Source organism: Shewanella yunxiaonensis, assembly GCF_018223345.1.
GTDB lineage: Bacteria > Pseudomonadota > Gammaproteobacteria > Enterobacterales > Shewanellaceae > Shewanella > Shewanella yunxiaonensis.
On record NZ_CP073587.1, the window covers coordinates 1,995,831 to 2,053,501 of the forward strand.

At 48.2% G+C, this 57,671-nt stretch carries 49 protein-coding genes and 1 tRNA gene (2 of these 50 cut by a window edge); 22 read left to right on the top strand and 28 right to left on the bottom strand.

Annotation, left to right across the window (positions count from 1 at the left end; genetic code table 11):
* Positions 1-490, bottom strand: partial view of an AI-2E family transporter gene (locus tag KDN34_RS09145; RefSeq protein ID WP_212593509.1) — the 5' end (the start) only. The gene continues 602 nt to the left of window position 1, outside the view; the window shows 490 of its 1,092 coding nt (coding positions 1-490); its start codon is at positions 488-490; its stop codon lies off the left edge, out of view.
* Between the two features lie 308 nt (positions 491-798).
* Here KDN34_RS09145 and bepA point away from each other — a divergent pair, with 308 nt between their 5' ends.
* The 3 genes from bepA to KDN34_RS09160 all read left to right on the top strand — a co-directional run bounded on the left by bepA (position 799) and on the right by KDN34_RS09160 (position 4,773).
* A complete protein-coding gene (gene bepA / locus KDN34_RS09150) occupies positions 799-2,259 on the top strand; it encodes a beta-barrel assembly-enhancing protease (RefSeq protein WP_212593510.1) in 1,461 nt (486 codons plus the stop codon).
* A 92-nt stretch (positions 2,260-2,351) separates the two neighbouring features.
* On the top strand, positions 2,352-2,702 hold the full coding sequence (gene arsC / locus KDN34_RS09155) for an arsenate reductase (glutaredoxin) (protein ID WP_212593511.1): 351 nt from the start codon (positions 2,352-2,354) through the stop codon (positions 2,700-2,702).
* A 148-nt stretch (positions 2,703-2,850) separates the two neighbouring features.
* Positions 2,851-4,773 (top strand): hypothetical protein, encoded by a 1,923-nt coding sequence (locus KDN34_RS09160; protein WP_212593512.1) that lies wholly within the window; start codon positions 2,851-2,853, stop codon positions 4,771-4,773.
* Between the two features lie 32 nt (positions 4,774-4,805).
* On the opposite strand, the gene hda is transcribed toward KDN34_RS09160, so the two are convergent.
* Positions 4,806-5,516 carry a DnaA inactivator Hda gene (hda, locus tag KDN34_RS09165; RefSeq protein ID WP_212593513.1) on the bottom strand — a complete coding sequence of 237 codons (711 nt, stop codon included), beginning with the start codon at positions 5,514-5,516 and terminating at the stop codon, positions 4,806-4,808.
* Between the two features lie 51 nt (positions 5,517-5,567).
* The gene (locus tag KDN34_RS09170) at positions 5,568-6,593 is read right to left on the bottom strand and encodes a DUF2066 domain-containing protein (protein ID WP_212593514.1); all 1,026 of its coding nucleotides are present in this window, start codon (positions 6,591-6,593) and stop codon (positions 5,568-5,570) included.
* Positions 6,594-6,850: 257 nt separating this feature from the next.
* On the opposite strand from KDN34_RS09170, the gene KDN34_RS09175 reads away from it, so the two are divergent.
* Positions 6,851-8,080, top strand: a complete 1,230-nt coding sequence (locus tag KDN34_RS09175; protein WP_212593515.1) for a uracil-xanthine permease family protein — start codon at positions 6,851-6,853, stop codon at positions 8,078-8,080.
* Positions 8,081-8,134: 54 nt separating this feature from the next.
* On the opposite strand, the gene ruvB is transcribed toward KDN34_RS09175, so the two are convergent.
* From ruvB to aspS, 5 genes are all read right to left on the bottom strand, one after another.
* Complete coding sequence (gene ruvB, locus KDN34_RS09180; RefSeq protein WP_212593516.1) at positions 8,135-9,142, bottom strand: Holliday junction branch migration DNA helicase RuvB; 1,008 nt, start codon at positions 9,140-9,142, stop codon at positions 8,135-8,137.
* 15 nt (positions 9,143-9,157) lie between these two features.
* Positions 9,158-9,772, bottom strand: a complete 615-nt coding sequence (gene ruvA / locus KDN34_RS09185) for a Holliday junction branch migration protein RuvA (protein ID WP_212593517.1) — start codon at positions 9,770-9,772, stop codon at positions 9,158-9,160.
* Positions 9,769-10,290 carry a crossover junction endodeoxyribonuclease RuvC gene (ruvC, locus tag KDN34_RS09190; RefSeq protein WP_212593518.1) on the bottom strand — a complete coding sequence of 174 codons (522 nt, stop codon included), beginning with the start codon at positions 10,288-10,290 and terminating at the stop codon, positions 9,769-9,771. The genes ruvA and ruvC overlap by 4 nt, the downstream gene beginning before the upstream one ends.
* 8 nt (positions 10,291-10,298) lie before the next feature.
* Complete coding sequence (locus tag KDN34_RS09195; protein ID WP_212593519.1) at positions 10,299-11,048, bottom strand: YebC/PmpR family DNA-binding transcriptional regulator; 750 nt, start codon at positions 11,046-11,048, stop codon at positions 10,299-10,301.
* Between the two features lie 92 nt (positions 11,049-11,140).
* Positions 11,141-12,919 carry an aspartate--tRNA ligase gene (gene aspS / locus KDN34_RS09200; protein WP_212593520.1) on the bottom strand — a complete coding sequence of 593 codons (1,779 nt, stop codon included), beginning with the start codon at positions 12,917-12,919 and terminating at the stop codon, positions 11,141-11,143.
* A 299-nt stretch (positions 12,920-13,218) separates the two neighbouring features.
* Here aspS and cmoA point away from each other — a divergent pair, with 299 nt between their 5' ends.
* The 4 genes from cmoA (at position 13,219) to KDN34_RS09220 (ending at position 17,804) form a co-directional block, all read left to right on the top strand.
* Positions 13,219-13,950, top strand: a complete 732-nt coding sequence (gene cmoA, locus KDN34_RS09205; RefSeq protein ID WP_212593521.1) for a carboxy-S-adenosyl-L-methionine synthase CmoA — start codon at positions 13,219-13,221, stop codon at positions 13,948-13,950.
* Entirely contained in the window at positions 13,947-14,915 is a 969-nt protein-coding gene (gene cmoB, locus KDN34_RS09210; RefSeq protein WP_212593522.1) for a tRNA 5-methoxyuridine(34)/uridine 5-oxyacetic acid(34) synthase CmoB, read from the top strand. The genes cmoA and cmoB overlap by 4 nt, the downstream gene beginning before the upstream one ends.
* Positions 14,916-15,010: 95 nt before the next feature.
* A complete protein-coding gene (locus tag KDN34_RS09215; protein ID WP_212593523.1) occupies positions 15,011-16,765 on the top strand; it encodes a M3 family metallopeptidase in 1,755 nt (584 codons plus the stop codon).
* Positions 16,766-16,898: 133 nt separating this feature from the next.
* On the top strand, positions 16,899-17,804 hold the full coding sequence (locus tag KDN34_RS09220) for a LysR family transcriptional regulator (protein ID WP_212593524.1): 906 nt from the start codon (positions 16,899-16,901) through the stop codon (positions 17,802-17,804).
* Between the two features lie 21 nt (positions 17,805-17,825).
* On the opposite strand, the gene KDN34_RS17445 is transcribed toward KDN34_RS09220, so the two are convergent.
* Together KDN34_RS17445 and KDN34_RS09230 are read right to left on the bottom strand one after the other, a co-directional pair.
* Positions 17,826-18,803, bottom strand: a complete 978-nt coding sequence (locus KDN34_RS17445) for a putative metalloprotease CJM1_0395 family protein (RefSeq protein ID WP_407695798.1) — start codon at positions 18,801-18,803, stop codon at positions 17,826-17,828.
* A gap of 58 nt (positions 18,804-18,861) precedes the next feature.
* Positions 18,862-19,140: a chemotaxis protein gene (locus tag KDN34_RS09230; RefSeq protein WP_212593526.1), complete on the bottom strand. Its 279-nt coding sequence runs from the start codon at positions 19,138-19,140 to the stop codon at positions 18,862-18,864.
* Between the two features lie 300 nt (positions 19,141-19,440).
* On the opposite strand from KDN34_RS09230, the gene trhA reads away from it, so the two are divergent.
* Positions 19,441-20,106, top strand: a complete 666-nt coding sequence (trhA, locus tag KDN34_RS09235) for a PAQR family membrane homeostasis protein TrhA (RefSeq protein WP_212593527.1) — start codon at positions 19,441-19,443, stop codon at positions 20,104-20,106.
* A 10-nt stretch (positions 20,107-20,116) separates the two neighbouring features.
* Here trhA and KDN34_RS09240 read toward each other — a convergent pair whose 3' ends face one another.
* The 3 genes from KDN34_RS09240 to imuA are packed head-to-tail and all read right to left on the bottom strand — an operon-like array spanning position 20,117 to position 25,594.
* Positions 20,117-23,221 carry an error-prone DNA polymerase gene (locus tag KDN34_RS09240; RefSeq protein WP_212593528.1) on the bottom strand — a complete coding sequence of 1,035 codons (3,105 nt, stop codon included), beginning with the start codon at positions 23,219-23,221 and terminating at the stop codon, positions 20,117-20,119.
* Positions 23,221-24,861 (bottom strand): DNA polymerase Y subunit UmuC family protein, encoded by a 1,641-nt coding sequence (locus KDN34_RS09245; RefSeq protein WP_212593529.1) that lies wholly within the window; start codon positions 24,859-24,861, stop codon positions 23,221-23,223. The genes KDN34_RS09240 and KDN34_RS09245 overlap by 1 nt, the downstream gene beginning before the upstream one ends.
* Positions 24,854-25,594: a translesion DNA synthesis-associated protein ImuA gene (gene imuA, locus KDN34_RS09250; RefSeq protein WP_212593530.1), complete on the bottom strand. Its 741-nt coding sequence runs from the start codon at positions 25,592-25,594 to the stop codon at positions 24,854-24,856. The genes KDN34_RS09245 and imuA overlap by 8 nt, the downstream gene beginning before the upstream one ends.
* Positions 25,595-25,753: 159 nt before the next feature.
* Here imuA and KDN34_RS09255 point away from each other — a divergent pair, with 159 nt between their 5' ends.
* Both KDN34_RS09255 and KDN34_RS09260 read left to right on the top strand, forming a co-directional pair.
* Positions 25,754-26,116: an MGMT family protein gene (locus KDN34_RS09255; RefSeq protein WP_212593531.1), complete on the top strand. Its 363-nt coding sequence runs from the start codon at positions 25,754-25,756 to the stop codon at positions 26,114-26,116.
* Between the two features lie 16 nt (positions 26,117-26,132).
* Complete coding sequence (locus tag KDN34_RS09260; protein WP_228730300.1) at positions 26,133-26,867, top strand: DUF3108 domain-containing protein; 735 nt, start codon at positions 26,133-26,135, stop codon at positions 26,865-26,867.
* Here the strand turns inward: KDN34_RS09260 and KDN34_RS09265 are convergent.
* Positions 26,808-27,611 (bottom strand): class II glutamine amidotransferase, encoded by an 804-nt coding sequence (locus tag KDN34_RS09265; protein ID WP_212593532.1) that lies wholly within the window; start codon positions 27,609-27,611, stop codon positions 26,808-26,810. The genes KDN34_RS09260 and KDN34_RS09265 overlap by 60 nt on opposite strands.
* A 236-nt stretch (positions 27,612-27,847) precedes the next feature.
* On the opposite strand from KDN34_RS09265, the gene fadE reads away from it, so the two are divergent.
* Positions 27,848-30,298 carry an acyl-CoA dehydrogenase FadE gene (gene fadE / locus KDN34_RS09270; RefSeq protein ID WP_212593533.1) on the top strand — a complete coding sequence of 817 codons (2,451 nt, stop codon included), beginning with the start codon at positions 27,848-27,850 and terminating at the stop codon, positions 30,296-30,298.
* Positions 30,299-30,357: 59 nt separating this feature from the next.
* On the opposite strand, the gene KDN34_RS09275 is transcribed toward fadE, so the two are convergent.
* Entirely contained in the window at positions 30,358-32,232 is a 1,875-nt protein-coding gene (locus KDN34_RS09275; protein ID WP_212593534.1) for a cation:proton antiporter, read from the bottom strand.
* Between the two features lie 701 nt (positions 32,233-32,933).
* On the opposite strand from KDN34_RS09275, the gene KDN34_RS09280 reads away from it, so the two are divergent.
* Positions 32,934-33,359 carry an Ivy family c-type lysozyme inhibitor gene (locus KDN34_RS09280; RefSeq protein ID WP_212593535.1) on the top strand — a complete coding sequence of 142 codons (426 nt, stop codon included), beginning with the start codon at positions 32,934-32,936 and terminating at the stop codon, positions 33,357-33,359.
* A gap of 369 nt (positions 33,360-33,728) precedes the next feature.
* Here the strand turns inward: KDN34_RS09280 and KDN34_RS09285 are convergent.
* The 3 genes from KDN34_RS09285 to dnaQ form a co-directional block, all read right to left on the bottom strand.
* Positions 33,729-33,805, bottom strand: a tRNA-Asp gene (locus tag KDN34_RS09285).
* Between the two features lie 110 nt (positions 33,806-33,915).
* Complete coding sequence (locus KDN34_RS09290) at positions 33,916-35,232, bottom strand: TIGR03503 family protein (protein WP_212593536.1); 1,317 nt, start codon at positions 35,230-35,232, stop codon at positions 33,916-33,918.
* Positions 35,233-35,252: 20 nt separating this feature from the next.
* Positions 35,253-35,987: a DNA polymerase III subunit epsilon gene (gene dnaQ, locus KDN34_RS09295; RefSeq protein WP_212593537.1), complete on the bottom strand. Its 735-nt coding sequence runs from the start codon at positions 35,985-35,987 to the stop codon at positions 35,253-35,255.
* Between the two features lie 66 nt (positions 35,988-36,053).
* Here dnaQ and rnhA point away from each other — a divergent pair, with 66 nt between their 5' ends.
* Positions 36,054-36,530, top strand: coding sequence for a ribonuclease HI (gene rnhA / locus KDN34_RS09300; protein ID WP_212593538.1), 477 nt, complete (start codon positions 36,054-36,056; stop codon positions 36,528-36,530).
* On the opposite strand, the gene KDN34_RS09305 is transcribed toward rnhA, so the two are convergent.
* Together KDN34_RS09305 and KDN34_RS09310 are read right to left on the bottom strand one after the other, a co-directional pair.
* On the bottom strand, positions 36,512-37,423 hold the full coding sequence (locus KDN34_RS09305) for a LysR substrate-binding domain-containing protein (protein WP_212593539.1): 912 nt from the start codon (positions 37,421-37,423) through the stop codon (positions 36,512-36,514). The two genes, rnhA and KDN34_RS09305, sit on opposite strands and share 19 nt — an antisense overlap.
* 9 nt (positions 37,424-37,432) lie before the next feature.
* Entirely contained in the window at positions 37,433-38,152 is a 720-nt protein-coding gene (locus KDN34_RS09310; RefSeq protein WP_212593540.1) for a class I SAM-dependent methyltransferase, read from the bottom strand.
* Between the two features lie 117 nt (positions 38,153-38,269).
* Between KDN34_RS09310 and gloB the strand changes: the two genes are divergently transcribed.
* From gloB to KDN34_RS09325, 3 genes are all read left to right on the top strand, one after another.
* Positions 38,270-39,091, top strand: coding sequence for a hydroxyacylglutathione hydrolase (gloB, locus tag KDN34_RS09315; protein ID WP_212593541.1), 822 nt, complete (start codon positions 38,270-38,272; stop codon positions 39,089-39,091).
* A 243-nt stretch (positions 39,092-39,334) separates the two neighbouring features.
* Positions 39,335-40,882, top strand: a complete 1,548-nt coding sequence (locus KDN34_RS09320) for a lytic transglycosylase (protein WP_212593542.1) — start codon at positions 39,335-39,337, stop codon at positions 40,880-40,882.
* Positions 40,883-41,047: 165 nt separating this feature from the next.
* Positions 41,048-42,601, top strand: a complete 1,554-nt coding sequence (locus tag KDN34_RS09325; protein WP_212593543.1) for a methyl-accepting chemotaxis protein — start codon at positions 41,048-41,050, stop codon at positions 42,599-42,601.
* A 64-nt stretch (positions 42,602-42,665) separates the two neighbouring features.
* On the opposite strand, the gene KDN34_RS09330 is transcribed toward KDN34_RS09325, so the two are convergent.
* The 4 genes from KDN34_RS09330 to zwf are packed head-to-tail and all read right to left on the bottom strand — an operon-like array spanning position 42,666 to position 47,348.
* Positions 42,666-43,307: a bifunctional 4-hydroxy-2-oxoglutarate aldolase/2-dehydro-3-deoxy-phosphogluconate aldolase gene (locus tag KDN34_RS09330; RefSeq protein WP_212593544.1), complete on the bottom strand. Its 642-nt coding sequence runs from the start codon at positions 43,305-43,307 to the stop codon at positions 42,666-42,668.
* Positions 43,308-43,325: 18 nt separating this feature from the next.
* Positions 43,326-45,152, bottom strand: coding sequence for a phosphogluconate dehydratase (gene edd / locus KDN34_RS09335; protein ID WP_212593545.1), 1,827 nt, complete (start codon positions 45,150-45,152; stop codon positions 43,326-43,328).
* A 9-nt stretch (positions 45,153-45,161) separates the two neighbouring features.
* Positions 45,162-45,866, bottom strand: coding sequence for a 6-phosphogluconolactonase (pgl, locus tag KDN34_RS09340; RefSeq protein ID WP_212593546.1), 705 nt, complete (start codon positions 45,864-45,866; stop codon positions 45,162-45,164).
* 9 nt (positions 45,867-45,875) lie between these two features.
* Positions 45,876-47,348, bottom strand: a complete 1,473-nt coding sequence (gene zwf, locus KDN34_RS09345; protein WP_212593547.1) for a glucose-6-phosphate dehydrogenase — start codon at positions 47,346-47,348, stop codon at positions 45,876-45,878.
* A gap of 343 nt (positions 47,349-47,691) precedes the next feature.
* Between zwf and KDN34_RS09350 the strand changes: the two genes are divergently transcribed.
* Positions 47,692-48,546, top strand: a complete 855-nt coding sequence (locus KDN34_RS09350) for a MurR/RpiR family transcriptional regulator (RefSeq protein WP_212593548.1) — start codon at positions 47,692-47,694, stop codon at positions 48,544-48,546.
* A 192-nt stretch (positions 48,547-48,738) separates the two neighbouring features.
* Positions 48,739-50,175 carry a pyruvate kinase gene (gene pyk / locus KDN34_RS09355; protein ID WP_212593549.1) on the top strand — a complete coding sequence of 479 codons (1,437 nt, stop codon included), beginning with the start codon at positions 48,739-48,741 and terminating at the stop codon, positions 50,173-50,175.
* A gap of 65 nt (positions 50,176-50,240) precedes the next feature.
* Here pyk and KDN34_RS09360 read toward each other — a convergent pair whose 3' ends face one another.
* Together KDN34_RS09360 and KDN34_RS09365 are read right to left on the bottom strand one after the other, a co-directional pair.
* Positions 50,241-52,517 carry an acyl-CoA dehydrogenase gene (locus tag KDN34_RS09360; RefSeq protein ID WP_212593550.1) on the bottom strand — a complete coding sequence of 759 codons (2,277 nt, stop codon included), beginning with the start codon at positions 52,515-52,517 and terminating at the stop codon, positions 50,241-50,243.
* A 15-nt stretch (positions 52,518-52,532) separates the two neighbouring features.
* Positions 52,533-53,168, bottom strand: a complete 636-nt coding sequence (locus KDN34_RS09365; RefSeq protein ID WP_212593551.1) for a TetR/AcrR family transcriptional regulator — start codon at positions 53,166-53,168, stop codon at positions 52,533-52,535.
* A gap of 238 nt (positions 53,169-53,406) precedes the next feature.
* Between KDN34_RS09365 and KDN34_RS09370 the strand changes: the two genes are divergently transcribed.
* Entirely contained in the window at positions 53,407-54,438 is a 1,032-nt protein-coding gene (locus KDN34_RS09370; RefSeq protein WP_212593552.1) for an IS630 family transposase, read from the top strand.
* 19 nt (positions 54,439-54,457) lie between these two features.
* Here the strand turns inward: KDN34_RS09370 and smrA are convergent, their stop codons facing one another.
* The gene (gene smrA, locus KDN34_RS09375; protein WP_212593553.1) at positions 54,458-55,048 is read right to left on the bottom strand and encodes a DNA endonuclease SmrA; all 591 of its coding nucleotides are present in this window, start codon (positions 55,046-55,048) and stop codon (positions 54,458-54,460) included.
* 117 nt (positions 55,049-55,165) lie between these two features.
* On the opposite strand from smrA, the gene KDN34_RS09380 reads away from it, so the two are divergent.
* Together KDN34_RS09380 and KDN34_RS09385 are read left to right on the top strand one after the other, a co-directional pair.
* Positions 55,166-55,720, top strand: coding sequence for a YybH family protein (locus KDN34_RS09380; protein WP_212593554.1), 555 nt, complete (start codon positions 55,166-55,168; stop codon positions 55,718-55,720).
* Between the two features lie 8 nt (positions 55,721-55,728).
* Complete coding sequence (locus KDN34_RS09385; RefSeq protein ID WP_228730480.1) at positions 55,729-56,220, top strand: YchJ family protein; 492 nt, start codon at positions 55,729-55,731, stop codon at positions 56,218-56,220.
* On the opposite strand, the gene KDN34_RS09390 is transcribed toward KDN34_RS09385, so the two are convergent.
* Positions 56,217-57,671: the 3' portion of a putative bifunctional diguanylate cyclase/phosphodiesterase gene (locus KDN34_RS09390; protein WP_212593555.1), read on the bottom strand. 726 nt of this gene lie beyond the right edge of the window; only the last 1,455 of its 2,181 coding nucleotides appear in the window; the start codon falls outside the window, past its right edge; it ends in the stop codon at positions 56,217-56,219. The genes KDN34_RS09385 and KDN34_RS09390 overlap by 4 nt on opposite strands.

The following is a 57,671-nucleotide window of genomic DNA, read 5'->3' on the forward strand; positions in this document are numbered from 1 at the left end:
TCAAGATTAGCAACGAGGCTGAATATCCAAGCAATTGTTTGCCGATCCCCAGCAGATGTTGGGTATCCAGTAACTTTTTCAGTTCAGCTAACATCGAATTAAGTTGGTCAGCGCTGATAAATTGCGGATGTTCCTGTGCCAATCGTTGCAGCATAGTCACGCCTTTATCTAACATCGTGGGCAACTCTGCTATCAACGCGGCCCCCTGACGCCAGATGCTCGGAATAAGGCCAAATGAAATCAGGATCATAACCCCAACAAATAACACCAATACCAGCGAGGCTGCGGTAGTGCGATTGATACCAATACGCGCCATTTGTGCCACTGGCCATTCCAGTAAAAAGGCCAACACTAGTGCAACCAATAACGGCATTAACAAGCCGCCGGCAAAATACAAAATCAACGCTATCCCTAACAGGATAAACAATAAGGTTAAAGCCTGTGGATCACTAAAACGGGCGCGGTACCAACGACTCAGATAGTCGAACATTAACGAGCTTCCTGTTTGAAAAAACGCTTTGGCGTGAATTGGGGTGAAGTTCCACCACTATATCGGTTCGGATTAACCAATTTACAGAACTTTGCGGGAACATACTATCAACCGGGACTGTCAGATTGCAGTATGATAATCGCAACCGGATAACCGCATAATAGTTAACTTCATCAATGCTGATAATTAGCTGTATGTGCTTGCTAAATATAAAGTTGGCCTATTATCCTAAGTTGCAAGTCAAACCACAAGCCAAGTAGCGATATCCTACTGGCAAAATTTCTGAAGGTTCAAGCTTGAGTACATTGATGTTTTCATGTTTCAAACGCTTAATATTGACTTCTGTTGCAGCAGCAAGTCTGGGGGTTTGCGCCCACAGTTTTGCTAGCAGCGACGATCTGCCAGACCTTGGTACCGCCGCTAGTCATGCACTAAGTATTGATAAAGAGATGATTTATGGTGATGCGTATATGCGTGTCATCCGAGCGCAGGCGCCAGTGCTCTATGATCCCCTACTCGCCCAATACATTACGGAACTCGGCAATCGCTTAGTCGCCCACGCGAATAACGTGCGAACCCCCTTTTACTTTTTCATGTTGCAAAACGATGAAATTAACGCGTTTGCATTCTTTGGTGGGCACGTTGCCGTGCATACCGGGCTGTTCTTATATGCTGACAACGAAAGCGAAATGGCGTCGGTACTCGCGCATGAAATTTCGCACGTCACACAACGTCACCTTGCTCGTTCCATTGAAGCACAACAGAAAACCGGACCGGTGACACTCGCAGGCATGTTGGGCGCGATATTACTGACCATTGCTGCACCACAAGCTGGTATGGCGGCACTAGCAAGCACACAGGCTCTCAGCGCTCAATCACAGATTAACTACACTCGACAGCATGAACAGGAAGCTGACCGCTTCGGTATGCAAACAATGGTAGCGGCCGGGTTTGACCCCAATGCCGCGGCGACATTTTTCAGCAAATTAGCGGCTAAATACCGATATACCAGCAAACCACCACAGATGTTGCTGACACACCCGTTGCCTGAATCACGTATCTCTGAAGCCAGAGATCGAGCAGCACAATATCCGCATATCACTGTGGCACCGAGCTTAAACTTCCATCTCGCCAAAGCCAGAATACAGGTGAGGTTCTCTAGTTATACTGATACCGCTGTCTTATCCTTGTTTAACGAACAGTTAGCGAAAAAAGACTACGTGTTTAAAGAAGCCGCGCTGTATGGCAAAGCATTAGCGTTGTTTCGAATGAAAGATTACAAAGGCGCAGAAGCCATTATCGATCCCCTGTTAAAACAAGATCCGGATAATCTTTTTTATCTGGATACCAAAACGGATCTGCTGACTGAGGCGAAAAAGTATGATCAAGCGATTAAATTGCTAGAGGCGCAGCGACAAATGCGTCCATCGTCGCTGGTGATTAATACCAACCTTGCCAATGCCTATCTGGAAGATAAACAAGCGGCCAAAGCGATTCCCATACTGGAACAGATGACTTTTGATGACAAAGAGAACTTATTGCCATTTCAGATGTTGAACGAAGCCTATGAACAAACCGGTAACAAGGCGATGCAATATTATGAAAAAGCAGAAGTTATGGCATTAAGAGCCGATTTCAGTGGCGCGATTGATCAACTGAATTTCGCCTATCGTGAATCAGATGGACAGCCGCTGCAAATTGCCAGAATTGAAGCCAAGTTACGGCAATTCCGCGATGCCGAAGAACAGATGAAAAGTCTTAAACAATAGCCTGTCACTCGTTAACTCAGCGGCTGCGTCTGACGCAGCCGTAATTTTTTGTTATGCTCGCGCTAATCCCCTGTTGAAAGGTTATTGTTAAGATGCCAAACGTAACGCTATATCATAATCCTCGCTGCTCCAAAAGCCGCGACGCACTGACATTATTGCAAAACACCGGCTGCCATATCGACATCATCGAGTATTTGAAAACACCGCCTGATGCCAACGCGATCAAAACCCTCCTCGCGCAATTACAGTTATCTCCCAGAGAACTGATGCGAACCAAAGAAGCCGAATACAAAGAACTGGGGTTGGATAATCCGGAATTAACTGATGATGAATTAATCGCCGCGCTGGTGGCAACCCCAAAACTTATAGAGCGACCTATCGCTGTTGCGAACGGCAAAGCTATTATTGGCCGACCGCCTATTCAAGTATTGAGCATTCTATAACTAAAATGCCTGGCATGAATCCCAGGCATTTTACTTTCTAAGACAAATAGATCCGTCACATCACGTTGGGCTTCCTCTCAGCCTGTGTTATATTTTTTACTACATTTTTGCAAATAATTGCTAACAAGTGCTAGCAGAGGAAATTGCCATGCGACGGATTGTTTTGCTGTTGTCGGTGTTAATGTTTGCAGGTTGTGGTGGCGGTTCTGGCTCAGGGACGGATACGCCGACGCAGACACCATCAAAGACGCTTGCCCGCTGTACGGCACAAAGTGTTCCTCAAACCATTATTGGCGACCATCTCACCTTTTATCTGCAGTCACAATATCTGACGCAACAGCAAAGCAGCATCGTCGCCACCCTCAACAATAGTGAAAGTTCTGGCTACCAATTTCATTGGCAACAACTTTCTGGGCCGTCACTTACCCTTGTTATCGCAGATAGTCCGGTATTACCGTTCGTGGCAACAGCCAGTGGCGACTATCGTTTTCAACTCACAGTGAGTGGCAAAGGCGTAACTTACGTTGAAGACATATCACTCAATGTAACAGATGGTGAAGGGTTAAACGTGAGACTTGATCACCAGGTGGTCGAAGGTGGTGATGTAAGTTTACGTTTAGACAGGGAAAATGGCGGCATACCGCAAAATATTACATGGTGCATTGCCTATGGCCCCGATGTGGAAATGAAATTAGACAACACCGAAGTCCCGTTATTTACAGCACCGCAAACAGTTACTGATACGCTACTCATAGTGCGAGCGACCGGCAGTATCAATGGGGTTGAGATGGCGGATGATGTCAGTCTGTTAGTCACCAATGAAGCGAGTATCACGTCCACTTATTTCACCACCCCAGTAGCTCGAACTCATCTATATCGAGAAAATTCTCCATGGCGCGAAGTTTTACAAAATTGTGTGTATTCCAATCAATTAGGCGACAGTTGCAGCTTAACTACACTACCGCTCATTGGTCAGGAAACCACGGAAAATGACGCCGACAAAGAAGCCATTATGAATAGAGTGTTGGTGTCTCATGATTGGATGGGTGAAAATTTTGAGGCGTTTTTGAATACCTTAGATAGCCAAAGTGATTTTGCTAAGCTGTTGCAATCAGTCACCGCGATTGTCATTAGCTATGATGTAAGACCTTCATTTTATTGGGTGGTGACTGGCGCAATTTACTTAGATCCGGAAGACCTATGGTTAACAGCCGTCCAACGTGACACGATAAATGAAGCACCGGATTACCGTTCGGCCTATGGGGAAGATTTACAATTTTTAGTGCCCTGGCGTTATGTCAAAGATAATGACTATGCCTCAATTTATCGTGACAGAGCGTTGCGACAGTCCAGAACTTTAGCGGAACTGGAACCTGATTTAGCATCATTGCTTTACCATGAATTAGCACATGCCAACGATTACTTCCCCCGCAGTATTCATAGCAGTCTGACAGGACCAACATTGTTGGATGATTACTCAAAACGGTCAAACAACCAAGCGTTGGGTTCTGATCAATTAGCAGTGCTCTACCCTTTGCAATCAGCTGAAATGATGTCACTCGCTGGCGTACGTTTCTTGGGTGATACCGCCACTGCGACCGAAAAAGCCTACGTCCCGAGCGATGTCTCAGGATTTTTCAGCCCAGATCGCGCCAACGATTTTTATAACTACAGCACCTCTCGCGAAGATGCCGCCATGCTGTTTGAGGAAACCATGATGAGTTACCGACTCGGCATTCAACGTGATGTCGCGATCACAGATAAACCCGCAGTGATCAGCGCCAGCACCGTTACGGTGGATTGGGGTGAACGTGGGCGTGTTGCCGACGCGGATATCCAACCGCGAGCAGCTATGATCATCAACTATTTGATGCCTGAATTAGATGGAAGCGCTATCGCCGCATCGCTACCAACACCGGTGAGCATGCGCGCGGGTGAAAGCTGGTTGTCGAACCTGGTGCTGAGTGATAGCAGTAATAGCAAAAATGCGCCGCAAATGATCCAGTCTTTAGATGAAACAGCACATCCACTACAACTCAGCGGTGACCGCCATCCACAAGCTCTGCAATAACGCAAAAGGGCCGCATTAATTGCGGCCCTTTTCTAAAGTCTGAGGATCTCTTTAATAAACGGAATGGTGAGCTTACGTTGATGAACCATAGAGGCTTTATCTAACTTATCCAGCACATCAAATAATGTCCGAAGATCGCGCGCCAATCGGTTTAATAAAAATTTGCCCACATCCTCTGGCAACTGCAGTCCGCGCATCGCCGCACGACGTTGCAACGCCGCCAGTTTTTCATCATCCGCCATAGGATGCAGCTGATAATTCAGCCCCCATTGCATTCGGGAAACCAGATCTGGCAGTACGAAACCACATTCAGCGGGCGCGTGACGACCACTCACCACCAGAGCACAGTCTGAGCGTTCCGCCACACGATTATAAAGATCAAATAGCGCCTCTTCCCACAACGGGTGTCCGGCAATCGCATCGACGTCATCGATGCATACCAGATGCAGCATTTCCAATCCTTCCAGTAATGCGGTTGAAATACTGGCATGAATGCCTAGAGGGACATAGAAACTACTACGCCCATGTTCGTTGGCATGGGCACAAGCGGCATGAATAAGGTGGGTGCGCCCCGACTTTTCTGGCCCCCACAAAAACAGAGCCTGAGGTCCGTGACCTTCAGCACAAGCCCGCAGTGTTTGGATCAGCTGATCATTCCCTGCTGCGGGGTAGTAGCTTTGAAAGGTCTCGTCATCCGGCAAATGCACCGGCAGCGATAACTGCAGTGGAACATGTTGAGTCAATCAGAGTATCCCATTAAATCTTACGAGAACAGCACGTGCTATCCACCAATTTTATTGGCGGCTATGCCATTCGTATGTGCCAGCACTGACACTGTTGTCAAATCCTGCACTGGCAGTCTCCGGTGCCGCAACCATTCGCGATTCTAGGCTAAATAAATTTTTGAGTTCAGCTACCGAGCCAAACAATTGCAACCGATAGCTGACTTTATCACCCTGCAGCTGATCAATGGTGATGGACTTCACCGCGGTCAGTTGCTTTAGAAACGCTTCTATTTCTACTAACTGCTTTTGAGTGATGGCGCTAAAGGTCACGGTTGTTTGCTGAGATTCACCAGAATCAGCGACCGCATAACGAGAGACAAAGTAGTTGGAAAGCGTGAACATCATTGCCGCAATTGCAGCAGGCTTATCTACAGCAGTATTTTGGTCAGAAATTAGGGGCTGCATAAAAGCTTGCTCACTATTCGTCTTATCGTACAACGAAATTTGATAATGAATGCCGTCGCCAACCGTCGTCAGCGATGCCATCGCAAAATAATCCGCCTGATATCGTGCAGAAGCTCTGGCAACGGTATCGGCAAACTGGCCACGGACATCATTCACGTTAACCGCCTGCAGATCATCCAGATCCATTAATGGAAATAGCACAGGGATCCCACGCTGAGATGACGCATCAGCAAACAGCTGGCGCTCGTCATTAGTGACCCCATCCGCCACAATTTGCGGTTGGTTATTTTCATCACTTGCTAACCAGATGAGCGTCAGTGGGCGCTGCCGCCCCCATACGGGTTCACCAGCAGCACGTAACAGGTTAATGATTTTATCGTGTTCGAATAATGCCTGTAACTTAAGTTGGCCTTGATCATCGGTATAACCAAACTGCATCACCATTGATGATGCCTGACCCAGACGTTCAGCTACCATATTATTGTTGAGCACACTGCGCGCACCGGAATTTTTCACCAATACGTTGCTGAGCGCTTCACGAATGGCCGCCTCACGATCAGCATCCGAACGTGAGGCAACATTGACAACAGACTGGTCAAGCTGACTGACCTCGACAGCAGATGCATGCATGCTGCCTAACAACCAACAACACCCCAATAGCCGAAAAAATAGTTTGCGCATAAATTGTTTAATCTGGATTGGCGCCAATGGCGCAAGTGTACCATAGATCGTCCCTAGCGGAATCGACTTAACTTGCTCCGAGTACGCTTGGAACCTATTCCCATTGCAATTGCAAAAAATTTGAGCTGTATCGCTCAAAAAAATCCGAACATGTAGATGGGATGCTGTTAGCATATGCCGGTTTAACTACACCACGGATAAAAACGATGAAAAACCTCACCCTTCCGCTGCAAGGTGCACAAATGTTATTTGTTGCCTTCGGCGCGCTGGTATTGGTCCCGCTGCTCACGGGGCTCGACGCCAGTGTTGCACTATTTACTGCCGGTATCGGCACCCTGATATTCCAACTGGTCACTAAACGCCAAGTGCCAATCTTTCTGGCATCTTCTTTTGCCTTCATTGCGCCGATCACATACGGTGTTGGACACTGGGGCGTATCCGCCACCATGGGCGGATTGATCGCCGCTGGTGCTGTATACCTGGTGTTATCAACGCTGGTGAAACTGCGTGGTCCTGAATTTATAACTCGTCTGTTGCCACCCGTTGTTGTTGGCCCGGTGATTATGATCATCGGTCTTGGGCTGGCGCCCACCGCCGTTAACATGGCCTTAGGTAAAACGGGTGACGGCAGTGCCGTATTAGTGCCACAACAAGCCGCGCTGATGATCTCGATTGCGTCGCTGGTAACAACCATTACCGTGGCCATTTTCGCCAAAGGTTTACTGCGTTTGATGCCCATTTTAGCCGGTATTATTGTGGGCTATGTCTTAAGTCTGTTTATGGGCATTGTCGATTTTGGCGCTATTGATAATGCAGCTTGGTTCTCCATTCCAAACTTCGTTACACCTGAATTTAACTGGAAAGCCATCGCCTTTATGATCCCCGTTGCAATTGCACCAGCGGTCGAACATATCGGTGATATTGTGGCAATCTCAAATGTCACGGGGAAAGACTTCCTGCAAAAACCTGGTTTGCATCGCACCCTGGCAGGTGACGGTCTGGCAACCATGGCAGCCGTTGCCCTGGGTGGTCCACCAAATACCACGTACTCCGAAGTGACTGGTGCGGTTACCCTGACCCGCAACTTTAACCCTGTCACTATGACCTGGGCAGCCATTACTGCAATTATCCTGGCATTTGTCGGTAAGCTAGGTGCAGCATTGCAAACAATTCCTGTGCCTGTGATGGGCGGCATTATGTGCCTGCTGTTTGGTTCCATTGCGGCTATCGGTCTGAATTCCATGATCCGCGCGCAGGTGGATTTGGCGCAACCACGCAATTTGGCAATTGTGGGGGTTACCTTGGTATTTGGTATCGGTGGCATGGCGTTTGGTGTAGGTGATTTCAGCCTTACCGGGATCAGTCTCTGTGGTATTGTGGCGATTCTGATGAATTTGGTGTTGCCACATGATTTACCTCATCACGAGAAAGCCTGATCATTGCCTTATCAAAAAGCCGCTCAATTGAGCGGCTTTTTGATGTCAGATACCCTACTCCGGTTTCATTATGCCGAAATGGCGATATGCACGGTCAGTAGCGATACGGCCTCGCGGCGTCCGCTGAATAAATCCCTGCTGAATTAAGAATGGCTCCAATACGTCTTCAATAGTTTCGCGCTCTTCACCAATTGCCGCAGCCACGTTATCCAATCCTACCGGACCGCCCATAAACTTATCGATAATCGCCAGTAACAGCTTGCGGTCCATGTAGTCAAAGCCTTCTCCGTCCACATCCAGCATGTCCAGCGCCTGTTGCGCCACAGTCTGGGTAATACGGCCATCATGTTTAACTTCAGCAAAATCTCGCACCCGCCGCAACAACCGATTGGCAATACGCGGAGTGCCGCGGGAACGACAAGCAATTTCTCTGGCGCCATCCTGTTCTAACGGCAGTCCCAGCATCGAAGCGGACCGTGTCACAATAGTGCTAAGATCGTCCACATTGTAAAACTCTAACCGCAGCGGGATCCCGAAACGTGCACGCAATGGCGAAGTCAACGCTCCAGCACGGGTGGTCGCGCCGATCAATGTAAACGGAGGAATATCCAGTTTGATAGAACGCGCAGCCGGGCCTTCACCAATCATGATGTCTAACTGATAATCTTCCATTGCGGGATAAAGAATTTCTTCAACCACAGGGCTTAACCGATGGATTTCATCGATAAACAGCACATCGCCAGCTTCGAGATTAGTCAGCAGTGCCGCTAAGTCACCCGCTTTTTCCAACACCGGACCGGAAGTGGACTTGATGTTCACGCCCATTTCATTAGCAACAATCATCGCCAAGGTGGTTTTACCCAATCCTGGCGGGCCATAGATCAACATGTGATCTAAGGCTTCGTTACGGTTTTTGGCTGCCTGAATAAATACTTTCAGTTGAGTTCTGGCTTCATTCTGCCCGGTGTATTCATCCAGCAGTTTTGGCCGCATGGCGCGGTCGATCAACTCTTCCTGCGGATTGTTACTGTGGGGCTGAATCAGTCTGTCTGCCTCAATCATAACCAGGCCTCATGCTTATAACATCGATTTAAGCGCAGCTTTAATAAGGGTTTCAGAATCCATCCCCTCTTCAAAAGCTGATGATACCGCTTTACTGGCTTGTGCCGGTTTGTAACCCAGCGCCAGCAAAGCCGCCATAGCATCTTCTTCGGCACTGTTGATAATGGGCGGCGCATAATTGGATTTGAGCACAAACTCACGTTCGTTACCGCTGGCAGTTTCCAGCAGGCTCTTGAGTTTATCGCGCATTTCTACCAATAAACGCTCGGCGGTTTTTTTACCCACACCGGGAAGTTTCACCAACGTGGCAATATCATCACGCTCGACACAATTGACAAACTCTTGGGCGGTCATGCCTGACAAAATGGTTAACGCCAGTTTCGGACCAACACCGTTAGCTTTGATCAGCAACCGGAACAGCGACCGCTCCTGTTTGGTGATGAAACCATACAAAAGTTGCGCATCTTCCCGCACCACGAAATGGGTGTAAATGGTTGCCGCCTGGTTCAATTCTGGTAGTTCGTAAAAGCTGGTGAGCGGCATCTGCAATTCATAGCCAACCCCCTGCACATCCAACAGCACATCCGGAGCCTGTTTTTCCAGCAGAATACCGTGTAAACGCCCTATCATTTATATCTTCCGTAAGTTCTGATACTTGCCTTGCCGCCAAGAGAGACCAGGCTCTGACAGGTATGATAATGACACAGTGCCACGCTGAGTGCATCTGCGGCATCCGCCTGCGGTTTTGCGGGTAGTTGCAACAGGTGCTGGATCATATGCTGTACCTGGGTCTTCTGAGCGCGGCCAGTACCGACAATGGCGCTTTTAATTTGCGTGGCGGAGTACTCTGACACCGGTAATCCTGCCACGGTAGCTGCAACAATTGCCGCACCACGCGCTTGACCAAGTTTAAGTGCAGAGTCAGCATTTTTTGCCATAAACACTCGCTCAATTGCGAGCTGTTCGGGTTGATACTGACGAATAATTTCAGAAATGCCGTCGAAAATCTGTTTCAGCCGAGAGGGAAGATCTTCTGAGGATGTGCGAATGCAGCCACTGCCTAAGTAAAGCTGGTGTCGTCCCTGACACTGGATAACACCGTAACCGGTGATCCGAGAGCCAGGGTCAACACCCAGGATAATCGACATAAGCCGCCTTATACGTCCAGTTTTTCCATGATTTCGTCTGAGATTTCACCATTATGGTAAACCTCTTGTACGTCATCATGGTCTTCCAGCATATCGATAAGACGTAGGAATTTAGGGGCAGTTTCTTCGTCTAATTCTGCTTTCGTAGAAGGCACCATAGTCACTTCAGCGTTAACTGACTCAAAACCCGCCGCATCCAGTGCATCTTTCACTGCACCAAACGCACTTGGTGTGGTGTAAACATCAACGGAACTGTCGTCATTGACCACAACATCGTCGGCACCCGCTTCCAGTGCGGCTTCCATTATGGCATCTTCGTCGGTACCTTCATCATAGGAGATAACGCCCTGTTTGGTGAACAGGTAAGCAACTGAACCATCAGTACCTAAATTACCACCGGATTTGTTAAAGGCATTACGGACGCCGGTCACCGAACGATTGCGGTTGTCGGTCATACATTCCACCATTACTGCAGTGCCACCTGGGCCATAACCTTCATACACGATGGTTTCCAGATTTTCGCCATCCAGTTCACCAGCACCACGTTTGATCGCACGATCCACGGTATCGCGAGTCATGTTGTTGGACAGGGCTTTGTCTATCGCTGCACGCAATCGAGGGTTAGAATCGGGATCAGGGCCACCTTCACGGGCACTGACAGTCAGTTCCCGGATAAATTTGGTGAAAAGCTTACCGCGCTTAGCGTCTTGACGACCTTTGCGGTGTTTGATGTTGGCCCATTTACTATGACCTGCCATAAATCACTCCTCATGCTATCAGGCAAACACTGGCCTGATATAAACAGACCGAGGCCACGGGCCCCGGTTTGATTGCGGGTTAAACACTATAATTATTCAGCTTTATCGCTGTTTTTTGCCACTACATTGATACCAAGTTCCGCCAACTGTTGAGGGTTAGCAGGACTTGGAGCATTTGTCAGTGGACAAGCCGCCGTAGTGGTTTTCGGGAACGCCATCACATCACGGATGGAACTGGCACCGGTCATCAACATCACCATGCGGTCAAGGCCAAACGCCAGGCCTGCATGTGGCGGAGTACCATAGCGCAGTGCTTCCAGCAAGAAGCCGAATTTTTCCTGCGCTTCCTGTTCTTCAATTCCCAGAATATTAAATACAGTAGCCTGCATTTTCTGCTTATGAATACGTACAGAACCGCCACCTAATTCCACGCCATTGAGCACCATATCGTATGCATCGGAGACTGCGGCGCCAGGGTTGGCGGCCAGTTCTTCGGCCGTCACCGAACTTGGAGCGGTGAAAGGATGGTGCACGGCATGCCAGCCGCCATCGGCCTTCTCGAACATCGGGAAGTCGATCACCCACAACGGACGCCACTCACCTTGCAGCAGATTGAAATCCTGACCCAGTTTCAAACGTAGCGCACCCATCGCCTCTGCCACAACGGTAGCATTATCCGCACCAAACAGCAGAATGTCGCCGCTCTGAGCTTCAGTGCGCGCCAGCAGTGCTTTTACTACGTCTTCATTGAGGAACTTGAGAATTGGTGATTGGATGCCATCCATTCCAGCCGCCAGATCATTGACCTTCATCCATGCCAGACCTTTAGCACCAAACACACTGATATATTTACCATAGTCATCAATCTGTTTACGTGACATGGCAGCGCCGCCCGGTACCCGAATGGTGACTACGCGACCTTCTGGATCATTTGCCGGGCCTTTAAATACGGCAAATTCTACATCTTTAACAAGGTCTGCAATATCGACCAATTCCAGCGGGTTACGCAGATCTGGCTTATCAGAACCAAAACGGCGCATGGCTTCCTGCCAGGTCATTACTGGGAATTTACCGAGATCAACATTCAGCAGTTCCAGGAACAGACCACGCACCATCTCTTCAGTGATTTCACGTACCTGATCGGATGTCAGAAACGAGGTTTCAATATCAATCTGCGTAAACTCAGGCTGGCGGTCAGCACGCAGGTCTTCGTCTCGGAAGCACTTAACGATCTGATAGTAGCGGTCAAAACCTGACATCATCAGCAACTGTTTGAACAGCTGTGGTGATTGAGGCAAGGCAAAGAATTCACCTTTATAGGTGCGACTCGGCACCAAATAGTCACGCGCACCTTCTGGAGTTGCTTTTGTCAGAATGGGCGTTTCAATATCCAAGAAACCGTGAGTGTCTAAAAACCGACGAACAGCACTAGTCACTTGTGCGCGGAAGATTAACCGTTGCGTCATCTCAGGACGACGCAAATCCAGGTAACGATACTTCAGACGCTGTTCTTCACTGTTATTCTGGTAGTTATCCATACTCAGCGGTAGCGGATCAGCAGCGTTTATAATCGTCAGTTCTGTTCCCAGCACTTCGATTTCGCCAGTGCGCATTTGACTGTTTACCTGGCTGTCAGGGCGTGCTCGGACGATCCCTTTTACCTGCACACAGAATTCAGCACGCAGACTGCTGGCAACTTTGAACACCTCTGGCATATCCGGGTCGTAAACCACTTGGATCAAACCTTCACGGTCACGTAGATCCAAAAATATTACGCCACCGAGGTCACGGCTACGATTAACCCACCCTGCCAGGGTGACTTCTTGTCCAACGTGAGACTTATTAACGTCCCCACAATAATGGCTGCGCATCTTGTTATCCTTTGTTGCTGCCGGATGGCGCCGGAATGAATTACAAAAATAAGGGCGGCATTATATGAAAAAACTGCCGTTTACCAAAGCCCTTCTGTTTCAGACGGTGAAGTATCAAACACTTTATCTAGTTTGGCTATAGCTTGCCTCCTGTCCTACATGTAAACGTACAAAAATCCGACAACCGCCCCTATCTCATCAACGTTCGGTGGCTATGGCAAGGTCTAGTGTTAGCGAAGCTTGATGCGAAGCGTTAGCTTTCGGTAAAATGCGCAGGTTTTCCCCTATCAGACATATCCATGAACAGTTCTCAGGACACTATTTACGCGACCGCACATACTCAGGTTGCCGACTTTGCTTTTGATGACCGGGTTGCCGGCGTCTTTAGTGACATGATCAAACGCTCTGTCCCCGGTTACGGACAGATAGTTGCCACTATCGGTGACTATGCAAAAAGGTTAGTTCAGCCCAATAGCAACATTTATGATCTGGGTTGTTCGCTCGGCGCGGCGACGTTAAGTATTCGGCGGCATATTGAGGGGCGACATTGCCGTATCATCGCCGTGGATAGTTCCGAAGCGATGATCGATCGCTGCCGTGAAAATCTGGCAGCTTATGTCAGCCATACAGATGTAGAGCTAAAGTGTGCTGACATTCGTGATATCCAGATTGAGAATGCTTCGTTGGTAGTGCTCAATTTCACCTTGCAATTTTTACCACCGGAAGAACGTGATGCGCTATTAAGCCATATCTATCAAGGGCTATTGCCTGGTGGAGCATTGATTCTTTCCGAGAAACTGCGTTTCTCCGATGACACAATTCAGCAGTTGCTGGATGCGCAACATCTGGATTTCAAACGCGCCAATGGTTATAGCGAACTGGAAATCAGTCAAAAACGCAGTGCACTGGAAAATGTTATGAAAACCGACACGCTCGAGCAACACTATGCTCGATTTACCAATGCCGGTTTTACCCATGCTAACGTCTGGTTTCAATGCTTTAATTTTGCCTCAATGGTGGCAGTCAAGTGATCAGTTTCAGCGGATTTTATCGGGATATCGCCGATTCCCAACTTAGTATTCTGTTAGAGAGTTTACCGGCCAAGATCGGTAACTGGCAGCGAGAAAACAACAATGGCTCACTTCCCAAGTGGGAAAAAGTCTTGGCAAAACTCAATTATCCAACGCCGGATCAGCTGGATCTTAAAGATAGTGTCAGCATTGGCAGTGGTGCCCAGCTATCAGCAGGACAACGTGAAAAATTAGAGAATCTGCTGCAACTACTGCATCCCTGGCGGAAAGGTCCGTTCGATATTCATGGCATTCATATTGATACTGAATGGCGTTCTGACTGGAAGTGGGAGCGGATAGCTCCCCATATCAGCCCGTTGCAATCTCGCACCGTGTTGGATGTGGGTTGCGGTAGTGGTTATCACATGTGGCGAATGTTTGGTGCCGGTGCCAGAATGGTTGTGGGGATTGATCCCTCGCCTTTGTTTCTCTGTCAGTTTGAAGCCGTCAAAAAGCTCGCCGGTAGTGAATATCCCGTGCACCTGCTGCCATTAGGTATCGAAGAGATGCCGGCATCAGAGGCGTTTGACACGGTGTTTTCCATGGGCGTGTTGTATCACCGTAAGTCACCGATTGATCACCTGCTGCAACTCCATGACCAGTTGCGTGATGGCGGGGAACTGGTACTGGAAACGCTGGTCATCGATGGTGATGAGCAAGCGGTATTGGTTCCAGAAGATCGCTACGGCAAAATGAATAATGTATGGTTCATCCCGTCTGTTGCTGCCTTAGAACGGTGGCTAAGACGATGTGATTTTAAAGATATCCGCTGTGTTAACCTTGATGTGACATCACTGGCGGAACAACGCTCAACGCCTTGGATGCGGAACGAGTCACTTGTTGATTACCTCGATCCGAACAATGTCGATTATACGGTTGAAGGCTATCCTGCACCTAAGAGGGCTACCATTATCGCCGTAAAATAATGGCATCGTTTTGCATGGACGCATTCAACTTAGCGTTCACCGTCATGGGATGACATTGCCGAACATCTGATGCCAAAAGGATATATTATTTGCTCATGCAAAAAATTTTGATGCTGTTGTTGAAACTAATATGCGGATGCACATTAGTTTTACTGACGTTACCAGCGCGTGCGACAGCGGCCGCCGCCGTACCGTTGCTGGTCAATCAGTGTCTCAATTACAGTACCGATTTCCATCCTGATTTCAGCTCTATCATCACCTTAGAACGACAAACGATCGGTCTGCAAAACATTAATGATCAGGTAAATTATTACCGTAGTTTTGTACTACCAGAAGCCGCACAGGAAGCCTTGCTGCAGTGTCAACTTGCCGTGGCAGATGCGGTAAATCGCGTTCTGATCAGTCCTCAATTGCGCCCTATTCTTGACGATTTACAACGCAGTAACGAACTGTCGCACCACCGTCTGGCGGCAAAGTTTCAGTATCTTTTAGCGCATCAGTTACCTTTGTCGGAAAAAGCCAAACTCAGTACGGCACAAGCCAGTATCCGCCAGCATCTGAAGAGTAATAACTTTCAGCTGGATTGGGGCAGCTGCGCCTTGGCTGTTACGACACCGACGGTTCAAAAAAAATCGCTGTCTGATCATCGCGACGACACTACAGAAGCTAAAGATGCTGCAGCGCCTGAACCTTTAGTGCGTAATATTGCGACTTATATGCTCCAACAATCAGATGAAGATTGTCGAAAGCTAGTTTGGCGCAAATACCAGGCCCGCGCTAAAAGTAGTAATCAGACAATGCTAACCACTGTGCAACAACTGCGGCTACAGCAAGCACAAAATGCCGGCTATAACTCCTACGTCGACTATTTGCTTGCAGAACAACTCATGGGTTCGGCTGATAACCTATCAAATTTTCTGAATGCTTTTTCGCAGCGATTAGATATCGCCCCATGGAATATTGGGAAGGAATTAACTGATTTAAAAATAACGAAAATTAATAAAATTTCAGCTGATGATTTCATGCAAACCGTATCACAGCGACTGGCCAATATTGGCATTACCCATGAAAATATTGATAAACGTTGGATGCGTTTGTGGTATCGCGGGCGGTTGCTTGGAGAGTTGTTAATCGCGACAGCCCCCAAGAATCGCCATATTTTGATCCGTCGCAGTGTCATCGGGCAGCAAGCAGGACAAAGCCAGCTTGAATTAAAAGCCGAGCTAAAAACTTTACGTGATTACCAAACCGCAGTATCCGCCTTAAGCGAGGCACTGACACAGTTAGCCGCTGGAGGCCGTTTTTACCTCGATAACGGTTTTACGTTACCGCAGGATGCTGGTCGTATTGGTGAATTATGGCTAGAAGATTATTTGAGTCAGGGCTTTTCGCAACAATTACGACCCTCACCGGACAGTCGTGAACAACTGGCGGAAAGTTACCGCCAGCACATGGCGCTTTTCCATGCTTATGTCGCCCTTGAATTTTATCAGACCCCGAACAAACAACCGTCAACTTCCCTGTTTAGTCACTTATTTGCGGGACAATGGCCAGAGGTGCATGATTACGCCTACTCATTTGCGGATATTGCAGACACCGGCCCCTTAATTTACGAGTCACTTTGGCAACAGTTTGTAGCAGATGCAATCTATCAAACGACTGCCAACTGTGCCCCAGAGAAGTTATTTGAAGTGTTGATCGTGAATGAAAATGGCGCAGATATTCGCCAAACCTTGTTTGATATCTGGGGGCCTGACGCCGTTACTCGATTAATTGCCCAGATCCAGCAAGGACAATTTCACCCCGATCATCTGCCCCAATGGTGCCCTTTAGACAAATTCACGCCATAACCAACCGCTTTCACTAACGAAAACACATAATTTGTCACCCAGATCATTATCTGTGCCTCATCTAGTGAATTTTGTTTGAATATTTCGAAAGAAATTAGCATGATGGGGGTCAATTCAGTTAATTTTTACGATTATGCACAGACCTAAATCCACGCTAGAACAATGGCGTATTCTGCAAGCAGTTGTTGATTATGGTGGTTACGCGCAGGCAGCAGATAAGCTGAATAAGAGTCAATCATCACTCAATCATGCTGTTGCTAAACTGCAGTCTCAATTAGGTATTCAATTGCTCGAAGTGCGTGGACGCAAAGCGTATCTCACTGAACAAGGTGAAGTGTTGCTGCGCCGGTCGCGTCATGTGACCCAAGCAGTCAGTGAGTTGGAACAACTGGCCAATAACCTCGAACAGGGGTGGGAACCTACGCTCGCCATCGCCCGAGAATTGGTGTATCCAATGGATAAGTTAACTGATGCGTTAGCCGCATTTCTGCCCGAAAGTCGAGGAACTCGAGTGACCGTTGTTGATACCGTCATCAATGGTACCAATGAACTGATCCAGAATAATCAAGTGGATTTAGCCATTTGCGGTACACCACCGAAAGGTTACATTGCACAGCCGCTTTGTGACCTTGATTTCTATTTGGTTTGTCATCCTTCCCATCCACTGGCGCTGACACCTGAACTGGAAGATGATCATATTCTTGCGCAGCACTTGCAGATTGTGATTAAAGATACAGGCGTGAACCCGCAGCAAGAAACGGGTTGGCTTAAAGCGGAGCAACGCTGGACCGTTAGCAATTTTCATGAGGCTAAGGTGATCCTCAGTAAGGGTATTGGCTTCTGTTGGGTTCCTGCACATTTGGTGGAAAAAGAATTAGCAGCTGGCGAACTGGTTCGGTTAAAGATTAAAGGTTCGAACTCTCGCAGAATTGTGCTGACGTTGGTGGTACCGCAGCGCGATAAACAAGGCCCAGCGTCTAAGTTACTGGAATCATTGATCCTGGCGCTTCATGGTGAAAAACCTTTAGCCACAAGTTAACCCGGTTCTGACCAAAATCCACTACAACAATGACATGAGATTGTCGCTGTCATGATCATGCAATAGCTGCCCTTGTATCTGTTCTTCCAGTGTGGCGTTAGGCAAGCTGATATCATCCAGATCATGATCATTGCGTGGTGGAGATACCCCACCCGTTCCCGGATTTGGTGCCATTTGATGCACTTGCCCCATGACGCGGACAATGCTTATGGGGTAGTTATTTGTGTTCGAGGTCTGCGTATCCGCATTACTACTGTCCGCCGAGTTGCTTGCAGCAGCTTGATCTTTAGCCGCAGTATTGGCAGAGATATCAGACGTTATCGGTTTATTACTTTCCATATCTCTTAATGCCGCGGCCTGTTCTCTCGCGGTGTTATATTTTCGCATAGCCTCCGCTGCCACTTGTATGTCTGCCAGTGAAGGCTGTTGTGGTGCCATAGCCGCAGCATAAACCTGTCGCATTTTGGTCATGGTGGCAATGGGATCACCCGGCACAATTGAGACATCAATTTGGACTTCACCATCCACCGCATAACGTTTGCCATCGGCCCCATGTTCATAGTCAAACTGAGGCGAGCCTGCATAAACGCCACCGACAGCGGCATGAGCCTGTTCATGAGTGCGGACTTCTTGATCGCGTTGTTGCAATGATTCGAGTTGTTGCTGCGCTTGCTGTTGTTTAGCGTTATCCGCACTCACGGAAGCTTGAGCTGTCGCGCTGGAATTGGCAGATTCAGCGGTTTGATCCTGATCGTTTACTGAAGTATCGGCAGCATCTTCTGCCGCCGTTTGATTGCCGCTACTGTCATACAGTGCTGCAGCACCTAGGACGCCATAGGACAAACTCACCAGCGATGAACGCCCACTATCCACAACAATATCATTAGCAGAGAGTTTTGCAGTCTCAGTTACCAGAGATGATGGAACCGCGGATACACGGTTAGACGGAGTCTGACTAGCAGACGAGGCTTGCCCGACTAACGTTTTAGGTACAAGCATCACGCTATTAACGTTAGTCCTTGTTGGCGCATTCGATGAGAGAAGCGCCGGGAACATACTACACCTCAATATCTATGATGCTGCCCAGTGCATCATTTTCTCGCTGCAACACATCAACAGAGGCTTCTCCCTGACGTTGAGAGGCCATTGCTGAAACCAAGGCATCAGTTGTATCACGGCTTTTCGGGGTGGCGGCAACAGCCGAGCTGGTATCTGTAGATGAGGTAGTTGCAGGTTGAGTGACAGCCTGAGCGACATCAACTGTTGCCTGAGTTAATCCAGACTGCGCAGATTGCAGCCCCTGTATGCCTGCGGCGAATGCTGGCTGTATTTGCATTACTCAACCTCCAACAATAAGGATTTGATTGGCATTAATTAACGCTTGATTATTGTACAAATCAGATTTGAAGTACAGTGAGCACTGACAGCCGACTGGGTAAATCTTTGCAAAATAATCTTTGGTCCAACAATGTTCGGACTTAACCTTAAAAAGATAGAGATAATTTTGAAATTAACGATAACTGACAAAGACTCATATTTAAAATTTAAGCTAACACATGTTCACTTAAATATAGTATTTAACCAGTGCTATTGATACACTCAAAACTTAGGGCGCCAACGAACACCTACTATAGCCATGACAGTAAAAACCGCAGAAGAATCCATTACTAGTAGTTATTCCGTTAATGAAGAGCTAGCAAATAGTATTAGCCATGGTTTGGGAATTATTCTCGGAATTGTCGCGCTAACACTGATGCTGAGTAAAGGCTGGTATTCCCTTAATAGCATTCAGTTAACAGGTGTAAGCATATACGGGGCCAGTTTTATACTGTTATTTCTTTGTTCAACGCTATATCACAGTATTCCGCAGCTACATTGGAAGCGCCGGCTGAAAGTTCTCGATCATTGCGCTATTTATCTGCTGATTGCTGGCACTTACACCCCCATGATGCTGATCTCCATGAATGGCACGGGTACTGAGTGGGTGCTGATAGCCATTTGGTCTCTGGCCGCAGGCGGTGTGCTGTTTAAAAGTTTCTTTGTGCATAGATTCAAAGCATTGAGTCTGACGTTGTATCTGGTCATGGGGTGGCTTTGCATGGCAATTCTGCCACAACTGATTACACATCTCTCCAGCACGGGCTTCTGGCTACTACTCTCCGGGGGGCTAAGTTACAGTCTCGGGGTACCCTTCTATGCCATTAAAGCGATCCCCTTTAACCATGCTATCTGGCACCTGTTTGTACTGGGTGGCGCAGTGTGCCACTTTCTGTGCATTTATCTGAGCGTCATTCCATCTTGAACCGTGCGTGTCAATGAAAATCTCGTGATTTCACGAGCAGTTGTTCCATCACCGCAGACAAATTCTGTAACTTTCCGGCAATCAGATGCAGAACACCAGATGAGAATTCAACAATTCCGCTGACCTTGAGAATACGTGCCGACAGGTAGGGTTGTCGCTGCGCCTTGGCCGTTCCACTCCAAATAATCACATTAATATGCCCGGTCTCATCTTCCAGGGTAACGAAAGTGACACCACTAGCGGTTCCCGGTCGTTGTCGACCAACCACCAGTCCCGCGACCGTTACCAACTGTCCATGACGGCACTGCCATAAGGACTCAGCGGTATAACAATGTGGCAAACCGCCCTGCTGGCGCAACAAAGCCATAGGGTGACGCCCCAAAGACAACCCAATATGGGCATAATCTGCCAGCATAGCATCCACTTCGGTTACTCGTGGCAAAGTGACATCCATTTCTACCGTATCTGCCAGCGTAAGCAATGGTAGCTGTTGCTGCTGTGCGGCTGCCAATTGCCAACGCGCCTGATGTCGATCTCCACTGAGTTCCGCGAACGCATCGGCACTGGCTAATGCCTCCAGATCGTCTCGATTGAGCTGTAATGACGCAAGCTGTGACAACTGCTGAAAACCTGAAGCTCGTGTTTGTAGTAGCTTGGTTGCCGCGCTGAAACTTAATCCTTTAACCAGACGCATTCCTAGTCGCAAAGCAAAAGCGCCTTCGGCGGTTGTTTCCAGCGTACAGTCCCAATCACTATGATTAATGGCGACCGGTAAGACACTGACACCATGACGCCGCAGATCCTGCACCAGCTGTGACGGGCTGTAGAATCCCATCGGCTGACTGTTGAGTAATGCACAACAAAACGCAGCAGGATGGTAATGTTTCAGATAGGCCGACACATATGCCAATAGTGCAAAACTGGCAGAATGCGATTCTGGGAAACCATATTCACCAAAACCCCGGATCTGACTGAAAATCTGTCTCGCAAAACTTTCGCTGTAACCGCGCGCGGCCATGCCATCAAGTAACTTCTGTTCAAACTGTTCCAGTTCACCGGTGCGTTTCCAACTGGCCATTGCCCGCCGTAACTGATCAGCTTCCCCCCCACTGAATCCTGCGGCAACCATCGCCAGATGGATCACCTGTTCCTGAAAAATCGGTACACCGAGCGTGCGTTCGAGTACGCTACGCACCGCGTCTGAAGGGTAAACAACTGCTTCCAGTCCATCTCGGCGTCGTAAGTAAGGATGCACCATATCGCCCTGAATCGGTCCGGGGCGAACAATGGCAATCTGCACCACCAAATCGTAGTAACAAGCCGGCTTCAGCCGCGGTAACATGCTGGTTTGGGCGCGAGATTCAACCTGAAAAACGCCCATACTGTCCCCGCGCTGTAACATCCGGTAAACCGCTGGGTCCTCCCAACAGATTTGCGCCATAGAAAATGGTTGCAGGTGGCGACTGAGTAACTCAAAACACTTGCGAATAGCCGTCAGTATACCCAGTGCCAGCACGTCTACTTTCAACAATCCCAGACTTTCCAGATCGTCTTTATCCCACTGGATCACCGTTCTGTCTGGCATAGCGGCATTTTCTATCGGAACCAGTTCTGCCAAAGGGCCCGCAGAAATAATAAAGCCACCGACATGCTGCGACAGATGGCGAGGGAACCCCATAAGCCCTTGCACTAATGGCAAGAGCCAGCAGCCTAGTCCCTGCTGAGGAATGAATGCCTGTCGCTGTAATTGTTGTTGCCAGTCTTCTTGCGGATCACGACGATCCACCGCCGCCATCAAGGCTTCAATGCGCTGTTCGTCCAAGGCTAATGCCTTACCCACATCTCGCATCGCACTACGAAATCGGTAACTGATAACACTGGCAGCCAATGCTGCACGCGCTCTGCCATATTTCTGATAGATATACTGAATGACTTCCTCACGCCTCTCGTGCTCAAAATCCACATCAATGTCTGGTGGCTCGTGGCGCTCCTTGGAGATAAACCGCTCAAACAACATGTTGATTTTGGTCGGATCGACTTCAGTGATCCCGAGACAAAAACACACGACTGAGTTAGCGGCAGAACCTCGTCCCTGATGCAGAATTTGTTGTGCTTTAGCAAAGTTGACTAAGTCATAAATCGTCAGAAAGAAATATTCATACTGCAGTTCGCCGATAATCTGTAATTCACGGCGGTACTGCTGGGATACTGACGCTGGCACATTATCGTGATAACGGCGTTTAGCCCCCTTTTCCACTTCCTGCACCAGATATTGTGTTGCGGTCAATCCGGCGGGAACCAACTCCGCCGGATATTCATATCTGAGTTCAAACAGAGAGAAATGGCAATTCTCTGCAATTCGTAGAGCGTTATCCAACCATGATTGTGGAAAGCGCTTCTTGATTGCGGATATTGGCTTCATTGCTGTTTCAGCATTAAGGCTAAGCAGAGCGCCGGCATGAGGAATATCGGTGTTATGGCGAATACAGGTCAACACATCTAATAATCGTTGCCGCTGCGGTGCATGCATACGAACGTTACCAGCCGCCACACAGGTTAATCCGGCCACGTCTGCCAATTGTTGCTGCAGATTAAGTTGGCAAGCTTCTCCTGCGATGAGCTGACGTTCCATCAACAAATATGGCAATACACCTAATGCCTCTGTTATCTGCTGCAATAGTTGCTGTAACTGGGTTAACGCCTGAAACTGCCCCATGGCAGTCCATTCTGGGGACAGCGGTAATGGCGGTGGTCGCCATAAGCAAATACAGGTTTGTTGTAACGAAGCAAAATCCGCCAATGACAGCTGATAACTCCCTTTCGCCGCACGGCGACGTCCCAGCGTGATAAGACTGCTTAATCTGGCATATCCCAAACGATCTGGGGCCAGCACCACGAGTAATCCCTGTGGCAATTGAAACTCCGCGCCAACGATCAGGGCAATTTGATGTTTTTTAGCAGCTTCGTGAGCTTTCACAATACCGGCCAATGAACATTCATCCGTGATCGCAATCGCTTGATAACCTAAGCGAGCCGCTTCAGCCACCAGCTCCTCCGGATGAGAAGCACTCCGCAGGAAACTGTAATTGGAAATAGCGTGCAATTCGGCGTACATCAGCTCATCCAGCCATGTAACAACAATTGCCCCTGACTACGAAAAACCCAGCAATAACCACCTTGCCGATGGCGCGCCAGAAAATAGTCTCTCGCAGGGAAATTATCGGTAAACCAAGGAGATACTATACGCTCTGGGCCTCTGAGTATGTCGACATCATCTACCGACAAAGGTTGCGGTTCAGCCAACAACCATAAAGGCCTGAGCGCCATCACCGGCACAGGCAACTTCGCCGGTTGCGGAGGCCACTGTTGGATCGGCTGACTATGGCTTGCCTGTTCCGGTAATGGCGATGCCTGATAGCACAATTGACGCACGCGTTCTTTGCCAAGCCTGGCCTGCAGTCGTGCGAGTAACTCCGGAAATGGTTGCTGCTCGTGGCTAGTTTTACTCAAGACGCCATTCTGCAGTTGCTGCGCAATAAAATGCCGGACTTGCAGTTCCAGCTCGATCACCGGCTGTGGCAGCGTCAACCGTTCCAACTGCAGACGACATAATTGCAACAACCCAGCCTGACGAAATTCGCCTAGCGGATAATCAATACGCAAGATCATCGGAGCAATATTATTACTACGGAAAAACAGGGTCAGCTGCAGTTGCTGTACAGCCAATTGCCGTACCCGCAAATACGTCGCCAATTGCGCAAACATTGGCGTTAATGGAAACATCACCCCTTGGATATAACTGACATCATGCAGTAATAATCGCTTTAGCCGGAAGATGGGGGGCAGATGATACGCCTTACGTGAATAACTGAGACGTCCTTCCAATTGCAGCAGTAATGTCAGCAATGGTTGCCCAAAACGTTTACCTAGTTCTGGTCGAGGTAATGATTGTAGTTGTTGCCAGCAGTTGATCCCCATTGCCAATAGTCGTTGCTGAGTCTTATCGTCCAGCGGTAATGCTTGTAGTGGCAACTGTGATGGCAACTGGGTAGTTATCACAGTTGCAGGCACTGCTTGAGTCTGATATTCAGCATGGGACTCCGTGACCTGATTTTCTGATGGTAGTTGCCAGGGAACTGCCAATAACCGTTTACGGGTTTGTCTCGGTGTCGATACCCGGTTCATGCCGAGGGCCGTTGGTGTCGATGCTTTCACACCTTTTGCTAACAACGCCGCATGCAGCGGGTAACGCGCCAGTGCCAGCGCATAATGTAAACCGTAACACTGACAGCGCTGGTGATAACTTTCCATAAAACGTGACTGGCTGCCAAATAAGCGCAACATCGATCCCATCTCCAGCACCAGCGTTTCTGTCGGCCAATTCACCGCTGATCCCGCATCAGAGTTAAGCGGCTCTTGCTGCAACAGCGGCGGCCAGATACGTGCACTAAAATCGTAATTCCACTGACATAACCAATGTTGTAATGCTTCGCAATCAACCTCTTGTAGCGACAATAACACCAGATCTGGCAACAACGCCTGAGCGGTCGTCTGACTCATGCCAGATTTAACCCCCCGAGCGGCAGCGTTGGGGCTGACTGAATGCAACTGTTTGGCTGCAGTATCGTATAACGCCAATGGCGGCAATCCAGCAAAGACTGATGTCGCGGGAGCGACGGTCGTCGATTGCAGGCTCCAGGCCTGATATTGCAATTGCAGCTGTGGGAAATAAACCCCTAGCCAACATTCAGTCATGATAGTTGCTCACCTGCCGATCCGACTCTTGCGCATGATCCCAAGGGCCAGCCACCACATTCGACGGGGAAGATAGTGTTACCTCAGCCAATGCATACCATCCAGGTACCATGACGCCCGACAGCACAATTTCCGGCACTGGCCAGCCACCTCGGCGTTTGAGGATCTGTAATCGGCTACGATTACCCGCCAGAGGTTCCAATGCTAACTTCAACGGCACAGGATGATTATTTCCGGCCTGAGATACCGGTAACAGGCAGAATCCCAAGGCGTTTCCTGACTCCGCAGCCAATTGCAAACGCCGCGCTTCCTTGAGCGATAAATGCGCGAACCATCCCAGCACCAGCGGACAACTGCCATTCGCCAGGAGCTGTTCCATCGCCCATAATGCTTCACGCCTTTCAGTAACATCCAGCCATAAAAAATATTCTGGTGGTAACTGCAGCCAGGCTAGGGTCTGTGCATTAGGTATAAAATTTGGCGCGACCAATGCCACCGGCTGATACGTTTCAGCTGACAGATATTGGCGCAACAGCGGCAATAACAAGCCTAATTCGCCCGCCCCGGGAACCGGTGTTAACAACTCACAAATGCCATGGGCCGGCCACTTAGGCAAGCTATCAACCAGCTCAGGGAAACCGGTGTCATAACCAGATGCGACTTGTTGCTCTGGTTGTCCACGCCAGAGGTCCTGTCGCATCAATAGAGATTCAATTGCACGATTAACAGACATCGCCTTGCACCATTACTGTATTTTTATACAGTATAATTCAATCAGCAAGTGCTGCAAGTCCCGTGTAAAATAGCGGTGTACTAACGGCGTCATACAAATGTTGCTTTTGTAACGACGTAGGTTTTTCTACAATTTACGGAAAATGCTCTGGAGCGCTTTATGGCACACGCGACAGATCCAGCGAACCCCTCACCACCACAACGTATCTGGCAGGTGGTCGCCATGATCCCGCAAGGCAGAGTCGCGAGTTATGGCAAGATAGCCGACTATGCCGGTTTACCGGGACGGGCACGTTATGTTTCCCGAGCACTGAAACTGGCGCCGGATACACTAGCGTTACCCTGGCATCGGGTTATCAACGCTCAAGGGAAAATTGCTTTTGCTAAAGATAGCGAATCATTTCGCGAGCAAAGCTACTTGTTGCGTTGCGAAGGTGTAACAGTGAACCAAGGCCGAATTGCCTTGTCTGAATTTGAGTGGCGACCAGATATGGCAACATTGGTGCTGTGCCTACCGTTTTAGTGAGAGGAGAGATTATTTGAAAATCCGTCGTATGTTATGCCTGTTGTGGTTATTACCGCTAACGGTGCTGGCCGCCCCCAGTCCGTTAACACCACAAGTAGTGGAGTATCAGGTGAAATATGGCAGTTTTAGTCTCGGTGGCGCACGCTTTACCTTAGCGGCGCCGCAAGGCAACACCTATCACTATGAAATGGACAGTGACTTGAGCCTGATAGTGCTATCCGATAAACGCAAAATTACCAGTGTGTTCACCGATGTGGATGGACAGTTACAGCCATTACGCTTTATTCATGAACGGACCGGGACAGGTAAAGATTTCAACGAGCAGATCGCATTTGCCCGCGATCAAGGCAAAGTGTTTAGCGTTTATAAAGGCGAAAAAACCAAACTGAATTATACCGATACTCTGTACGATGCCATGATGTTGCAGTTACAGTTCCGCTTAGATCTCATGAATGGTAAGCAAAAATTTAACTACAAAATGGTGAAAGACAACGAGATTGAAGATTACCATTTTCGTAACTTGGGGCAGGAAACCGTGAAGCTCCCCAGCGGCAGTTATCAGACGGTCCATCTGGAGCTGATACGCAAAAGCCAAAAACGCCACACCGATGTCTGGATGGCACCGGATTTAGGCTATCTGCCAGTGCGTTTTGTTCATGAAGAGAAAGGTAACACCATGGAACTGACCTTAAAGCAGGTGCAGTTCAGCGGTGCTACCGGACAGGCGCAACTCGCCAAGACAGAATAACTTCCAGTCGCCCGGCTGCAACACTTGCCATTGTTCGTTGTCAGTCAGTGGCCGGGTCGCCACCACGGTTACCACGTCGTTTGGTGTCGTTTCCTGGTGGAAATCAATCACCACATCAGTATCGATCAATTTAGCCGTTCCGAAGGGTGCGCGGCGGGTAATATAGCAAAGATTGTTACTGCAGAAATTCATCAGATACCGGCCATCGCTGAGGATCATATTGAAGACCCCTAATTGCCGAATCTGTTCAGCCAGAGCGGCAATATACTCAAATACGGGCATCATATCTGCGGGTTCTTGCTCGCCGAACTTGGCGACTAAGGATTCCAGTATCCAGCAAAACGCCTGTTCACTGTCAGTTTCGCCAACGCTCTGATAACGTCGCGTCACAAATTTATCCTGATAGCCTGTCAGCTGCCCATTGTGGGCATAAGTCCAATATCGCCCCCACAGTTCGCGGGTAAAGGGATGGGTGTTTTCTAATGAGACTTTACCACGGTTGGCTTGACGGATATGGCTGATTACCACTTCGCTTTTAATAGGATAAGACTTGATTAACCGCGCCACCTGGGAACGACTGCTGGGTGCGGCATCTTTGAACGTACGGCTACCCTTGCCTTCATAAAAGGTAATGCCCCAACCATCCACATGGGGGCCTGTCACGCCACCACGTTCAGCAAGACCGGTAAAACTGAACACGATATCGGTCGGGATATTTGCGCTCATTGCTAGCAGTTCACACATGGGAAACATCTCTGAAAATCACACAATTTCATAGCATTGTATCTATCTACAGCAAGAAGTGAAATTGCGCCTTTAAAAAAATTCAAACGTTTGTTTGAAAATCGCTTGAGTTCGATCACGATCACGTTTACTTTTAAAGCGACACAGGTCTGACCACAGACTAAAATTATGATAAAGATCGGCAAGTTTTGTCGGCATACATCCCGTCACCGGGGCATATAAAAAGGAGAATCACAGTGATTACCCTACTTTGGATCATCGTCTTATTGTTGATTTTGGGTGCTGCTGCTTACCTGAGAGTATCGTTGATGACCGCAACGCTGGCCGCGGCGGCCACGCTGCTCGTTGGCAATCTCATCGGGGTAACCGGTGCATGGAGTTGGATAGTGTTCTTAATCGTAGCACTGCCACTCAACATCAGCCCATTCAGGCAAACCGTCATCACCCGACCATTATTAAAGTTGTATCGCGGCATCATGCCGGAGATGTCCAATACTGAAAAAGATGCGATTGAAGCGGGTACCACCTGGTGGGAGGCAGATCTGTTTGCTGGCAATCCTAACTGGAAAAAACTCCACAACTATCCCAAAGCGCGCCTGAGCGCAGAAGAACAAGCATTCCTGGATGGCCCGGTAGAAGAAGTCTGTGCCATGGTGAATCAGCATCGAGTCTCACACGAATTAGCTGATCTACCACAGGAAGTCTGGAGCTTCCTCAAGAGCAAAGGCTTTTTCGCGATGATCATCAAGAAAAAATTTGGTGGTCTGGAGTTTTCCGCCTATGCGCAATCTCGCGTGCTGCAAAAATTAGCAGGCGTGAGCAGCGAACTGGCATCCACTGTTGGGGTTCCTAACTCTCTTGGTCCCGGAGAACTGTTACAGCACTACGGTACTGAAGCGCAGCAGGATTATTACCTACCACGGCTCGCCACTGGAGAAGAAGTCCCCTGTTTTGCGTTAACCAGCCCAGAAGCAGGTTCAGATGCCGGCTCAATTCCCGATTATGGCGTCGTCTGCAAGGGCATGTGGGAAGGTGAAGAAGTATTGGGGATGAAACTCACCTGGAATAAACGCTATATCACCTTGGCACCAATTGCCACCGTGCTGGGACTGGCGTTTAAACTGCGAGATCCTGAGCACCTTATGGGTAAACAAGAAGACATCGGCATCACCTGTGCCCTGATCCCAACCGATCTGACAGGAGTGGAAACCGGACGACGGCACTTCCCATTAAACTGTATGTTCCTCAACGGCCCTACCCTGGGTAAAGATGTGTTCGTGCCACTGAGTTTCATCATTGGCGGGCCAGAAATGGCGGGGCAAGGGTGGCGCATGCTGGTAGAGTGCCTGTCTGTCGGTCGTGGAATTACCCTGCCCTCCAATTCTGCAGGGGGCATCAAAACCTTGGCCTTGGCAACAGGTGCCTACGCGCGCATCCGTCGTCAATTCAAACTGCCAATTGGTAAGCTGGAAGGTATCGAAGAGCCGATGGCGCGCATCGGGGGTAACGCCTACCTCATGGATGCGGTGACTGCCCTGACGACGACAGGAATTGATCTGGGTGAAAAGCCTTCAGTGATCTCCGCTATCGTTAAATACCACCTCACTGACAGAATGCAGAAGTGTTTGATCGACGGGATGGATATCCACGGTGGTAAAGGGATCTGCCTTGGCCCAAATAACTACCTCGGCCGAGCCTATCAGGCAGCACCTATCGCCGTGACCGTCGAAGGAGCCAATATTCTGACCCGTTCGATGATCATCTACGGTCAGGGCGCTATTCGTTGTCATCCGTATATTCTGGCGGAAATGGAAGCCGCATTTGATGACAACCCAAATCGCGGTCTGCGCCAGTTCGATATGGCACTGTTCGGCCACATCGGCTTCAGTTTAAGTAACTTTGTGCGTAGTTTGTGGCTGGGACTCACCGGGGCTCGTCTTTCTAATGCACCGTTTAGTGATAACACTAAACGTTACTACCAGCAGATGAACCGCTTCAGTGCCAATCTGGCATTATTGTCAGATCTGGCGATGGCCACGCTGGGGGGGGGACTGAAACGTAAAGAGCGCATTTCGGCGCGTTTAGGCGACATGCTGAGTCAGTTATATCTGGCCTCTGCAACACTGAAACGTTATCAGGATGAAGGACGCCTAAGCGAGGACTTGCCGTTAGTCCAGTGGGCAGTGGAAGATGCACTGTATAAGCTGCAAAGCTCACTCGATGACCTACTGGATAACTTCCCATCTGGCCTGGGGGGTATTCTGCGAGTGTTACTGTTCCCGTTTGGTCGCCCGCTAAAACGACCTAGCGATAAACTGGATCACCGCGTTGCCCGTATCATGCAAACCCCATGTGCCAGCCGCGATCGTCTGGGTAAAGGTCAGTTTCTGAAAGCAATCAGCAATAATCCTGTCGGTATTCAGGAACAAACGTTGCGGGATATTTTGTTGGCTGAACCACTTTATGACAAAGTCTGTCAAGCCACAGGCAAACGATTGCCCTTCATGCAATTGAATAAAATTGCTGAGGAAGGCAAAGCGTTAGGAGTACTGTCCGATGATGAGGTCAAACAGCTAGAAAAAGCTGAAATTGGCCGACTCAAATCGATCAATGTGGATGATTTTGATCCTGAGGAACTCAAAGCCCAAAGCGTGAATTCGCAACAAAGCAGTGAAGAAGCTGCCTGATATTAACCCGAAAAAAAGAGACCGATTAAGGTCTCTTTTTTTCCTAATGGAAAAAAGAATTATCCCGACTGTCCTACTGTTTTAGGAACGACTTCTACATTTTTCTTGCGCTCGTTCTCTTCAGCGGCTTTCTGCTGATGCTGCTCCATCGCTTCTTTAGGGATCAAACTGATAAGCTCGATGCCATTAGGCAGATCTTTAGTATCAGCAGTCACCACGAACACCTTGCCACCTTTCATATAAGCTAATGGGATCACCGTCTCGCCATAGCGCTCACGAAAATTAGTATAAGTAAAAGCATCGGTAATATTGGTACTTTTAATCACTGCGTCACGCGACATCAGACTATGCAGACGGGAATAGGACACTTTTTCACTGAACAGGCACATACGCCGTAAGTATGATTCTGATAACTGATGTCTGGCACTACCACCATTGGCATCATTAGTATTCACGCCGAACACTTTTTCAGCGCCAAAAATGTCCTGAAAATGGAAAAACACCACGGGATTTAACTGCTGGTAAGGAGAAAGGATCAATACCCGACCTATCCCGCTCAGGTCTAAATAGGTTTCCGCGTGTTCAGATACCGGATTGCCAAAATAGACCTGAATATTATCCATCCGCGCCTGACGTACGTTATCCCAGTTACTATCGGCAATAATGACTTTTATCCCTTTAGCCACCAGCATCTTGGCAAACTCACGCGCGAATTTGGAGCCCCCGAAAATTAACACGCCTTCGGCAGTGTCGGCTTTCACACCTAACCATTTAGCCCAGCGTCTGGCGGTCAATGACTGAAAGACCACTGTCCCGATGATGATCAAAAACACCAGCGGCACCAATGCCCCAGCACCTTCAAAGCCACGATTTTCCAATTTTATGGCAAACAGCGAGGAAACGGCGGCGGCCACAATACCACGCGGTGCAACCCAACTTAAAAACCATTTATCATTGGTATCCACCGATGTCCCGATACCGGAAAGCCAGACACTGAGCGGTCGCGCTACAAACAGCACTACCAGCAATACCCCTATGCCTCCCCAGCCAAGATCCAGCATCGCATGAGAATCCAGCCTGGCAGCTAGCAGAATAAACAACGCCGAAATCAACAGCACCGTGAGTGTTTCTTTAAATTCCAAAATGTCGGCGATATTCACGCCGCGCATATTCGCGAGCCAAATGCCCATGATGGTCACGGTAAGTAGCCCGGACTCCTCTTGCAACAGATTTGAACTGACAAAAATGCCCAGCATAATGGTCAGTACCGCAGTATTCGTCAGATAATGCGGCAACAAATTACGACGCAGAATAATGCCCACGGAATAGCCAGCCAAAGCGCCCAGGCCGAAACCGATTCCCAACATGGAACCCAGAGCACCCAAGACGTGAGACGTTTGATCGCTACTCACCGTGATATATTCAAATACCAACACTGCCAACATTGCGCCGATAGGATCAATAACAATGCCTTCCCAGCGCAAAATATTGGCAAGTTGTGCCTTAGGACGGACAGTCCGCAGCATTGGCACAATGACTGTGGGACCGGTAACAACAACTAGCGCGCCAAACAGCAATGCTAACGGCCACTCGAACCCCAACATATAATGTGCGGCCGGCGCAATGCATCCCCAGGTAATGAATGTTCCCACCGAAACCAGATGAGTCACCATCCGGCCATGATCTTTAATCTCTTTAAAATTGAGTGTCAGTGCACCTTCAAACAGAATGACGGCAACACCAAGGGAAATGATGGGAAATAACAAATCCCCAAAAATTGCATCAGGTTGCAATAGATTTAGTACCGGTCCTAATAACAAACCGCACAACAATAATGGCAAGATAGCCGGCAAACGATACAGCCAACCTAGCCACTGGCAGATCAGTGATAACACGCCAATAAATGCCAACATGGCGGTAATTTTTTCTACCATAAATTTCTAATCCTGGTTTTCCTTGCTACCCAAACGGTAGCGACCGATAACAACATCAACTTTTGAGAGTATGTAAGGAAACCGCTGACAGGATCAACGGCTGTCTGAGTTCTAGGACATTAAAATCACTAATTATGACCAATTGATAACGAAAAATGAGCAGATGTTAGATTTAAATAATGTATGACGACTGAAAAGTGGCGAAATATGCCGCATACGATGAAGTCTTGCTGTTTACAGTGACCGTTGACTATTTGATTGCAATGCCTCCGTAATTCGTCCCCCCAGTATAAGGGACCTATAATTGAATCGCTCTTCGCCTCTCAATACACATTTATAAACATCGAACGCCAGCAATTTAGCTGGTCACTCTGTAGCATTAGTCAAATTTGATCCATAGAATGCCCACACCGCCCTTTTAACGCACGGGATCACGGAATGTGGCGAAGCGGTGTCAACCGGCATCCTACCATCACCACAAGTAGAAAACCTTAGTTTAGGGTGTGACTATAGAAACATTAACCACGCCAGCCCCCGACTTAGCATTCCCCAATGGTTAAATAAAAGGGTTTGCTATTCCCAACTGCAAAAGCGAAATGGTACAAAAGTTGATGAGACCTTTACCGGTGAAATGGCGACACTGATTAATAGGATCAATGATGGCGCGTGGATAACGCATGAGGTTTTCACATGGAGTTACTATGAAATATTGTCTTAATCTCTTTGGTCTTTGTGTACTGTGCATTAGCGTGTTTATTCCGGCAGTAGCAGACGAATCTCACGAGGGTAAGTACCTGTTTGAAATATTAGACGATGCCACATATCTCAAAACCTGGGATGCATTAATTGCTTCGCAAAAAGACGCGCCGCTGTGGCTCAAACAATATGGTAAAACACGCAATGGCCCAGCAACTCCAGGGGAACCGTTTACCGTTGCCGACCGCACATTTGAAGTTTATATGGTCTGTAAAACCCATGACTGTGGCGGCAACCAGTTTCACGTTATCTTTCTGAACAAGGGCACGATTGCTTATGGGCTATTACTCCAAGATACAGAAATTGAAATTTTTGGTGAGCCAGATAATGCAGTACTCACAGCGCTAAAACACGCACAGGGTTTGCAATAACACACATGTGATATCGGTGCATACGGCAACTATTGTGCATACCTTCGACCTATGAGCTGATTCAGCGCAATACCCTGACGCTTAGTCATGACAAAAATTCTTAGGACCACATGGAGCTGATAGCCGAATAGATAACGACAAATGAGCATTAGTGAGTTGAATCCATTCCAGCTAAGGCAGTTGTCGAAAAGTCAGTGAAACATAAGTAGCTTACAAGGCATTGTGGTCGAAGAAATCTCACTGTTGAATCTGCAGTTTATACACCATAGAAGTCACAAAATGGGCCACTGTCACGAAGACATAGTTTCTTTGATTTAAAATATAAACATAAAAAAAGCCAAACTATATTAATAGCTTGGCTTTTTTTATTGGCGGGATGGACGGGACTCGAACCCGCGACCCCCGGCGTGACAGGCCGGTATTCTAACCAACTGAACTACCACCCCAATAATCGCAATGAATAATACGGTAGCACATTGAAAAACGTCAACAATTTTTATCGCTTTTACATCATTATCCAAGCAACTCTACAACGGATAATGCAATATAAAGTGACTTATTGACGCGGCTGTTCATCTTCATCAGGGATTGATAAATCAATATCCTGCAAGTCCGGCGGTTGTGGCTGCGCCCGCTGTTTTGATTGTAATTCCTGCTCAGCCATCGCTAAGGCCATTTTCAACGAAGCGCGTTTACGTAAATACAGGATCAGTACAATTCCCAATACCAATAATGAACCATTACCAATCGCTATCCACAGTAGTGCACTATTCTTGGCCTGTTGCTCTTCCTTAAGTGCTTCTGCGGCTTGAATAGCGGCGATCTGTTGCGGACTTGGTGGCGGCGCTGGCGGCGCCACATAGTTAAAGAACCGTTCAGGCAGTGTCACCACGATTTCACGCCCGGCCCAATCGGTACTGAATAATGTGCCTTTAATGCGATAACTACCGAACTCAGTTACTTGCGGCAACTCCAGCGCATGATCCGCTTGTTGCAGGTCACGCACGGTCATTGATAACTGAAATCCAGCAGGACCGACAATGTCCAGCTGGAAATAGGTTTCGGGAAGTTGTAATTGTTTGGTATCTACTAACAAATGCAGTTCCCACGGTTGCTTATGCGGATCTACTGGTGACTGCACTTTAATGTCTGCGGGAATTGGGGACAGCATGAAAGCCTGTTGATATTCGCGATCAAACACCTCATTTTCAACTTTCAATTCAAGCGTGTAGTGGCCCCAAGGCTGATTGAGATTAATATCGGACGTAAAAATACCATCATCTGGCTTCTCATCGAGCTTTTCGCCGTTATCCTGGTAACTTCCGACAGAGAATGAACCCGCTGCAAAATTTTCATCTTTAGCCTGATGTTCAGAGATAAATTTAGCGTTCCACTGCAACATGTATGCAAGACCAGGCAACCGCATACGTAACTGATCACCCGTCAATCCGGCCGTGAGTTTCAAACGTTCGCCCTGGTAAAGTGGCTGTGGTAAAGGATCGACCCAAATACCCAGTTTGGATATTTTGGTGATCTGCGAACCAGGCACTATCTCGCCGAGAAGCTGCCAGGGACCCGGTTGAGGATGTTTAATCTGGATCATGTCGCCGGTAACACTGTCTTCCCAACGCACAGTTTCAGGATGACGGCTGGAATACCACTTACTGCCATCGGGCAGTACAACCACTACGGGAGCCGAGCCATACTCCCGCTGCACCATCAATGTGAGTTCGTCCACCATGTGATCGATGCGAAAACGATTTTTCAGTTCAGAAGCCTGCGCCAATGACATGATCTCCTCAGGCGCAGCGATGGCTGAAGAGATAACACTGAAAAGACACAGAAACAGACACCCTAAGGGCGAGATTCTCATACGGCCCGATATTCCCTGTTTTAATTACGCCACAGACACTTACCAGATTTAGCCACTAAATCCAGCCGTTGCTCGTGCATACTCAGTTCATCGGCCGAAGCACTGATCACTTTAAGTTTGGGACGATTATTGTCGAGTCGAATAATACCGCCCTCGGCACCTTCTCCCGCCCCAGCATCCAGACTCAAATTAAATTTTGTCTGGCCACCGGTCATTGCCAGATAAACATCGGCCAGAATTTCAGCGTCAAGTAATGCGCCGTGGTACTCACGACGGGAGTTATCAATTTGATAACGTTTACAGAGCGCATCCAGATTATTTTTCTGCCCGGGATGTAAAAATTTAGCAATTGCCAAAGAATCCAGTATCGAGCAAATATCTTTAACCTTTGGCCCTTTTGGTGTCAGCAGTGAAAACTCATGATCAATAAAACTGACGTCAAACGAAGCGTTATGCGCGACAATTTCTGCCCCTTCAATAAACGCTGAAAACTCTTGGGCAATTTCCCGAAATAAGGGTTCATTGGCTACGCGGTCATTGGTGATCCCGTGCACGGCAATGGCTTCTTCATCAATGGCCTGTTGCGGATTCACATATTTATGAAACGTACGGCCGGTGAGACGACGATTAATGACTTCAACGCCACCAATTTCAATGATTCGATGTCCAAGGAACACCGGGCCGCCGCTTTGATTCATGCCAGTGGTTTCGGTATCAAGAATGATTTGCCTGGCGGCACTAGAAACTATATTCATATTATTTTTGCTGCTTGCTCAATAACAACTTAAGATGACGGCTTTGCCGGCTATGTTAGCAACTTGATGAACGAACTGAAACAGATAGAAATTTTTACTGATGGCTCCTGTCTTGGCAACCCCGGTCCCGGCGGTTATGCCGCAGTTTTGCGCTATAAGCAACATACTAAAGAATTATTTGGCGGTTATGCGCTGACCACCAACAATCGTATGGAACTGCTCGCACCTATTGTCGCATTGGAGAGCTTGAAAGAACCCTGCCAGGTCACGCTCACCAGTGACAGCCAGTACATGCGTCAAGGTATTACCCAATGGATCCACAACTGGAAACGCAAAGGCTGGGTGACTTCCAGCAAAACCCCCGTCAAAAATGTCGATCTGTGGCAACGGCTGGATAAAGCAACCCAGCAGCACCAAATTGATTGGCATTGGGTGAAAGGCCATGCCGGACATCCGGAAAATGAGCGCTGCGATGTGTTAGCACGGCAAGCCGCCGAATCTCACCCTAAGCAAAAAGATGTTGGCTATGAAGCCTCTGTTTGATGTTGTAACTGTAGAAAATCATTGCAGAAATTGATAAACGCACTGGCCAAAGGTGTGAAGCTATGATGCTTGTGTCGAATGAGATAAAACGGTCGGGATAAGTCCAAGCCCGACACATTCACCACGCCTAACTCGCGCCGAGTAATCTCTCGCTCAATGGCCAGTTCTGATAGCACACCCAATCCGGCGCCCTGCTTTACCGCTTGTTTAATGGCGTCAGGGGTCGGAAAACAGAACTTCACCTCAGGGTGCAAATCCAGCTTATTGGCATTATTTACAAAATATTCGCGCGTCCCAGAACCTTCCTCACGCAACACCCAAGAAGTGCCTTGTAGCTGTGCTGGAGATACCGTTTTCCCCGCCAACGGATGAGCCGGATGACAGAAAATGCGCAATTGATCATGATGCCAGGGAGTAGTCACAATGCGACTGTCCAGACAATATCCTTCTACAAAACCAAGTTCTGCACGAAATTCAGCCACCTGCTGCACCACATTACGGGTATTATCAATCGTCAGTTCAACTCTGGCTTCAGTATGCTGCTGGCTAAAGGCCACTGCCGCCTTCGTCAATAAAAAATTACCGATAGTATTGCTGGCACTGACATTCAGACTTCCCGCTAACATCGTCGATGGCGAAGCGAATGCACTTTCGATATCTGCGATTTGCTGTAATACCTGGCTGGCCATAGGCAACAAGGCACTACCTTGTGAATTAAGTAATAAACGATTGCCGGAACGCTCAAATAAACGGCTATCCAGCTGCCGCTCCAACTCCGCGAGCGCCATGGATGTTGCCGGCGCCGACAGGTTAATCATTTCAGCAGCTTTGGCTACCTGACCAGTACGCGCGATGGCTTCGAATATCTGCAACTGTTTTAACGTTATGCGCATTCTTCCGTATTATTCCCGTTTCATGCGACCGGAATAGCCGGCAGTAGGCGCCGGCTGCCAGCCCCGCACACGTTTACGCTGGCGATTGGCAACAGGCGTTAATGGTGCTTCCAGTTTTCGGGCAACTAACAGATAAACCGCACCAGTTCCTGGTAACCAACGGTACTGCCACTGCCGCAATAACGCCGGGAAATCCCATTCAGGCATAAAGGAGTGGTAACACAAACGTTCATCATGAACCAATTGATATCCCAGTAACCCCAGCCAATCCCTGACCCTCGCCGGCATAAAAAAGCTCCCCGTCCACGGCCACTGCTGTTGATATTTAGGAAATAATTTCCCCATGTAAGCACAGCTGAAAGGATTGATGCCACTGATAATCAGATAACCACCGCTGACGAGTACCCGGTCAACCTCGCGTAATAACCGGTAGGGATCCTGCTCAAACTCTAACAACAGATGCATCGCTACGGCATCCACACTGGCAGATTTAAGTGGCAACTGCGTGTACTCACCTTGCAAGGAAGCACCGTGCTGAGGAAAGATAGAAAACTGATGTTGTACAGCACATTTGCTGCTATCTAAATCAGCACTTAATGGGCCGAGTTGCAGCAGATAATAGCCAAAGATCCTAGGCCACCAGTATGCTAATGACTGTTCAAGGTCATTACGTAATTGCAGGCCTCCAGGAATCGCTTCCCAGGCGGGGCCTTGCAGATCTGGCGCCATAACTGCTCCGATTTGACTATTGTGATAACAATAGCTTAATAATGATCGGTCAGTTCAAGCAAGGACTGATGCAGTAAAATTAGCAGTGTTCACAGTTGCAGCAATTCAGGAGTAGATATGTCCGTCATCGATTTTCCTACGACCCATCATCAGGGGTTTTCTGTATTCCCGATTGCCGCATTTAATGACAACTATATTTGGTGCATACAGACAGACGGTAGTCAGCGCGGTTGGGTGATTGACCCCGGCGACGCAGCTGCAGTTATTGAATGTTTCCAGCAGCGCCAATTGCTGTTGGCCGGCATTCTTATCACCCATCATCACCGCGACCATACCGGAGGGATCGCTGACCTATTGCAACATTATGGTGATGCAGTCCCGGTATATGGGCCACTAAATCCGTCCATTCCCGAAATCAATCATACGCTAATCAGCGAAACGGAATTGCGACTAAAAGGTGTTGATGGTGAAGTGTTACATGCTGGAATATTTTGCGTACCTGGGCACACGCTCGATCATATTGCGTATCTGATCGGCAATGCCCTATTTTGCGGTGATGCCCTGTTCAGTGCTGGCTGCGGCCGACTATTTGAAGGCACACCATTGCAACTGTACCAATCGCTAACCAAATTTGCGCGGTTACCCGAAAGTACGCTGGTTTATCCCGCACATGAATACACCTTGTCTAACCTAAAATTTGCCCGCACCGTAGAACCGGATAATCAGGCCATAGTCGATTATATGCGAGAGGCAACACATCTGAGGCAACAACAGCTTCCCACATTGCCCTCCAGTATCAAACGAGAGCTTGTCATCAATCCTTTTTTACATTGCACCGATGAACGCTTAACCACGATTCTTAGCCAGCACAGTCAACAAATCGCGGATTCCGCCGTGACCCGCTTAAAACTTCTCCGTCAGTGGAAAGACAATTTTTGATTTGTTGGTTACAATGGATCGATTTTAACGCCATCAGTTGTTTTAAAGCTCTGATGATATCTCCTAACGTTATGATAATTTAGAGAATTAGTTTAAATTCGGCCAGCGCCTATCACCGCTCATATTTTTACCGGAAGCTTACCCGGGCACATCTGACAAGCAATAACATCTACGTCAGATGATTCAAAGGTGCTGGTTCACTACTGTTTCTGTCATAAGACAGCTTTTTGAGGATAGGCGCTTTTGAAGCAACGGAACTTATTAACTACCGCCGGGATTGTTGTGTTTTTAGCCGGCTGTCAGACTGTGCCGTTACAGTCAACAACTACCCCGCCCCCAAAACCTACAGCCACCGCCGCTGAAATTTTGCAGAAGACGCCACAGGAACCTCAACAACCCGAACTGGCAGTTACCGATGTATGGCAGCGGGTACGTAACCAACTCAACTTACCTGTGCCAGATGTCAAACTTATCGACGAATATCGCGACTGGTATATCCACAATCCTAAACATTTGGAACAGATTTCAGAGCGGGCAGCACCGTTCTTATATCTGATTGTTGACCAGATTGAACAACGCCATCTGCCGATGGAGTTGGCATTATTGCCAATTGTTGAAAGTGCCTTTGATCCTTATGCCTATTCACCCGGCGCCGCATCAGGGTTATGGCAGTTTACCTCGCCGATGGCTCGCCATTTTGGTTTGAAAATTAACTGGTGGTATGACGGCCGTCGTGATGTGCCTGCCGCCACCAAAGCCGCATTGGACATGATGCAATACCTGTATCACAAGACTGGCGAGAACTGGCTTTACGCGATTGCGGCCTATAACACGGGTGAAGGCCGAGTGCTGAGCGCCGTCAAACACAACGAACTTCGTGGCAAACCTACTGATTTTTGGTCGTTATCGCTGCCTAAAGAAACTGAACGTTACGTCCCGCAACTACTGGCACTCGCCGATGTGGTGAAACATGCGGATAAATATGGCATCAAGCTGGCGGCCATCGACAACCAACCCGCAGTTGAAGTAGTTGATACAGGTAGTCAGATTGATCTGGCACTCGCCGCCAAACTGGCTGACATCGATATCAGTGAATTGCAAAAACTGAATCCGGGCTATAACCGCTGGGCGACGGCACCTAAAGGACCTTTCAAATTGGTGCTGCCCGTTGATAAAGCCCAGGATTTTGAAGTAGCCCTGGCAACAACCGACCCGGCAGATCGTTTGAACTGGTTGCGCTACGAAATCCAACCGGGAGATTCACTGGGGTTGATCGCCAAGAAGAATCAGACCACGGTCGACATCATTCGCTCAGTTAATGACATCAAAGGGAATACCATTGTCGCGGGCAAATACCTGCTAATCCCGGTTTCTCTGCAAGATGCCAGTGATTATCCGCTGTCTGCTGATAATCGATTACTTAACAAGCAGAGCAAAGGCAAATATAAAACCACCTATGAAGTGCAATCTGGAGATTCACTGTGGAAAATAGCCCGACAGTATCAGGTAGGCGTGGGTGAACTCGCGAGTTGGAATGGAATGGCCGCCAAAGAAGCACTGCATCCGGGTAAAGTACTGGTGCTGTGGCAACCAAAAACCACTAGTAATGGTGCTATTACCCGAACTGTAAAATACAAGGTGCGTAATGGAGACTCTTTAGCGCGGATCGCTGATAAGTTTAACGTTACGGTTTCACAGTTACAGCAATGGAATGAATTGCAGCAACAGAAGTATCTGCAACCAGGCCAGGTACTCACTTTATTTGTGGATGTCACTGCAAGCGGTAGTTAACTGGTTGTTTTTGTGGCGAACAGCACACATTTTACTGTTCGTTTGACCTTTATCAAAGTTTAACAATCCAAACTGAGCGGATAGTAATCTCTAAGTGAAGTGTCACAATTTTGACGCCTTCAATTTTAGATAATGTAGATAGACTTAACTTAGCTCTGTGTGGATATGAAGCGAGATAATTACATCACTGAAGTGGAAACTGCGGTGCCGGTAGATAGCCGGATTCTTTCCACTACCGATTTAAAAGGGAAAATTACTCACGTTAATCAGCAGTTCTGCGACATTTGTGGTTATACCCAAGATGAGCTGCTGGGTCACGGCCATAATATTGTGCGTCATCCACAGATGCCTAAAGCGGCATTCGCAGATCTGTGGCACGATATTCAGCAGGGTAAAAATTGGATGGGCTTGGTTAAAAACCGCCGCAAGGACGGTGGTTATTACTGGGTAAACGCATTCATCACCCCAATCCGCCGTGCAGGTAAAATCTTTGAATATCAATCCGTCCGTACTAAAGCTGATAAAGCACTGGTGCAGAGAGCTATTGCTTGTTACGCCGATATTGAGAAAGGCAAGTTACCCTTACCCAAATTTCCTTTATCACTTACCGCTAAAATTGGACTCCCTTGGGGAATATCCACCGCCTTGCTACTGGCGCTCCCCTTCGTCTCCGTAACGATTGCCATCCCTTTCGTGATCCTATCGCTGCTACTGATGAGCTGGAGTCTTGTCCGGCTTTCGGCCCGATGCACCCGTTTGCAAAAACTGAGTGATGATGTGCAGCAAAGCAAACTCATGCAGGCCATCTATACCGGTGACACCGATATTCTATCCGCAGTAGAACTCAGTTTGAGAATGCAGAAAGCCGAGATCGTAGCCATTACAGCCAGGATTGATGACACCAGCGACCATTTGAATGCTAATTTGCAATCTCATCAGCAGTCGGTCGATGCCAATCATAGAGAGCTTTCCCAACAGGCACTGGCACTAGATGAACTGGCAGCAGCAATCAGTCAAATGAAAAGTGCTATCGCCGAGATTGCTGCCACCTCCTCCAATACCGCCTCAGATGTCACTAACCTTGAAGTTAGCAATCAGGACACCATGAAAGCACTTGAGGCGAGCAGCGCAGCTAACGCTGAAATGAGCGGCTTACTGCAAAAAGTAGCATCACAAATTGCGGAGCTCGATCAGCAATGCGCCAGTGTGAACACGGTACTTGCAGTAATTGAACAATTATCTGAACAAACTAACCTGTTAGCGTTGAATGCGGCGATCGAAGCGGCACGTGCAGGTGAAGCTGGCAGAGGCTTTGCCGTCGTTGCTGATGAAGTACGCGCACTGGCACAACGCTCATCAGGTTCGGCCAAAGAGATTTATGGCATTATTCACCAGTTAAGTGAGCAGAGCCAGCAAGCAGTCGCCGAGATGGGTAAGAGTCAGACGCTTACCCAACACAGTATGGAGCTGGAACAACAGTTAGTAACTCGGCTTAATGACGAAGCCAAAGCATTGGGACGTATCACCGCCAATAGCCACCAGATTGCGGTGGCAACGGAAGAACAGGCCTATACCGTGGATCAACTGCATCTGAATTCCTGCCGCCTTCAAGGTGGAGTAAGTAAACTGCAGGAAAATAGTCACGAAGCTACCAGCCACGGCGAAGAGCTTCGACGGCAAAGTGAACGGCAAAAAGAGCTGATTGCCCAATTCAAATAACCACACAATTGCTTCGAGAAAATAAAAGCCACTGAATAGTGGCTTTTTATTTGGTTTTCCCAGGTTACAGCCCGCTGAGCGCTTCTTGACAAAGTGCGGTTATATGGGCCCAATCGCCTGATTCCATCGCTTCAACCGGTGCAATCCAACTGCCGCCAATACAGTCGACGTTGGGCAACGCCAGGTACTGCCGATAACTTTCTGGGGTGATGCCGCCAGTAGGGCAAAAATGCACATCATTCAGCGGCCCAGCAAAGGCTTTCAATGCCTTTACACCACCAGAAGCTTCGGCAGGAAAAAACTTGAAATAGTGATAATCCTGACTCAGACCTTCCATAATTTCCGAGATGCTGGCCACCCCGGGGATCAACGGAATACTTCCAGCTTTTCCGGCTTTCAACAGTGCTTCAGTCGCACCGGGAGTGATAGCAAATTGTGCACCAGCGGCTTCAGCTTGCTGCAGCATGGTTTCATTTAAAATTGTTCCTGCGCCGACTACCGCCTCTGGCACCTCTGCCACAATTTTACTGATAGCATCTAAAGCACAAGGGGTTCTTAGTGTAACTTCCAGTACTCGAATACCGCCAGCCACCAAGGCTTTAGCTAATGGAACAGCGTGTTCAATTTTATTGATAACCATTACAGGAATAATGGGGCTTAACGCAAATATTGCTGAGGGCTGCAACGTCCAATTGTTCTGTGTCATGTTACGGCTCCTTAATGGTTAATAAAATTCGTCGATAGCACTGGTACTGCGAGCACCTGTTTCAGGACTGCTGAAATTAGCGCGCAGCGCGGTGAACAATTCCCGGCCCATGCCGTAACGCACCGGTCGCAAAGTAACCGACTCTGCGGTTCTTGTTGCCAATTCAGCTTCGTCTACCAATAGGCTAATTTCGCCGTTTACCGCATCTACGCGAATACGATCACCATTACGCACTTTGGCAATAAGACCGCCATCAAGTGCTTCAGGAGATAAATGGATAGCAGCAGGCACCTTTCCTGACGCACCGGACATTCGGCCATCAGTCACCAGCGCGACATGGTAGCCTTGATCCTGTAATGAGCCCAGTAATGGCGTCAGCTTATGGAGTTCTGGCATACCATTAGCTTTTGGTCCCTGCCCTTTAACCACCACCACACAATCACGATTCAGCTGTCCGCTACTGAAGAGTTCGTTAAGCTTGAGTTGATCGTCTACTACCACAGCCTCAGCCTCTACGATGCGGTGAGCCTCAGCAACTGCGGAAATCTTCATTACCGCTCGACCCAAATTGCCAGTCAGCAGCTGCAAGCCACCGTGATGCTGGAACGGTTTGGCCACAGAGCTGAGCACTTCAGGATCAAGGCTTTCGGCGGGCCCCTCTACCCATGTCAGCCCTTCAGCCAATAATTTGGGTTCTTGGGTGTAACGTCGTAGTCCATATCCCGCTACCGTATTTACATCCTCATGCAGTAAGCCGGCGTCTAACAGCTGTCTTACCAGCAGCGCCATGCCACCAGCAGCATGGAAATGGTTGATATCTGCCTGCCCATTGGGATAAACCTTGGCTAATAACGGCACAACGTCAGATAGTTCAGAAAAATCATCCCAGTTGATGATAATGCCAGCTGCTCTGGCCGCCGCGACCAGATGAATGGTCAAATTGGTTGAGCCACCGGTTGCCAGCAGCGCGACAACACCATTGACGATCGATTTTTCACAGACCAGTTCACCAATAGGGGTGTATTGAGTGCCTAATGCTGTCAGTCGACACACTTGTTTAGCCGCCGCTTGTGTCAGCGCTAAGCGCAACGGATCGTCTGGATTAACAAAGGAAGAACCTGGTAACTGTAAGCCCATAACTTCCAGCACCAGTTGATTACTGTTGGCGGTGCCGTAAAAGGTGCAAGTCCCGGCGCTGTGATATGACTTGGATTCCGCTTCCAGTAATACCGCGCGATCCACCAACCCCTGCGCAAATTTCTGTCGTACTCGCGCTTTCTCTTTATTGGGAATACCGGAACGCATGGGCCCCGCGGGCACAAACAACATCGGCAGATGACCAAAACTTAAGGCGCCAATCAAAAGTCCTGGAACAATCTTGTCGCATATACCCAGCAACAAGGCACCATCAAACATGTTGTGAGATAATCCAACCGCAGTCGCCATCGCAATGACTTCACGACTGATCAAACTCAGTTCCATGCCTGGATAGCCTTGCGTTACACCGTCACACATGGCAGGAACACCGGCAGCCACTTGCGCAACACTCCCCACCTCATGGCAGGCATTCTTGATGATCTGCGGGTAATGCTCATAAGGTTGATGTGCCGATAACATATCGTTGTAAGCGGTAACGATACCGATATTGGCTTTGGTTAACTGTCGTAACGATTGCTTATCATCTGCTTGGCAGGCGGCCATACCATGGGCCAAATTGCCACACCCCAAGCTGGCACGATACACGCCATCAGCTTTGGATTCCTGAATAGCGGCAAGATATTTTGCTCGGGTAGCTTTACTGCGGGCAATTATTCGATCAGTTACCGCCTGTACTGTAGGATTCATAACGTCTCCTTATGCAGCCCAATACACGTCCACAGGGGTCTTGTGCTGGGACAGAATTGCGCGAATTGGCATCTCATTGACATTGTCAGAGACCAGCGCCTGGTGATAAACATCCAGTTTCTGTTGCCCTACCAGATGCAGATATATTTGTCGGCTCGACATTATGGCATTGCGGCTTAAGGTAATGCGGGCATGTGGTGCCGCTTGCGGATGTACCGCGCACAGTAACGCGTCTGTAGTCAACGCCTGTTGCAATTCCGCAGCTGGAGCACTAGGAAACCAAGAACAGGTATGGCCATCATTGCCCATACCTAACACCACCACATCAAATGGACGCGGGATATTGGCCAGTTGTTCCGTGGTCATGGCGACACCGGCTTCAGCAGTCGCAAACATATTTTTCAGCCCGCGAAATTTGGCACTTGCTGCGAAATGCTGTAACAGGTGCTGCCGGACCAGATGCTCGTTGGAATCCGCACTGTCGGTGTCAACCCAGCGTTCATCTGCCAGCGTTATAAACACTTCGCTCCAGTCGAGCACCTTGCGGCTCAATTTGTCAAACAAGCCTATCGGCGTAGCCCCCCCCGACACGACCAGACTTGCTTTGCCTCGAGTATCAATGGCTGCTTGCAAAGCATCGGCAATACGCTGCGCTAACTGTTGTTCTAACTGCTCTTTAGAATCGAAAGATTTAAAAACGGTTTCTTTCAACATACGGCCTCCTTATTCGTCCCAGGAACGTCCGTCTTTAGTAATCAATGCCACCGAAGCTACGGGACCCCAGGTGCCCGCAGGATAAGGCTTGGGTTTCTCATTGCTCTGTTCCCATGACTGAATGATACCGTCAACCCAGATCCATGCTTGCTCTACTTCGTCGCGGCGCACAAACAGTGCCTGATTACCTGACATTGCTTCTAACAACAGGCGTTCATAGGCATCGGGGATCCGTTCATTTTTAAAGGTATCGGAAAAACTCAAATCAAGCTTAGTGGTCTGTAGTCGCTGTTTCTGCTCCAACCCTGGCACCTTGTTCATCATCTGGATCTCAACCCCTTCATGCGGTTGCAGACGGATCGTCAGTTTATTCGGCGGCAGATTACGATAACTGGAGCGATACAGATTATGTGGGGGATTTTTAAAGTAGATGACGATTTCAGAACTCTTGAACGGCATCCGCTTACCACTGCGTAGATAAAATGGCACCCCGGCCCAACGCCAGTTATCGATATCCAGTCGCAGCGCCACAAAAGTCTCGGTATTTGACTGAACGTTGGCCCCCTCTTCTTCCAGATATCCAGGTACTGGCGAACCTTTAAGGAAACCTGCGGAATACTGCCCGCGTACGGTATTTTCAAACACATTGTCCATGGTGATTGGACGCAGCGATTTTAATACTTTGACTTTTTCATCACGAATACTGTCAGCATCAAGGTTCACCGGCGGATCCATGGCAATCAACGTTAGTACCTGCAACAGATGGTTCTGGATCATATCCCGCATCTGGCCGGCCTTATCAAAATACCCCCAGCGACCTTCGATACCGACTTCTTCCGCAACAGTGATCTGCACATGATCAATGGTGCGATTGTCCCATTTGGAAGCAAATAGTGAATTTGCAAAACGCAGTGCAATGAGGTTTTGTACGGTTTCTTTACCAAGATAATGGTCGATACGATAAACCTGACGTTCATCAAAATAGGCAGATACCTGATCGTTAATCACTTTGGAAGAGGCCAGATCTGAACCAATCGGCTTTTCAAGTACCACGCGGGTTTCAGCATTGATTAGGCCCTGTGCGTGCAAACAACGACAGATGTCACCGAAAATTGCAGGCGGAGTGGCAAAATAGTTCACCATTACACGGCTCTGGCTATCCAGAAGCTTATGAAACGCCGCATAACCGTCCACATCAGTGAAATTGGTACCAATGTAATGACACCGCCCAAGAAAACGTTGCAAGGTTTCAGGACAGACGTCCTCTTTCACAAACTTTTTGATAGATTGAGTCACACGCTCAATAAACTCTTCCTGCGTAAAGGCATCTTTGGCAACGCCAATGATACGGGTATCAGGATGTAACAAATTGGCCTTGTCGAGCTGGTATAATGAAGGCAACAATTTGCGCCGGGCCAGGTCTCCTTTTGTGCCAAAGAGTACAAAATCACAGGCTTTGGTCTCGGATGATGATTTGCCCATCGCTTAACTCTCTCCTTTGAATTAGGGTGGCTTCACTTTAACAGATCCAAGCGTAAACCACGCATTCGGAAATCGATATACAGAATTGTTGTAATATAACCACAAATACGAAAAACTGCATCTGTTATTTAAGCTTTATCCTTTCCCTGATGGCTGGTCAAAACTATGGTAAATCTGTTATGCTCAGTGCATTGTAATCCCTGTTACATGCGGCATTTCGCCACGTTAGCGTAATCTAATATGGCTTTGATATCCGTCAATACTTTGATGTTGAGCTTCGTATAACTTACAGCAAGAAACTAATAAAATTACATAATCTATTGGCCTGCGGACTTAATAACATATGAATACCTTAGAAAAGGTTCAGAAGAACCTGCCTCATTTCAGCAAATCTGAGCGTAAAGTTGCCGAGGTTATTCTGGCTTCCCCACAAACTGCCATTCATTCCAGCATAGCAACACTGGCAAAAATGGCGGATGTGAGTGAACCAACGGTTAACCGGTTTTGTCGCCGGCTGGACACAAAAGGATTCCCTGATTTTAAGCTGCACCTTGCACAGAGCCTGGCGAATGGTACGCCCTATGTCAGTCGCCATGTTGAGGAAGACGACTCTCCAGACTCCTACACCAACAAAATTTTTGAGTCCTCCATGGCGGCGCTGGATACCGCGCGCCAGAGTGTGGACCCTATCGCGATTAACCGTGCCGTCGATGTTCTCACCCAGGCGAAAAAAATTTCCTTCTTTGGTTTGGGAGCCTCTGCAGCAGTAGCTCATGATGCACAGAATAAATTCTTTCGTTTTAATGTCCCGGTAATTTGTTTCGATGATGTGTTAATGCAGCGGATGAGCTGTATTAACAGTAATGAAGGTGATGTGGTGGTGTTAATTTCACACACAGGCCGCACTAAGTCATTGTTGGATATCGCTCGTTTGGCAAGAGAAAATGGCGCCGCAGTGATCGCCATCACTTCACGCAATTCACCGCTCTCCCGTGAATGTACCCTGCCGGTAACAATGGAAGTCCCTGAAGACACCGATATGTATCTACCAATGGCGTCCCGACTGGCACAACTGGTCATTGTTGATGTACTCGCCACTGGGTTTACCCTGCGTCGTGGGCCGCGCTTTCGCGAAAGTCTGAAACGGGTTAAAGAGGTTCTGAAAGAGTCCCGCGTAGAAAAAACTGATGTAATGTAACCAACCTCTTACGTTTTTATCCCCAAGCGACCGCCATACAGCAGTCGCTTATTTTTTAACCATTTTTGGTTAAAGTCACAAAATTTAAACATCTTTCTGTCGCTTTTTTGTTTGTAAGTTTCCTACAAAACAAATGTAACTCTGTTAAGATATTAAGCAGCACATTTGCAAACTTAATGGGGTATAAACACCATGTTTCGCAGAACAAAAATCGTGACAACACTGGGTCCAGCCACAGACCGTGACGATAACCTACGCAAAATCATTGCCGCTGGTGCAAACGTCGTTCGTCTTAATTTTTCCCATGGCTCTCCAGAAGATCACATTAAACGCGCGACTGATGCAAGAAACATCGCAAAAGAACTCGGCGTACAAATTGCAATTCTGGGTGACCTGCAAGGCCCTAAAATCCGGGTATCTACCTTTAAGGATAACAAGGTAATACTAACGCAGGGACAAACATTCGTATTGGATGCCGAACTGCCCAAAGGTGAAGGCGATGTGAATCAGGTAGGCATCGATTACAAAGAATTGCCTGATGATGTCGATGTTGACGATACCTTGATGTTAGACGATGGCCGAGTGCAACTACGAGTCACGAAGGTTGAAGGCCGCAAAGTTTTTACGACTGTCACCATTGCGGGTCCTTTATCAAATAACAAAGGGATCAACAAACGCGGCGGCGGTTTGTCTGCAGCGGCTCTTACGGATAAAGATAAACATGACATCATCACAGCCGCTGAAATTAAGGTGGATTATCTGGCGGTTTCATTCCCTCGCTCAGGCGCGGATTTGGAATATGCCCGCGAATTGGCACGCAATGCCGGTAGTGAAGCACTGATCGTTGCTAAAGTCGAACGCGCAGAGGCAGTAGCGTCAGACGCAGCGATTGATGACATTATTAATGCATCAGATGCGGTTATGGTGGCACGTGGAGATCTGGGTGTAGAAATTGGCGATCCTGCTCTGGTAGCAGTACAGAAAAAGCTCATCAGTCGTTCGCGCCAACTCAACAAAATCGTGATCACAGCGACCCAGATGATGGAGTCAATGATCAGCAATCCCATGCCTACACGTGCTGAGGTCATGGACGTTGCCAACGCCGTTCTTGACGGCACTGATGCCGTTATGCTGTCGGCAGAAACCGCGGCGGGAAGTTACCCAGAAGAAACTGTCGCCGCTATGGCAAGAGTCTGTCTGGGTGCCGAAGCCCATCCCAGCATTCGGGTATCAAAACATCGCCTGGACCAGAGTTTTAGCACCGTAGAAGAAACCATCGCCCTCGCCACTATGTATGCGGCTAACCATTTGTCGGCAGTGAAAGCGATTGTGGCCCTGACGGAATCGGGAGCCACCCCCAAACTGATGTCTCGTATCAGTTCGGCTTTGCCGATTTTTGCGCTTAGCCGCCACCAGCGAACCTTGTCCGCGATGGCATTGTATCGTGGTGTGTATCCCGTTGCATTTGAGTCATCACTTCATGCACCAGACTTTCTGGCGCAGGCGGCATTAGAGTGTTTGCGTGATAAAGGATACATTCATACGGGTGATATGGTGTTGATGACAAAAGGTGATGTCATGGAGACTATCGGTGGCACTAATACCTGTAAGGTTTTGATTGTACCTTAAAAAATCGACTTCACTTCGAATAGAAAAGGTACGCATTGCGTACCTTTTTTATTCATCCATGTGGATTACAATTTTGCAAAATCATCGACATTAATGGCGGCCAGTCGCAGCTTATCTGCGGCGAGTAATCTTGCTTGTTCTTCTTCCGTGATAATATTTTCGGCTACAGCGATTTCTGCTAAAACCTCCAATGAGGATTCACGCGCGAGTTTCCCTTGCTTTTGCGCATCACGCAGTCGTGCATATAGGTCACGGCATTTATGCATCGCCTGAAAAGCTGCTTCAACTTCTGCGATTCCACCGGTATCGCCCACAAAATTCGGACATAGAAAGGTTAACCGCTCACGCACTGGTGAAGGTTTCTGCAAACTCACAGCTACACTGCTGCTGAGCTTATCTGATGGCCCGTTAAACCAGTTACCCAACGGAAATACTAGTATTCGCATCAGCCAGGATAATGGCTTATTCGGGAAATTACGAATAACCCCTTCCAGCGCCTCTGCAGTGAGCTGTAACCGAGTTTGCATCACATGTTGTACCACCGGCAAGTCGTCAAACTGGCGCCCGTGATCTTCAAACAACTTTAGGGTGGCCGACCCAAGATACAATTGACTGAGAGCGTCGCCGAGTCTGGCAGAGATCATCTCTTTACGCTTTAGATCTCCCCCTAACACCAACATCGCAATATCGGTCATAAATGCCAGGGCAGCAGACATGCGCGACATCTGTTTGTAGTAGATGCGGGTGTCGCCGCTTACGGGGGCGGAGGCAAAGTAACTTCCTGTCAGTGCATGACCGACACTTGCCAGAGCATTACGCAATGCGTAACCGATATGCCCCATCAACAGAGAATCAAAGCGATTGAGCGCTTCTGTCTCATCGCTCATGCCTGCCGCTTCCATTTCTGACAACACATAAGGATGACAGCGTGTGGCACCTTGACCAAAAATCATCAAGCTGCGGGTAAGAATGTTGGCACCCTCAACGGTAATGGAGATTGGATTAGCCATATAGCCGTGAGCCAGATAGTTTTTCGGTCCCATCTGGATGCCTTTGCCCGACTGTATATCCATTGCATCATTCATCACTTGGCGGCCAAGTTCCGTCATGTGATACTTGGCAATCGCAGTGACAACCGATGGTTTCACTTTAAGATCAATGCCAGTGGTGGTCAGACGCCTGGCGGCTTCCAATTGATAGGTATTGGCAATAATTCTGGCTAAAGCCTCCTGCACACCTTCAAACTGTCCTATCGACAAACCAAACTGTTTGCGAATATAGGCATAAGCGGTTGTGGTTTTCGTGGCTAAGTGACCCGATGCTGTTGCCAATGCAGGAAGGGAAATCCCCCTGCCGGCAGATAAACACTCAACTAACATTCGCCAGCCTTTACCCGCGAATTCTGGTCCCCCAATGATCCAGTCCAGCGGAATAAACACATCGTTCCCCTGTGTCGTACCGTTCATAAAGGCCATATGTAGAGGATCATGTCGACGACCAATTTTTACACCTTTATGCTTGGTAGGAATTAACGCGCAGGTAATACCGAGATTTTGATTATCGCCAAGTAAGCCTTCCGGATCTTTCATCTTAAACGCCAGGCCTAATACGGTAGCGACAGGGGCCAGCGTGATATAGCGCTTGTTCCAGGAGAGTTTCAGACCAATGATCTCTTCACCGTCAAACTTACCACGGCAAACAATTCCTTCATCGGGAATAGCGCCCGCATCAGAACCGGCCTCTGGACCAGTAAGTGCAAAACATGGCACTTCGTCGCCGGTAGCTAATGCTGGCAACCACCTTTCTTTCTGCTGCTGCGTGCCGTAATGCGTCAGTAATTCCCCCGGACCTAGCGAATTAGGCACCATCACTGTCACCGCAGCACTGAGACTACGACTGGCAATTTTACTAACGATGGTCGAATTGGCGTATGCCGAGAACCCCTTACCGCCGTATTTTTTAGGGATTATGAGTGCAAAAAAACCTTCTTTTTTAAAGTATTCCCATAATTCCGGTGGCAGATCGCGGCGTTTGTTTACAATGTCGTAATCATCAATTATGGTCAGCGCTGTCATGACCTGATTATCAATGAACGCCTTTTCATCAGACGACAACGTGGGTTTGCCATAATCATGCAATTTTTCCCAGTTGGGTTGACCACGAAACAGCTCAGCTTCCCACCAGACATCACCCGCTTCCATCGCCTGTCGTTCGGTATCTGAGAGCGGCGGCAATACTTTGCGGAAGAAATGGAGCACAGGCTTTGTCACAAATTGCATGCGAATATCGCGCACAAAAAACAACGCGACTAAAACTAAAAGCAGTAGTAACAGGATAGTCATATCAAAACCCTTGATTTAGTTACCCGACACTGCAACGCCGGCAGAAATATAGGGGATCACTTTACGAATAACAGCTTCAATATCGTTGCTTTCATTAAAATCTGCGGCAGCAATTTCCATCAATGCATCCGCTGATGCCATCGCAAAAACGATGGTGCCAAGCGTGAAATGTAAACGCCAAAAGATATCGGCAGCAGGAATTTCAGGCACGCTTTCAGACACGGCTTTCACAAAAGTTTGTAAATGATCACCGTAGTGCGAAGTGATAAACCAACGCAGATGCCCCTGGCTCTCGATGTAACCACGCCCCAACAGTTGCAAAAAAGTACGCGTACCGTCAGGACACAGTTGATTGAGTTTTAACAACGGGCTGACCAATGCTGAAAAAATCTCTGGCAATGATGCCTGTTGTTCTTGCTTGCGCTGAGCATTGATTGCCTGAGAAGCCGCTGGCATGAAAACATCCAGATAACGCGCTAGCACCGCCCGAATTAGCTCCTTTTTGGAGCCAAAGTGATAATTAACCGATGCCAGATTGACTTCAGCCTTACTGGTGATCAGTCGCAGAGAGGTTTCCGAAAAACCACGCTCAGCAAACAGCCGTTCGGCTGCATCAAGAATACGGGTCTTGGTATCAAAGCGATTGGCCATTCCATCCCCCAGAATATTTTAAACACCTGTTTAAAATAATTGTTGGGATAAATGATGTCAAACGAAAAACTCCCAGCACGGAATGTATTTACGGTTAAGGGGAATATTTTGAAAGATGACCCGCTTCCAGCAATTAAATAGCTGTTCCGAAGTGTAGATCACCTGCGAAGGGAACTCAGTGTGAAATGAGCGATCAGATAAGTCGCCAAACCACACTTTACACACACCCACACTGAGTATGAACAGAATAACATTGATTGATCGTGCCGAGCGACGCCGATTAGAGAAAATCGTCCAGCGAAGCAAAGATAAGCGTTTCAGCCGTCGAGCAAATGCGGTGTTACTTGTGCATCAAGGACTATCCCGACAGACAGTCGCAAGCTTGCTTAGCGCGGCTCGTTCTTCTGTAAATCGCGGGTGTAGCAAGTATAACGAACTGGGGATAAACGGATTGAAAGATGCCGAACTGGGGAAACCACCGTACTTACCCGGCGATGCCATAGTGAAGCTGCTACATTTTCTAATCCCTTGCTCACCACAAGATTTAGGCTATCAGCGTAGTCGTTGGAGTACCGAATTGCTCGCCAAAGTATTGCGAAAACATGCAGGAATTCATATTCATAGTTCGACGTTACGCCGGTGGATGCCAGAACTCGGGATAGTATGGCGACGGGCCGCACCGACACTCAGAATTCGAGACCCACATAAGGACGAAAAGTTAGCGGCAATTAAAGCGGCTCTGGATAACTGCAATGCCGATAATCCTGTCTTCTATGAAGACGAAGTTGATATCCATTTAAACCCTAAGATAGGTGCAGATTGGGGCTTTCGAGGGAAACAACGGTTAGTGGCAACACCTGGCCAGAACGAAAAATATTATCTTGCGGGGGCCTTACATGCCGACACAGGCACAGTGAAATATGTAGGCAGCGACTCAAAATGTTCGGCGTTATTTATTAGGCTGATGGAATTGCTTCGGAAGAGCTATCGCAAAGCAAAAACTATCACGTTAATCGTGGATAATTACATCATTCATAAGAGCAAAAAAGTGCAGGCTTGGCTAAGCAACAATCCCAAGTTCACACTCCTGTTTCAGCCCGTTTATAGCCCTTGGGTGAATAAAATTGAGAAGCTGTGGCATGCACTTCATGAAACGGTGACACGCAATCATAAGTGTTCGCAGATGTGGCAGTTGCTACGTAGGGTGAGGCGATTTATGGAAACCGCTTCACTCTATCCGGGAAACCTACATGGATTGGCAGAGCTGTAGCAGAATTAGGATCAGTTATTTAACGTAAATAGCCGCCGCGGCGATTCTTCTCGCGGTTATCAACGCGCTGCTGCTCGGTTTTTGGCAACATCACATACACTGCCCCATACCCCCCCTGTTCTCTTTTGGCACTGTGAAAAGCCAGAACTTCGTCTAACTGCGTCAACCAATAATTCACGCACGATTTGATCAATGCCGGGAACGGCTTACTGTGATATCCCTTACCATGGATCAGCAACACACAGCGATCGCCTCTTTGCAAACGCGTCAGAATAAAATCGACTAATGTGTCTCTGGCCTGTCGTACCGTCATACCATGAATATCAAGCTCGGCGGCCACCTTATATTTGCCCTGCCGTAGATTCTTAAATACAGCCTCTTGCACCCCCTCACGTTTGAAACTCAACATATCATCGGGTTTGACTGGAGTAATGTGCACCAATTCCAATGGTAGCCGTAACAGATATTCACTCGCCTGAGCCGCCGCTTTTCTGGCCTGCTGGGCATCAGAGGGGCCCGCTTTGGGTGAAATAGGCAGCGTATGACTCTGTTTTAATGGGACAACGTCAGCCATTTCTGACTGAAATAAATCCTTATCATTTTGATCCATAACAAAAGTCCATCCTTTTCCAACGTCTAGATTACACACTTTGTTAAGAAATCAATCTTCTGATCGACCGTGGCATCTATTATAGTTACCTGCATTACACCTGATTAGACCGTATAAATGAGAATCTTTCTGATAGCACTGGCGCTACTGTTCGCGACGGTAAAGCCAGTATGGGCTGCCAATAGCGACGATGCAGACCAGGTAGCCCTGAATCAACAGTATCAGCAATTCATTAATGCCTTTGCGGCACTAGATCCTCAACGGTTAGTTGCAATATACGCTGACGACGCCACCTATATTCCGGAACAACAGAATGTCGCCATCGTCACCGGCAAGAATAGCATTGTCGAACTTTATCAGAAATTCTTTGACCGAATTCGTAAGCGCAAAGCGCACATTGAAGTCGATTTTCGCTTGGTGAAACGGTTAATCCAAGGCAATTCAGCAACAGATGTCTGCTATTATCTGGTGCGTTTTCATCCCCCCGCCGAAACGGAAGAGCCAGTGAGTGAATTTGCGGGAAAGATGGTCACTGTTTCAGAAAAAAATGCCCAAGGTGTTTGGCAATGGAAAGTCGATATCAGCAACCGCGCTGAACCTCAGCATTTTTTTGATGCCCCCCCCAAACCCAATCTCTATTATGGTCATCATTTCAGCCCACTGACTAAGTAAAACTTGTGATGGCCTCTATGGAAATCGACGCGAAAAGCAATTGTCCATGCGGTAGCGGCAAGCAGTATTCTCAATGCTGCCAGCCATACCACCAACATCAGATCCCTGCCCCTACGCCAGAAGCATTGATGCGTTCACGATATGCGGCGTTTGTACTGCACTTGTTCGGCTATCTAGAAAAAACTCATCATCCGGATTTTCGTCACGGATTGACGGCCACATCACTTGCACAAGGTAAGCAACCAGATTGGTTAACGTTGAATGTGATCAGTAGTGAACAGCAGGATTGCCGCGGCACCGTCTTATTTAAAGCGTGGTATAAGATCGATGGTAAATTAGATGCCATCTACGAACAGTCAAATTTTTTGTTGGTAGATAAACACTGGTTTTATACCGATGGCGAGCAATATCAGACAGCGTTGCCTAAACGCAACGATTCCTGCATCTGCGGCAGTGGTCGCAAGTTTAAACTTTGCTGTATGAATAAGCTTTTGCGTTAATGGAGCATCACAGGTTTGTCTGCTTCAATAAAGCGGGCGAAATCAGCTTCACGTAATGCCGGACTGTAAAGGAATCCTTGGGCTTGGTGACATAGATTATCCGCTAAGAATCGTTCCTGTTCCGCGGTTTCAACCCCTTCAGCCGTCAGTGAAATGTTGAGCGCCTTGGCCATCGCAATAATCGCACTCACAATTTCCTGACTCTGGCGACTAATATTCAAATCCGAGATAAAAGAACGGTCAATTTTCAGCTTGCTGATGGGGAATTGTTTCAGATAACGCATCGAGCTATAGCCGGTACCAAAATCGTCAATAGCCAAACCAACGCCCAAATCTGCTAATTCCTGACACAGATTGGTTGCATAGCGAATATCTTCCATCAGTTCGGTTTCAGTGATTTCAAGAATTAACGTTTTCGGCTTAATACGATAGCGAGTTAGCAGATCCCATACCTGTTCATAAAGATTACCACCGAAGAATTGCCTGGCGGATACGTTAACGTGCATCGACATGTCAATATTGCGATGTTGCCACAGATAAAGCTGTTTACAGGCAGCCTCAAGCACCCAACTACCTATGCTATTGATCAACCCTGTTTGTTCAGCAATATCAATAAACGCGCCGGGATACATAATGCCGCGTTTGGGATGATGCCAACGGATAAGCGCCTCGGCACCGATGTAACTCTTACTTTGCAAATCTCTCAGCGGTTGATAGTAGAGTTCAAACTGACGGCCACGAATTGCCAGATTTAAATCTCGTTCAATCTCCGCATCATCCTTGAATGCTTTCAGTAATGTGCTATTGAACACCTGAATAGCCATTCCCTGCTTTTTCTTGGCATATTGCAACGCAATATCGGCACACGTCAGTGGTGGCACTTTTTCGACAATTTCATCAATAGCGACAATTGCCATGGCTGGACGGACATCCACAGACTCCCGCCCCAAGGAAATAGGCATACTCAACTGTTGATACAAACGACCATAGCAGTGTTGGAGGTCTTCCTGTTTCAACTCAGGTAACAACAACGCAAATTCATCGCTACCCACACGTGCGGTTTCAGCACCACTATATAACGCTGAAAAATGTCGCAGACGACGAGCGATTTCCACCAGCAAATCGTCACCTTTACTATGCCCGTAAGTGTCATTGTATCGCTTAAAGCCGACTAGGTTGACGAGTAGCAGATAGCCGCATTCTGTACGATCCAGCATGCGGTTAAAATAGGTACGGTTATACAGGCCAGTGAGATTACAATGCCAGGCAAAATGTTCTAATTCAGTCTGATGATTGCGTGCTTCGGTATGATCTTCAGCCGTCACCAACGCGTAGTGGTTTCCGCGTCTGGTTTCAAACTGGCTGGCATAGAATTTCAACCAATAACTGTCACCATTTTTATGTTGCAATGGCACTTCACCGCGAACCACTTCTCCGCGACATAGCTGTTC

Bases quoted from the DNA above. Each gene is read 5' to 3' on its own strand.
- bepA (WP_212593510.1), top strand. From the start codon at position 799: ATGTTTTCATGTTTCAAACGCTTAATATTGACTTCTGTTGCAGCAGCA.
- arsC (WP_212593511.1), top strand. From the start codon at position 2,352: ATGCCAAACGTAACGCTATATCATAATCCTCGCTGCTCCAAAAGCCGC.
- KDN34_RS09160 (WP_212593512.1), top strand. From the start codon at position 2,851: ATGCGACGGATTGTTTTGCTGTTGTCGGTGTTAATGTTTGCAGGTTGT.
- KDN34_RS09170 (WP_212593514.1), bottom strand. From the start codon at position 6,593: ATGCATGCATCTGCTGTCGAGGTCAGTCAGCTTGACCAGTCTGTTGTC.
- KDN34_RS09175 (WP_212593515.1), top strand. From the start codon at position 6,851: ATGAAAAACCTCACCCTTCCGCTGCAAGGTGCACAAATGTTATTTGTT.
- ruvB (WP_212593516.1), bottom strand. From the start codon at position 9,142: ATGATTGAGGCAGACAGACTGATTCAGCCCCACAGTAACAATCCGCAG.
- ruvA (WP_212593517.1), bottom strand. From the start codon at position 9,772: ATGATAGGGCGTTTACACGGTATTCTGCTGGAAAAACAGGCTCCGGAT.
- ruvC (WP_212593518.1), bottom strand. From the start codon at position 10,290: ATGTCGATTATCCTGGGTGTTGACCCTGGCTCTCGGATCACCGGTTAC.
- KDN34_RS09195 (WP_212593519.1), bottom strand. From the start codon at position 11,048: ATGGCAGGTCATAGTAAATGGGCCAACATCAAACACCGCAAAGGTCGT.
- aspS (WP_212593520.1), bottom strand. From the start codon at position 12,919: ATGCGCAGCCATTATTGTGGGGACGTTAATAAGTCTCACGTTGGACAA.
- cmoA (WP_212593521.1), top strand. From the start codon at position 13,219: ATGAACAGTTCTCAGGACACTATTTACGCGACCGCACATACTCAGGTT.
- KDN34_RS09215 (WP_212593523.1), top strand. From the start codon at position 15,011: ATGCAAAAAATTTTGATGCTGTTGTTGAAACTAATATGCGGATGCACA.
- KDN34_RS09220 (WP_212593524.1), top strand. From the start codon at position 16,899: ATGCACAGACCTAAATCCACGCTAGAACAATGGCGTATTCTGCAAGCA.
- KDN34_RS17445 (WP_407695798.1), bottom strand. From the start codon at position 18,803: ATGCTTGTACCTAAAACGTTAGTCGGGCAAGCCTCGTCTGCTAGTCAG.
- KDN34_RS09230 (WP_212593526.1), bottom strand. From the start codon at position 19,140: ATGCAAATACAGCCAGCATTCGCCGCAGGCATACAGGGGCTGCAATCT.
- trhA (WP_212593527.1), top strand. From the start codon at position 19,441: ATGACAGTAAAAACCGCAGAAGAATCCATTACTAGTAGTTATTCCGTT.
- KDN34_RS09240 (WP_212593528.1), bottom strand. From the start codon at position 23,221: ATGTACGCCGAATTGCACGCTATTTCCAATTACAGTTTCCTGCGGAGT.
- KDN34_RS09245 (WP_212593529.1), bottom strand. From the start codon at position 24,861: ATGACTGAATGTTGGCTAGGGGTTTATTTCCCACAGCTGCAATTGCAA.
- imuA (WP_212593530.1), bottom strand. From the start codon at position 25,594: ATGTCTGTTAATCGTGCAATTGAATCTCTATTGATGCGACAGGACCTC.
- KDN34_RS09255 (WP_212593531.1), top strand. From the start codon at position 25,754: ATGGCACACGCGACAGATCCAGCGAACCCCTCACCACCACAACGTATC.
- KDN34_RS09265 (WP_212593532.1), bottom strand. From the start codon at position 27,611: ATGTGTGAACTGCTAGCAATGAGCGCAAATATCCCGACCGATATCGTG.
- KDN34_RS09275 (WP_212593534.1), bottom strand. From the start codon at position 32,232: ATGGTAGAAAAAATTACCGCCATGTTGGCATTTATTGGCGTGTTATCA.
- KDN34_RS09280 (WP_212593535.1), top strand. From the start codon at position 32,934: ATGAAATATTGTCTTAATCTCTTTGGTCTTTGTGTACTGTGCATTAGC.
- KDN34_RS09290 (WP_212593536.1), bottom strand. From the start codon at position 35,232: ATGAGAATCTCGCCCTTAGGGTGTCTGTTTCTGTGTCTTTTCAGTGTT.
- dnaQ (WP_212593537.1), bottom strand. From the start codon at position 35,987: ATGAATATAGTTTCTAGTGCCGCCAGGCAAATCATTCTTGATACCGAA.
- rnhA (WP_212593538.1), top strand. From the start codon at position 36,054: ATGAACGAACTGAAACAGATAGAAATTTTTACTGATGGCTCCTGTCTT.
- KDN34_RS09305 (WP_212593539.1), bottom strand. From the start codon at position 37,423: ATGCGCATAACGTTAAAACAGTTGCAGATATTCGAAGCCATCGCGCGT.
- KDN34_RS09310 (WP_212593540.1), bottom strand. From the start codon at position 38,152: ATGGCGCCAGATCTGCAAGGCCCCGCCTGGGAAGCGATTCCTGGAGGC.
- gloB (WP_212593541.1), top strand. From the start codon at position 38,270: ATGTCCGTCATCGATTTTCCTACGACCCATCATCAGGGGTTTTCTGTA.
- KDN34_RS09325 (WP_212593543.1), top strand. From the start codon at position 41,048: ATGAAGCGAGATAATTACATCACTGAAGTGGAAACTGCGGTGCCGGTA.
- KDN34_RS09330 (WP_212593544.1), bottom strand. From the start codon at position 43,307: ATGACACAGAACAATTGGACGTTGCAGCCCTCAGCAATATTTGCGTTA.
- edd (WP_212593545.1), bottom strand. From the start codon at position 45,152: ATGAATCCTACAGTACAGGCGGTAACTGATCGAATAATTGCCCGCAGT.
- pgl (WP_212593546.1), bottom strand. From the start codon at position 45,866: ATGTTGAAAGAAACCGTTTTTAAATCTTTCGATTCTAAAGAGCAGTTA.
- zwf (WP_212593547.1), bottom strand. From the start codon at position 47,348: ATGGGCAAATCATCATCCGAGACCAAAGCCTGTGATTTTGTACTCTTT.
- KDN34_RS09350 (WP_212593548.1), top strand. From the start codon at position 47,692: ATGAATACCTTAGAAAAGGTTCAGAAGAACCTGCCTCATTTCAGCAAA.
- pyk (WP_212593549.1), top strand. From the start codon at position 48,739: ATGTTTCGCAGAACAAAAATCGTGACAACACTGGGTCCAGCCACAGAC.
- KDN34_RS09360 (WP_212593550.1), bottom strand. From the start codon at position 52,517: ATGACTATCCTGTTACTACTGCTTTTAGTTTTAGTCGCGTTGTTTTTT.
- KDN34_RS09365 (WP_212593551.1), bottom strand. From the start codon at position 53,168: ATGGCCAATCGCTTTGATACCAAGACCCGTATTCTTGATGCAGCCGAA.
- KDN34_RS09370 (WP_212593552.1), top strand. From the start codon at position 53,407: ATGAACAGAATAACATTGATTGATCGTGCCGAGCGACGCCGATTAGAG.
- smrA (WP_212593553.1), bottom strand. From the start codon at position 55,048: ATGGATCAAAATGATAAGGATTTATTTCAGTCAGAAATGGCTGACGTT.
- KDN34_RS09380 (WP_212593554.1), top strand. From the start codon at position 55,166: ATGAGAATCTTTCTGATAGCACTGGCGCTACTGTTCGCGACGGTAAAG.
- KDN34_RS09385 (WP_228730480.1), top strand. From the start codon at position 55,729: ATGGCCTCTATGGAAATCGACGCGAAAAGCAATTGTCCATGCGGTAGC.